General features: G+C 71.3%; 52 protein-coding genes and 1 pseudogene. 17 read left to right on the top strand and 36 right to left on the bottom strand.

Features of this window, described 5'->3' with window-relative positions:
• Window positions 1-203: 203 nt before the first annotated feature.
• Genes Q1K33_RS10260 through Q1K33_RS10250 form a run of 3 tightly spaced genes read right to left on the bottom strand, consistent with a single transcriptional unit; the run spans window position 204 to window position 2,274 of the window.
• Entirely contained in the window at window positions 204-542 is a 339-nt protein-coding gene (locus Q1K33_RS10260; RefSeq protein WP_300403531.1) for a hypothetical protein, read from the bottom strand.
• Window positions 539-2,110: a leucyl aminopeptidase family protein gene (locus Q1K33_RS10255; RefSeq protein ID WP_300403529.1), complete on the bottom strand. Its 1,572-nt coding sequence runs from the start codon at window positions 2,108-2,110 to the stop codon at window positions 539-541. Before Q1K33_RS10255 ends, Q1K33_RS10260 begins: the two co-directional genes overlap by 4 nt.
• Window positions 2,107-2,274, bottom strand: coding sequence for a DUF3117 domain-containing protein (locus Q1K33_RS10250; protein ID WP_179667123.1), 168 nt, complete (start codon window positions 2,272-2,274; stop codon window positions 2,107-2,109). The genes Q1K33_RS10255 and Q1K33_RS10250 overlap by 4 nt, the downstream gene beginning before the upstream one ends.
• 130 nt (window positions 2,275-2,404) lie before the next feature.
• Here Q1K33_RS10250 and Q1K33_RS10245 point away from each other — a divergent pair, with 130 nt between their 5' ends.
• The gene (locus tag Q1K33_RS10245) at window positions 2,405-3,211 is read left to right on the top strand and encodes an enoyl-CoA hydratase-related protein (RefSeq protein ID WP_300403526.1); all 807 of its coding nucleotides are present in this window, start codon (window positions 2,405-2,407) and stop codon (window positions 3,209-3,211) included.
• 6 nt (window positions 3,212-3,217) lie between these two features.
• Here Q1K33_RS10245 and Q1K33_RS10240 read toward each other — a convergent pair whose 3' ends face one another.
• The 8 genes from Q1K33_RS10240 to ileS all read right to left on the bottom strand — a co-directional run bounded on the left by Q1K33_RS10240 (window position 3,218) and on the right by ileS (window position 11,863).
• Window positions 3,218-4,015 carry a M14 family zinc carboxypeptidase gene (locus tag Q1K33_RS10240; protein ID WP_300403524.1) on the bottom strand — a complete coding sequence of 266 codons (798 nt, stop codon included), beginning with the start codon at window positions 4,013-4,015 and terminating at the stop codon, window positions 3,218-3,220.
• Window positions 4,015-4,452 (bottom strand): hypothetical protein, encoded by a 438-nt coding sequence (locus Q1K33_RS10235; protein ID WP_300403522.1) that lies wholly within the window; start codon window positions 4,450-4,452, stop codon window positions 4,015-4,017. The genes Q1K33_RS10240 and Q1K33_RS10235 overlap by 1 nt, the downstream gene beginning before the upstream one ends.
• Window positions 4,453-4,465: 13 nt before the next feature.
• Window positions 4,466-4,765, bottom strand: a complete 300-nt coding sequence (locus Q1K33_RS10230; protein WP_300403520.1) for a DivIVA domain-containing protein — start codon at window positions 4,763-4,765, stop codon at window positions 4,466-4,468.
• Window positions 4,766-4,783: 18 nt separating this feature from the next.
• The gene (locus Q1K33_RS10225) at window positions 4,784-5,509 is read right to left on the bottom strand and encodes a TIGR00730 family Rossman fold protein (RefSeq protein WP_300403518.1); all 726 of its coding nucleotides are present in this window, start codon (window positions 5,507-5,509) and stop codon (window positions 4,784-4,786) included.
• A complete protein-coding gene (dapE, locus tag Q1K33_RS10220) occupies window positions 5,506-6,612 on the bottom strand; it encodes a succinyl-diaminopimelate desuccinylase (protein WP_300403516.1) in 1,107 nt (368 codons plus the stop codon). The genes Q1K33_RS10225 and dapE overlap by 4 nt, the downstream gene beginning before the upstream one ends.
• 42 nt (window positions 6,613-6,654) lie before the next feature.
• A complete protein-coding gene (locus Q1K33_RS10215; protein WP_300403514.1) occupies window positions 6,655-7,629 on the bottom strand; it encodes a hypothetical protein in 975 nt (324 codons plus the stop codon).
• Between the two features lie 501 nt (window positions 7,630-8,130).
• Window positions 8,131-8,595 (bottom strand): NUDIX domain-containing protein, encoded by a 465-nt coding sequence (locus Q1K33_RS10210; protein ID WP_300403512.1) that lies wholly within the window; start codon window positions 8,593-8,595, stop codon window positions 8,131-8,133.
• On the bottom strand, window positions 8,582-11,863 hold the full coding sequence (ileS, locus tag Q1K33_RS10205; protein WP_300403510.1) for an isoleucine--tRNA ligase: 3,282 nt from the start codon (window positions 11,861-11,863) through the stop codon (window positions 8,582-8,584). Before ileS ends, Q1K33_RS10210 begins: the two co-directional genes overlap by 14 nt.
• Before the next feature lie 322 nt (window positions 11,864-12,185).
• Here ileS and Q1K33_RS10200 point away from each other — a divergent pair, with 322 nt between their 5' ends.
• The 3 genes from Q1K33_RS10200 to Q1K33_RS10190 are packed head-to-tail and all read left to right on the top strand — an operon-like array spanning window position 12,186 to window position 14,645.
• On the top strand, window positions 12,186-12,671 hold the full coding sequence (locus tag Q1K33_RS10200; RefSeq protein WP_300403508.1) for a DMT family transporter: 486 nt from the start codon (window positions 12,186-12,188) through the stop codon (window positions 12,669-12,671).
• Between the two features lie 11 nt (window positions 12,672-12,682).
• Entirely contained in the window at window positions 12,683-13,621 is a 939-nt protein-coding gene (gene dapD, locus Q1K33_RS10195; RefSeq protein ID WP_300403506.1) for a 2,3,4,5-tetrahydropyridine-2,6-dicarboxylate N-succinyltransferase, read from the top strand.
• Between the two features lie 46 nt (window positions 13,622-13,667).
• A complete protein-coding gene (locus Q1K33_RS10190) occupies window positions 13,668-14,645 on the top strand; it encodes a hypothetical protein (protein WP_300403504.1) in 978 nt (325 codons plus the stop codon).
• On the opposite strand, the gene Q1K33_RS10185 is transcribed toward Q1K33_RS10190, so the two are convergent.
• Genes Q1K33_RS10185 through fdxA form a run of 5 tightly spaced genes read right to left on the bottom strand, consistent with a single transcriptional unit; the run spans window position 14,638 to window position 18,754 of the window.
• Complete coding sequence (locus Q1K33_RS10185; protein WP_300403502.1) at window positions 14,638-15,573, bottom strand: prephenate dehydrogenase/arogenate dehydrogenase family protein; 936 nt, start codon at window positions 15,571-15,573, stop codon at window positions 14,638-14,640. The two genes, Q1K33_RS10190 and Q1K33_RS10185, sit on opposite strands and share 8 nt — an antisense overlap.
• Window positions 15,573-16,418, bottom strand: coding sequence for a prephenate dehydratase domain-containing protein (locus Q1K33_RS10180; RefSeq protein WP_300403500.1), 846 nt, complete (start codon window positions 16,416-16,418; stop codon window positions 15,573-15,575). Before Q1K33_RS10180 ends, Q1K33_RS10185 begins: the two co-directional genes overlap by 1 nt.
• Window positions 16,415-17,290, bottom strand: coding sequence for a hypothetical protein (locus Q1K33_RS10175; protein WP_300403498.1), 876 nt, complete (start codon window positions 17,288-17,290; stop codon window positions 16,415-16,417). Before Q1K33_RS10175 ends, Q1K33_RS10180 begins: the two co-directional genes overlap by 4 nt.
• A complete protein-coding gene (gene dapC, locus Q1K33_RS10170; protein ID WP_300403559.1) occupies window positions 17,287-18,420 on the bottom strand; it encodes a succinyldiaminopimelate transaminase in 1,134 nt (377 codons plus the stop codon). The genes Q1K33_RS10175 and dapC overlap by 4 nt, the downstream gene beginning before the upstream one ends.
• 7 nt (window positions 18,421-18,427) lie before the next feature.
• A complete protein-coding gene (fdxA, locus tag Q1K33_RS10165; protein ID WP_300403496.1) occupies window positions 18,428-18,754 on the bottom strand; it encodes a ferredoxin in 327 nt (108 codons plus the stop codon).
• Window positions 18,755-18,871: 117 nt separating this feature from the next.
• On the opposite strand from fdxA, the gene Q1K33_RS10160 reads away from it, so the two are divergent.
• Entirely contained in the window at window positions 18,872-19,807 is a 936-nt protein-coding gene (locus tag Q1K33_RS10160; protein ID WP_300403494.1) for a GNAT family N-acetyltransferase, read from the top strand.
• On the opposite strand, the gene Q1K33_RS10155 is transcribed toward Q1K33_RS10160, so the two are convergent.
• The 6 genes from Q1K33_RS10155 to Q1K33_RS10130 are packed head-to-tail and all read right to left on the bottom strand — an operon-like array spanning window position 19,788 to window position 24,490.
• Window positions 19,788-20,657: an alpha/beta fold hydrolase gene (locus tag Q1K33_RS10155; RefSeq protein ID WP_300403492.1), complete on the bottom strand. Its 870-nt coding sequence runs from the start codon at window positions 20,655-20,657 to the stop codon at window positions 19,788-19,790. The two genes, Q1K33_RS10160 and Q1K33_RS10155, sit on opposite strands and share 20 nt — an antisense overlap.
• A 51-nt stretch (window positions 20,658-20,708) precedes the next feature.
• On the bottom strand, window positions 20,709-22,436 hold the full coding sequence (locus Q1K33_RS10150; protein WP_300403490.1) for a VanW family protein: 1,728 nt from the start codon (window positions 22,434-22,436) through the stop codon (window positions 20,709-20,711).
• A 9-nt stretch (window positions 22,437-22,445) separates the two neighbouring features.
• Window positions 22,446-22,841, bottom strand: coding sequence for a hypothetical protein (locus Q1K33_RS10145; protein ID WP_300403488.1), 396 nt, complete (start codon window positions 22,839-22,841; stop codon window positions 22,446-22,448).
• Window positions 22,842-22,855: 14 nt separating this feature from the next.
• Window positions 22,856-23,770, bottom strand: a complete 915-nt coding sequence (mshB, locus tag Q1K33_RS10140) for an N-acetyl-1-D-myo-inositol-2-amino-2-deoxy-alpha-D-glucopyranoside deacetylase (protein ID WP_300403557.1) — start codon at window positions 23,768-23,770, stop codon at window positions 22,856-22,858.
• 19 nt (window positions 23,771-23,789) lie between these two features.
• Window positions 23,790-24,071: a hypothetical protein gene (locus Q1K33_RS10135; RefSeq protein ID WP_300403486.1), complete on the bottom strand. Its 282-nt coding sequence runs from the start codon at window positions 24,069-24,071 to the stop codon at window positions 23,790-23,792.
• Window positions 24,068-24,490: a (deoxy)nucleoside triphosphate pyrophosphohydrolase gene (locus tag Q1K33_RS10130; RefSeq protein WP_300403484.1), complete on the bottom strand. Its 423-nt coding sequence runs from the start codon at window positions 24,488-24,490 to the stop codon at window positions 24,068-24,070. Before Q1K33_RS10130 ends, Q1K33_RS10135 begins: the two co-directional genes overlap by 4 nt.
• A 17-nt stretch (window positions 24,491-24,507) precedes the next feature.
• On the opposite strand from Q1K33_RS10130, the gene Q1K33_RS10125 reads away from it, so the two are divergent.
• Complete coding sequence (locus tag Q1K33_RS10125; protein ID WP_300403482.1) at window positions 24,508-25,512, top strand: hypothetical protein; 1,005 nt, start codon at window positions 24,508-24,510, stop codon at window positions 25,510-25,512.
• A gap of 11 nt (window positions 25,513-25,523) precedes the next feature.
• On the opposite strand, the gene Q1K33_RS10120 is transcribed toward Q1K33_RS10125, so the two are convergent.
• The gene (locus Q1K33_RS10120) at window positions 25,524-26,339 is read right to left on the bottom strand and encodes a thioesterase family protein (protein WP_300403480.1); all 816 of its coding nucleotides are present in this window, start codon (window positions 26,337-26,339) and stop codon (window positions 25,524-25,526) included.
• An 18-nt stretch (window positions 26,340-26,357) separates the two neighbouring features.
• Between Q1K33_RS10120 and Q1K33_RS10115 the strand changes: the two genes are divergently transcribed.
• The gene (locus Q1K33_RS10115) at window positions 26,358-26,705 is read left to right on the top strand and encodes a DUF202 domain-containing protein (protein ID WP_300403478.1); all 348 of its coding nucleotides are present in this window, start codon (window positions 26,358-26,360) and stop codon (window positions 26,703-26,705) included.
• A gap of 38 nt (window positions 26,706-26,743) precedes the next feature.
• Here Q1K33_RS10115 and Q1K33_RS10110 read toward each other — a convergent pair whose 3' ends face one another.
• The 3 genes from Q1K33_RS10110 to Q1K33_RS10100 form a co-directional block, all read right to left on the bottom strand.
• Entirely contained in the window at window positions 26,744-27,934 is a 1,191-nt protein-coding gene (locus Q1K33_RS10110; protein ID WP_300403476.1) for a hypothetical protein, read from the bottom strand.
• Entirely contained in the window at window positions 27,931-28,473 is a 543-nt protein-coding gene (locus Q1K33_RS10105) for a SigE family RNA polymerase sigma factor (protein ID WP_300403474.1), read from the bottom strand. The genes Q1K33_RS10110 and Q1K33_RS10105 overlap by 4 nt, the downstream gene beginning before the upstream one ends.
• Window positions 28,474-28,534: 61 nt before the next feature.
• A complete protein-coding gene (locus tag Q1K33_RS10100) occupies window positions 28,535-29,179 on the bottom strand; it encodes a TetR/AcrR family transcriptional regulator (protein WP_300403472.1) in 645 nt (214 codons plus the stop codon).
• Between the two features lie 97 nt (window positions 29,180-29,276).
• Here Q1K33_RS10100 and Q1K33_RS10095 point away from each other — a divergent pair, with 97 nt between their 5' ends.
• From Q1K33_RS10095 to Q1K33_RS10085, 3 genes are all read left to right on the top strand, one after another.
• Window positions 29,277-29,714 carry an SDR family NAD(P)-dependent oxidoreductase gene (locus tag Q1K33_RS10095; protein ID WP_300403470.1) on the top strand — a complete coding sequence of 146 codons (438 nt, stop codon included), beginning with the start codon at window positions 29,277-29,279 and terminating at the stop codon, window positions 29,712-29,714.
• A complete protein-coding gene (locus Q1K33_RS10090) occupies window positions 29,714-31,201 on the top strand; it encodes an NAD(P)/FAD-dependent oxidoreductase (RefSeq protein WP_300403468.1) in 1,488 nt (495 codons plus the stop codon). Before Q1K33_RS10095 ends, Q1K33_RS10090 begins: the two co-directional genes overlap by 1 nt.
• Window positions 31,202-31,298: 97 nt before the next feature.
• Window positions 31,299-31,892 carry a TetR/AcrR family transcriptional regulator gene (locus Q1K33_RS10085; protein ID WP_300403466.1) on the top strand — a complete coding sequence of 198 codons (594 nt, stop codon included), beginning with the start codon at window positions 31,299-31,301 and terminating at the stop codon, window positions 31,890-31,892.
• A 4-nt stretch (window positions 31,893-31,896) separates the two neighbouring features.
• Here Q1K33_RS10085 and Q1K33_RS10080 read toward each other — a convergent pair whose 3' ends face one another.
• Genes Q1K33_RS10080 through Q1K33_RS10065 form a run of 4 tightly spaced genes read right to left on the bottom strand, consistent with a single transcriptional unit; the run spans window position 31,897 to window position 36,784 of the window.
• The gene (locus Q1K33_RS10080; RefSeq protein WP_300403464.1) at window positions 31,897-33,375 is read right to left on the bottom strand and encodes an ABC transporter substrate-binding protein; all 1,479 of its coding nucleotides are present in this window, start codon (window positions 33,373-33,375) and stop codon (window positions 31,897-31,899) included.
• A 22-nt stretch (window positions 33,376-33,397) separates the two neighbouring features.
• Window positions 33,398-34,237 (bottom strand): oxidoreductase, encoded by an 840-nt coding sequence (locus tag Q1K33_RS10075; protein ID WP_300403462.1) that lies wholly within the window; start codon window positions 34,235-34,237, stop codon window positions 33,398-33,400.
• Window positions 34,234-35,532: a hypothetical protein gene (locus Q1K33_RS10070; protein ID WP_300403460.1), complete on the bottom strand. Its 1,299-nt coding sequence runs from the start codon at window positions 35,530-35,532 to the stop codon at window positions 34,234-34,236. The genes Q1K33_RS10075 and Q1K33_RS10070 overlap by 4 nt, the downstream gene beginning before the upstream one ends.
• A gap of 25 nt (window positions 35,533-35,557) precedes the next feature.
• Entirely contained in the window at window positions 35,558-36,784 is a 1,227-nt protein-coding gene (locus Q1K33_RS10065) for a sulfotransferase (protein WP_300403458.1), read from the bottom strand.
• A 23-nt stretch (window positions 36,785-36,807) separates the two neighbouring features.
• On the opposite strand from Q1K33_RS10065, the gene Q1K33_RS10060 reads away from it, so the two are divergent.
• Window positions 36,808-37,269 (top strand): nuclear transport factor 2 family protein, encoded by a 462-nt coding sequence (locus Q1K33_RS10060; protein WP_300403456.1) that lies wholly within the window; start codon window positions 36,808-36,810, stop codon window positions 37,267-37,269.
• A 12-nt stretch (window positions 37,270-37,281) separates the two neighbouring features.
• On the opposite strand, the gene Q1K33_RS10055 is transcribed toward Q1K33_RS10060, so the two are convergent.
• From Q1K33_RS10055 to Q1K33_RS10045, 3 genes are all read right to left on the bottom strand, one after another.
• The gene (locus tag Q1K33_RS10055) at window positions 37,282-38,271 is read right to left on the bottom strand and encodes an oxidoreductase (RefSeq protein WP_300403454.1); all 990 of its coding nucleotides are present in this window, start codon (window positions 38,269-38,271) and stop codon (window positions 37,282-37,284) included.
• Window positions 38,272-38,301: 30 nt separating this feature from the next.
• Window positions 38,302-38,910, bottom strand: coding sequence for a sigma-70 family RNA polymerase sigma factor (locus tag Q1K33_RS10050; protein WP_300403452.1), 609 nt, complete (start codon window positions 38,908-38,910; stop codon window positions 38,302-38,304).
• Between the two features lie 152 nt (window positions 38,911-39,062).
• On the bottom strand, window positions 39,063-41,264 hold the full coding sequence (locus Q1K33_RS10045; RefSeq protein WP_300403450.1) for an MMPL family transporter: 2,202 nt from the start codon (window positions 41,262-41,264) through the stop codon (window positions 39,063-39,065).
• A gap of 101 nt (window positions 41,265-41,365) precedes the next feature.
• Between Q1K33_RS10045 and Q1K33_RS10040 the strand changes: the two genes are divergently transcribed.
• The 3 genes from Q1K33_RS10040 (at window position 41,366) to Q1K33_RS10030 (ending at window position 42,919) form a co-directional block, all read left to right on the top strand.
• Entirely contained in the window at window positions 41,366-41,791 is a 426-nt protein-coding gene (locus Q1K33_RS10040; protein WP_300403448.1) for a DUF302 domain-containing protein, read from the top strand.
• Window positions 41,791-42,054 carry a metal-sensitive transcriptional regulator gene (locus Q1K33_RS10035; protein WP_300403446.1) on the top strand — a complete coding sequence of 88 codons (264 nt, stop codon included), beginning with the start codon at window positions 41,791-41,793 and terminating at the stop codon, window positions 42,052-42,054. The genes Q1K33_RS10040 and Q1K33_RS10035 overlap by 1 nt, the downstream gene beginning before the upstream one ends.
• Window positions 42,055-42,127: 73 nt before the next feature.
• Complete coding sequence (locus Q1K33_RS10030) at window positions 42,128-42,919, top strand: formate/nitrite transporter family protein (RefSeq protein WP_300403444.1); 792 nt, start codon at window positions 42,128-42,130, stop codon at window positions 42,917-42,919.
• 6 nt (window positions 42,920-42,925) lie between these two features.
• Here Q1K33_RS10030 and Q1K33_RS10025 read toward each other — a convergent pair whose 3' ends face one another.
• On the bottom strand, window positions 42,926-44,593 hold the full coding sequence (locus Q1K33_RS10025) for a peptide chain release factor 3 (protein WP_300403442.1): 1,668 nt from the start codon (window positions 44,591-44,593) through the stop codon (window positions 42,926-42,928).
• A gap of 51 nt (window positions 44,594-44,644) precedes the next feature.
• Here Q1K33_RS10025 and Q1K33_RS10020 point away from each other — a divergent pair, with 51 nt between their 5' ends.
• Window positions 44,645-45,100 (top strand): PaaI family thioesterase, encoded by a 456-nt coding sequence (locus Q1K33_RS10020; protein WP_300403440.1) that lies wholly within the window; start codon window positions 44,645-44,647, stop codon window positions 45,098-45,100.
• On the opposite strand, the gene Q1K33_RS20745 is transcribed toward Q1K33_RS10020, so the two are convergent.
• Window positions 45,093-45,398 (bottom strand): TrkA C-terminal domain-containing protein, encoded by a 306-nt coding sequence (locus tag Q1K33_RS20745; RefSeq protein WP_363319681.1) that lies wholly within the window; start codon window positions 45,396-45,398, stop codon window positions 45,093-45,095. The two genes, Q1K33_RS10020 and Q1K33_RS20745, sit on opposite strands and share 8 nt — an antisense overlap.
• A 75-nt stretch (window positions 45,399-45,473) precedes the next feature.
• A pseudogene (locus Q1K33_RS10015) lies at window positions 45,474-46,331 on the bottom strand (RimK family alpha-L-glutamate ligase); the annotation flags it as partial.
• A gap of 39 nt (window positions 46,332-46,370) precedes the next feature.
• On the opposite strand from Q1K33_RS10015, the gene Q1K33_RS10010 reads away from it, so the two are divergent.
• Both Q1K33_RS10010 and Q1K33_RS10005 read left to right on the top strand, forming a co-directional pair.
• On the top strand, window positions 46,371-46,883 hold the full coding sequence (locus Q1K33_RS10010) for a RimK/LysX family protein (protein ID WP_363319678.1): 513 nt from the start codon (window positions 46,371-46,373) through the stop codon (window positions 46,881-46,883).
• Between the two features lies 1 nt (window position 46,884).
• The gene (locus tag Q1K33_RS10005; RefSeq protein ID WP_300403434.1) at window positions 46,885-47,844 is read left to right on the top strand and encodes a succinylglutamate desuccinylase/aspartoacylase family protein; all 960 of its coding nucleotides are present in this window, start codon (window positions 46,885-46,887) and stop codon (window positions 47,842-47,844) included.
• Window positions 47,845-47,937: the final 93 nt, after the last annotated feature.

The following is a 47,937-nucleotide window of genomic DNA, read 5'->3' as shown; positions in this document are numbered from 1 at the left end:
CGAGCAAGCCGCGCGGGCGAGGGACGAGCCCGCGACCGGCGTGACGAGACCCGGTGAGACGAACGCCGACCGCGGCTCACTGAGCGAGGCACGAGCTCAGATCATCTGATGGTGGTCGAGCAAGCCGCGCGGGCGAGGGACGAGCCCGCGACCGGCGTGACGAGACCCGGTAAGACGAACGCCGACCGCGGACGCCGGGCGGCTCAGTAGCGGGCTGCGGCCTCGAACCCGTCCCAGCCCTCGGCGATCGCGACGACCTCGGACGCCTCGATCAGGACCGGCGCGCTGCCGATGATCTTCGAGCCGGGAGCCTCGGCAGCTCCGGCGGTGAAGGTCTCCTCGAACTGCGCGCACGCCTCGGCCGTGGTGAAGACGTAGAGGCCCTCGAACCACTCGCCGGGCCGCATCCGCCACGTCTTGAAGCGCAGCCCGCTCATCCCGGTGAACTTCGCGTGCGAGGTCGTGGCGACGTACGTCGCCAGCTCCTCCTCGACCCCGTCGGGGGCCTCGGTGAGCGACCAGCGGACGGTGAGGGCTCTCATCGCACATCCTTGAGGGGGTCGGGGCTGCCGAGCCAGGTGAGCAGCGCCCGCGCACCGAAGCCCGAGGGACCCTGGGTCCACTCGAACCGGTCCTCGGGGACGTCGCCCACCGAGGCGATGTCGAGGTGCGCCCAGGGGACGTCGCCGGCGAAGTGCTGCAGGAACAGCGCCGCGGTGATCGCTCCGGGTCCGCCTCCTGCGTTGTCGGCGTCGGCGACCTTCGAGGCGATCCGCTCCTCGTAGGCGGCGAACAGCGGGAAGCGCCAGAACGGCTCGCCGGCTCCGGCCCCGGCCTGCAGCAGCGCACCGGCCAGGGCGTCGTCGTTGGCGAAGAGCCCGCCGATCTCCTGGCCGAGGGCGACCTTGACGGCCCCGGTGAGGGTGGCCACGTCGACGATCACGGCAGGGTCGAGCTCGGCGGCGGCGTACGCGATCGCGTCGGCCATGACCAGACGTCCCTCGGCATCGGTGTTGGTGACCTCGGTCGTGCGGCCGTCGTAGTGGCGCAGCACGTCACCGGGACGCATCGAGGTCCCCGAGACGGCGTTCTCGGCAGCGGGAACGAGTCCGACGACGTTGACGGGGCACTCGACCGCGGCGAGCGCGGCCATCGTGGCGAGCACGACGGCGCCGCCGGTCATGTCGCGCTTCATGCTCGCCATGGCCTGGGCCGGCTTGATGGAGATCCCACCGGAGTCGAAGGTGATGCCCTTGCCGACGAGCACCACGGTCGGGGTCCTGCGTGTCGACCGTGCGGCCCTAACTCCCTTGGCCGGCGTGTAGTCGAGGCGGATCAGCCGTGGGGGCGTGGCCGAGCCCTGCCCCACGCCGATGATCCCGCCGAAGCCGCCGTCGGCGAGCTGCTTCTCGTCCCAGACTCGGTAGCCCAGCCCGGCCTCGGCGGCCAGGGTCTCGGCCTGCTCGGCGAGCCAGGCGGGGCTCTTGAGGTTGGAGGGGACCGTGGCGAGCATCCGGGCACGCCAGCCCGCACCGCCGAGCGCGACGGCGCGCTCGAGGGCGTGGCGGTCGACGAGCTCGCCCTCCGGCGTGGCCCCGGCCAGCACGATCTGACGGGTCGGCACGTGCTCACGCTCACCGGCACGCCAGTCGAAGCCGAAGGAGCCGAGCATCGCGCCGGTCACGAAGGCCTCGATGCCGACGTCGGGATCGAGCGAGGCGATCGTGGTCGCCACCGCACCGCGACCGCGCGTGGCGCGCGCCATCGCTGCACCGGCTCGACGCAGGTCGGTGGGGCTCGACGCGCCGACGCCGACGAGCAGCACGACGCGCAGGTCGGCGCTGTCGGGCCCGCCCAGCGGGAGCGGGACCGTGATGACCTCACCGGTGGCACCGGTCGCTCCCGAGGCCTCGGCCAGCGCGAGCAGGTCCAGCCCGAGCGCGTCACCGGCCTCGGCGGCACCAGGACCCAGCGTCAGCTCCTCACCGGCGAGCACCGGTAGCGCCACGACCTCGGCGCCCACGATCTCGTGGGCAGCCAGACGGCTCAGCGCGACGACGGGCGGCGAGACCTGGCTGGGGAGGACAGGACGAGGTGGGGCGGAGCTCACCCGACCACGTTCTTGAGGGCGTCGCCCAGGTTGCCGGCCTCCTCGGCGTTCAGCTCCACCACCAGGCGGCCACCGCCCTCCAGAGGCACGCGCATCACGATGCCTCGGCCTTCCTTGGTGACCTCCAGCGGACCATCGCCGGTCCGCGGCTTCATCGCCGCCATGCGGCACCCTCTTCCTAGTCGAACTCGAGGACAGTCCTGCCCTGCCGCTCTCGTGCGTCGACCAGTATCCCCCATGAGACCCACTGCTCGCATCACCGACCTGCCGCCCGGTGGTGGCAGACTCCACGACATGAGCGAATCGCCTGCCACCGCGCCCGTCCTGCTCGACGTCACCGACGGCGTCGCGACCATCACGCTGAACCGTCCCGACGCGATGAACAGCCTCAACATCGCGACCAAGGAGCTCCTCGTCGAGATCACCGCGCAGGTGGCCAAGGACGAGACGGTGCGCTGCGTCGTGCTCACCGGGAGCGGGCGCGCGTTCTGCACCGGGCAGGACCTCAAGGAGCACATCGACCTGCTGAACAACGGCGGCAGCGACGCGCTGTTCACCACGGTGGACAAGCACTACAACCCCATCGTGACAACGATCGCGACGATGGAGAAGCCGGTCATCGCCGCCGTCAACGGGGTCGCCGCCGGGGCGGGTGCCTCGCTCGCGTTCGCCTGCGACTTCCGCGTCGTGGCCGACACCGCCGGCTTCAACACCTCCTTCGCCGGCGTGGCGCTGTCGTGCGACACCGGTGCGAGCTATCACCTGCCGATGCTCGTCGGGCGGGCCAAGGCGTTGGAGCTGATGTACTTCCCGCGCACCGTCAAGGCACCCGAGGCCCTGGAGATCGGCCTCGCCACGTCGGTCGTTCCGGCCGTCGAGCTCACCGCCGAGGTCTCGACGTTGGCGACCCGGCTCGCCACCGGGCCGACCGTCTCGTTCGGCTCGATCCGCCGCTCGGTCGTCTACGCCGCCGGGCACACCCTCGAGGAGGCCCTCGAGCTGGAGAGCGCGATGATGACGAAGACCGGCGCCACCCACGACCACACCGCCGCCGTGGCGTCGTTCGTCGCCAAGGAGCAGCCGGTCTTCGAGGGGCGCTGAGTCAACTCAGAAGGTCAGCGGGTCGGCCCCGCTGCGCCCGCGGACGGCGCGGAAGACCGAGAGGACCTGGTCGGGAGCGACGTTGCGCATCCGATGACGCGTCGGGTTGGCGCCGTACTCGACGGTCAGGGCCGAGCCGTCGAAGTTGTTGTTGAACCAGCCGGTCATCGTGCCGTGGCAGGTCCCTCCACAGTCGAGGGTGCGTCGCGGCAGCTCGAGCTTGCGAGCCACACGGCGGGCGAGGCGTGGGTTCTTCGTGTCGGTGTCGACGCCCGTCAGCGGCTGGTGGAAGCTCAGGACGGTGTCGGGGTCCACCTTCTCGAGGAAATCCATCACAGCCTTGGTCTCGGGCTCGGACGCCGGTTTCGGTCCGGACTCGTAGCTGCCGTCGAGGTCCTTCCAGTCGTTGGGGAAGTTGCGGTTGAGGTCGACGCCGTGGGCGTTCTTGCGGGTCCCGGCGGCCACCCCGTCGGGGTTGTAGGTCGGGATCACCCACAGGTCGAGCGCGACGACGGGGAGCCCGTCCACGAGCGCGCGCAGGATCTGGCTGGGAGCCGACTCGTTGCCGTGCATCGCGGCCATCAGGACGACGGTCTTCACGCGCGGGCGCTTCGGCTCACCGAGGCGGAACGCCACCAGGTCGCGGCCCTGGACCGACGTACCGAAGACGCTCCGCTTGATCACCGTGGCGGGCTTGGCCGACGTCGGGGTGGCCGCCGCGGCCGGGGAGACCGGGGCCACCGGCGTCACCGCCAGGAGGACCAGCGAGGCCACGACCGACAGGACTTGTGCGCGACGAGACATCAGACCGCTTTCACGAGGTAGGCGTAGGTGAACACGACGACCCCGACGAGCAGGCCGACGTGAGCGAGCAGCGAGAGCGCCGGTCCCTCCGACCACGCGTCGGAGGCACCCTCCGAGGCGTGCTTGCCGCGGACCGGCAGCCAGCGCATCAGGATCAGCAGACCCGCCACGACGGTCACCCACCACCCCACGAGCGCGACCAGTCCGACAAGGGTGGCCGCGCCCTCCGCGAACCTGTCGCCGGCCACCAGGAACACCGTCCACACGACGAGCGCCGAGGCACCCGCCACCGTGTGCAGCCCGACCGGACCACGGGCGATCTCGAGCCGCCCGGCGCCGCGCGCACTGGCCCGCAGCCGGAGCCTGGTGAGGACGACGACGACGGCCGCCAGCGCCGTCAGTACGTAGACGATGACCGCGGTCGGCTCCTGGGACACGTGCGGCAGTGTCTCACCCGGGCCCGGCGTCGTCCCCGGGACGCTCCGGCGGCGGGTCGGGGCTCCACCGCTCCGGCGCGTCGAGCTGCTCGGCGAGGCGGTCGAGAAGGGCGTCGACCTCGGACATCCGGTAGCCGCGAAAGGTCACCGCGAACCGCACCCGGTGCAGGTCCCGGCCGGCCAGGTCGCCCGCTGGTACGACGACGTCGGGACGGTCGTCGTACTCATCGATCATCGGGGCGCCGCGGCCGGAGGCGACCAGGGCGATGCCACCCAGCGCCAGGACGACCAGGATGGCGGTCAGCCAGATCACCGCTGCCTCATCCCCGCATCACCGCTGGGCTCCGCCGACCATCGCCGCGATCGCCTCGTCGACGTCGTCGGTCAGCACCATCCGGTCCAGGTCGGACTCGGAGATCGTGCCGCCTGCCATCGCGGTGTCGCGCAACCACGCCATCAGCCCCGACCAGAAGTCCACGCCCAGCAGGACGATCGGGAACGACGTGATCTTCTGCGTCTGGGCGAGGGTCAGGGCCTCGAAGAGCTCGTCGAGCGTGCCCAGCCCGCCGGGCAGGACGACGAAGCCCTGGCTGTACTTCACGAACATCGTCTTGCGGGTGAAGAAGTAGCGGAAGTTGATCCCGACGTCGACCCACTCGTTGAGGCCCGCCTCCCACGGCAGCTCGATCCCGAGACCGACACTGACGCCACCGGCCTCGCTCGCGCCCTTGTTGGCCGCCTCCATGGCACCGGGTCCCCCGCCGGTGATGACGGCGAAGCCCTCCCCGACGAGCCGTCGCCCCACCTCCTCGGCCAGGGCGTACGACGGGTGGTCGCTCGGGGTGCGCGCGGAGCCGAACACCGCGATGGCCGGCCCCAGCTCGGCCAGGGCACCGAAGCCCTCGACGAACTCGGCCTGGATCCGCAGGACCCGCCACGGGTCGGTGTGCACCCAGTCGGCAGCGCCTCGCGAGTCGAGGAGACGCTGGTCGGTGGTCGAAGAGGTGTCGACCTGGTTGCGTCGCTGGATCAGCGGACCCTTCATCTTGATCCTCATGCCTGCTCTCCTGCCTCGGCCGAGCCGTTCGGGTCGCCGTCGCTCTCGAGCCAGGCCCGCAGGGTGCGCTCGCAGTGCTGGATCTCGGCGATCGGCACGAACTCCTCCTGCTTGTGGGCGAGCAACGGGTCGCCGGGTCCGTAGTTGACGGCGGGCACGCCCAGGTCGGTGAACCGGGCGACGTCGGTCCAGCCGAACTTGGGGGCGACCTGTCCGCCCACGGCCTCGATGAAGGCCCGGGCCGCCAGTCGGTCGAGGCCTGGCAGCGCGCCCGGCGCGGTGTCGGTGACGGTGATCTCGAACTCCGCGAACAGGTCGGTGACGTAGGCCAGCGCCTCGGCCTCGGAGCGGTCAGGCGCGAAGCGGAAGTTCACCTCGACGACGCACTCGTCCGGAAGCACGTTGCCGGCGACCCCGCCGCGGATCGCAACCGCGTTGAGTCCCTCGTGGTACTCCAGCCCGTCGATGACCGGGCGGCGGGCATCGTAGGCATTCAGGCGCTCGAGGATCGGTGCGGCGCCGTGGATCGCGTTGACACCCTTCCAGCTCCGCGCGGAGTGGGCCCGCTCGCCCACCGCTCGTACGTCGACGCGCAGCGTGCCCTGACAGCCGGCCTCGACCCCGGCGTTGGAGGGCTCCATCAAGATCGCGAAGTCGCCCACCATCAGGTCCGGATCGCTCAGGGCCAGAAGACGCAGACCGTTGTACTCCGCGTCGATCTCCTCCGCCTCGTAGAAGATGAACGTCACGTCGCGCACCGGCTCGAGCACGGTCGCCGCCAGGCGCAGCATGACGGCGTCGCCGCCCTTCATGTCGCACGTCCCGAGACCGTGCAGCAGCCCCGCGTCGTCGTCGAGCCGGCTGGGGAAGTTGGCGTTGACCGGCACCGTGTCGAGGTGGCCAGCGATCACGACGCGCTCGCCACGGCCGAGGTCGCTACGAGCCACCACCGTGTTGCCCCGTCGGGTCACCGTGAGGTGACCGAGCTCGCCCAGCGCCGCCTCGACGGCGTCGGCGATCTCGTGCTCCTGCCTGCTGACCGACTCGATGTCGCACAGCTGCCGGGTGAGGGTGACGACGTCCGTCGACAGGTCAAGCGTCATGACGCCAGTCAAGCAGCCGCCCGCGTGAGGATCGGCAGCCCGTCAGCTCCGCAGCGTGGATCGTGCGGCGATCGGACGCTTGATCGGCCGGATCTTCAGCTTGACCGAGCGCTTGTAGTTCTTGGACTTCACGGTGAACTTGATCGATCCGGTGCGGTCTCGCCGGGTGCTGCGCACCAGGAAGTGCCCCTTCTTGCCGTTGCCCGGCTTGATCGTGCCGACCTTCTTCCGGGCCTTCACGACCGCGCCCTTGGTCTTCCAGGAGAGCTTGACCTTCGGCGCCTTGGCGATCGTCTGCTTGCTGTTCTTGATCTTGATCGGGACCTTCGTGAAGCCGCTGCGCTCGAGCCGCTTGTCGGGGACCTTGATCGAGAGGATCGGCTTCTGACGGCGCTCGCGGAGCCCGGACTTCGTCACCGCGTCGTAGAGCGTGGCCCCGTCGGGACTGATCATCTGGGCGAACGCGCAGTTCCATGCCTGGGTCTTCGCGCCGGCGAGCTGGGCGCCGTAGGTGATCGTGTCGCCGTCGTAGGCCCCGCTGGTGCCGTAGGAGTGCACGTCGCCCGCAACCGATCCCGACGTCGACTGGCAGAACGCCCCCTCCTCGGTCTCCGCGACCTTGCCGAAGCCGACCCGCAGCCGTGCATCGGTCGCCTCCGTGGGCGCCGCCTGCAGGACGACCACCGCCACCATCCGCCCCTTGAGCCGGTCCTGGATCACCTTGACCGACTCGAAGTTCTGCGAGAGGTCGCCCTGGGGCGTGACGGGGTGGGTCGTCAGGGTGCCGGTACGGCTGCGGATCGGCCACTGGTGCTTCTTCCTGGCGCTCGTGGCCGGTGCGGCGGTCGCCTCGAGCGGCGTCGCGTACGTCGGCCCGCTCGCCCCCGCGAAGGGGCGGGCCCCCGGCGGCGGCTCGGGCGCCGCCGCGGTGGCGGTGACGTCCCCGAGCGCGACGACCGTGGTCGCCGACAGGAGCAGGGCGGTGGATAGTCCGAGGAAGCGAGATGTGCGACGCATGGGAGGGGTCTCCCCTGGTGCGGGGACCGTGAAACGCGGCCGCAGAAAGGTCGCCGCTGTCCTGCGGCGTGATCATCGGTGGTTGAGCAGCGACCGCAGCTGAGGCACGAAGCTGCGACGGAGCGTGTCGAAACCCGGCGACACGACCGCCGACGACGACTCACCGGGCTTCGTCGACGCTCGCTGGCGCTCGCTGCTCAGCCTCCGCCGGCGGGAAGACCACCACGTCCAACCTCGCACTGCTCTGCCGACGACACCACCGCACCAAGACCTTCTCCCCCTGGACCTACGAGACACCCCAACCAGGGGTCTACCACTGGACCAGCCCCGCCGGTTCACGGTTCCGCGTCACCAGAGCATGCCTCCACGGCCGCATGCCCATCACCACCCAGATCCACCAGATCCCACCCGACTCCGAGCCCTGAACACCCCGCCCCACACCCCGCTGCCACCAGCGGGGCCATCGGCATGTCCAGCCCGCGTCCGCGCCCGTCTCCGCGCTCAGTCGAGGTCGGTCCGCCCGGTATAGGCGACCGCACGCCTGATCCGGTCGATCATCAGTGGTGCCATCGCCGGCAGGGCGTCGACCTCGAACCAGCCGACGTCGGTGGACTCCTCGTCGCCGACACGAGCCTCGCCCTCCAGGTAGCGGCAACGGAACGTGTGGTCGAGGTACTGGGCCCGGTCGCCGTTCACATGAACCACCGGGTCGCTGATGTTGACCCAGGCCAGTCCTTCGATCTCGCACGAGACGCCGGTCTCCTCCATCACCTCGCGCGCCGCGGCGAGCACGGGGTGTTCGCCAGGGTCCACGATCCCGGTGACCGGCGTCCACGCACCGTTGTCCGAGCGACGGACAAGCAGCACCTCGGTGCCGCGCAGCACCACAGCCGTGATCCCCGGCAACCACAGGGGGTCGTGGCCGATCCTCTGGCGCAGCTCGACGATGAAGTCAGGAATGGGCAACCCGCGCCACCTGCACCGTCGCAACCTCACCATCGGCGAGTGCGACCTCGACGCCGGCACCGGTCCCAGACACGACGTACGACGCCGCGAGGGTCTCGGCGGCGATCAGCGCCTCGTGGGCGCGCGCGGCAGCCTGGACGACCTCCGAGCCGCCGACGACGAGGTCGATCCGGTCGGAGACGTCGAGCCCGGCGTCGCGCCGGGCCTGCTGGATGCCGCGGACCAGGTCGCGAGCCAGGCCCTCGGCCGACAGCTCGGAGGTCACCGCGGTGTCGAGGACGACGAAGCCGCCGCTCGGCAGCACGCCGGTCACCGAGTCCGTGTCGTCGGAGCCGGCGACGGTCTCCAGGGTGTACTCCCCCTCGACCAACGCCAGCCCACCGGAGGTCACGGTGCCGTCCTCGGCCACGGACCAGTCGCCCGCCTTGGAGCCCTTGATCGCGACCTGGACGTCCTTGCCCAGGCGCGGGCCGGCAGCACGGGCGTTGACGGTGAGCCTCTGCTCGACGCCGTACGCCGCGGCCTCGTCGGAGTCCGCGGCCAGCAGGCGCACGCTCTTGACGTTGACCTCGTCGGCCACCAGCGACTCCAGGCCCTCGCCCGCCAGCGCGTCGGGGTCTGCCACCACGACGGTCAGCGTCGCGAGCGGCAACCGGTTGCGCAGGCCCGCGGCCTTGCGCAGCGCGGAGGCAGCCGAGCAGATCTCGCGCACCTGGTCCATCGCCACGACGAGTCCGTCGTCGGCCGGGAGCTCGTCGACGAGCGGCCAGTCCGAGAGGTGCACCGAGCGGCCACCCGTCAAGCCGCGCCAGATCTCCTCGGTGGTCAGCGGCAGCAGTGGTCCGGTCGCGCGGCACAAGGTCTCGAGCACGACGTACAACGTGTCGAAGGCCTGGGTGTCCTCGTCGAAGAACCGGTCGCGCGAACGACGGATGTACCAGTTGGATAGCACGTCGATGAACGAGCGCGTCGCGTCGCACGCGTCTGCCACGGCGTACGAGTCGAGGGCCTCGGTCATCTGCCCGACGTACTGGCGGCACTTGGCCAGCACGTAGCGGTCCAACGGGTCGGTGGAGTCGGCGCGGGGCGTGGCGGTGTAGCCCTCGCCGCCGGAGGCCGCGTTGGCGTAGAGCTGGAAGAAGTACCAGCTGTTCCACAGCGGGATCATCACCTGGCGCACCGAGTCGCGGATGCCCTGCTCGGTGACGATCAGGTTGCCGCCGCGCAGGATCGGGCTCGACATCAGGAACCAGCGCATCGCGTCGGCACCGTCGCGGTCGAAGACCTCGGAGACGTCGGGGTAGTTGCGCAGCGACTTCGACATCTTGTTGCCGTCGGAGCCGAGCACGATGCCGTGACTGATGCAGTTGGAGAAGGCCGGCTTGTCGAAGATCGCGCTGGCGAGGATGTGCAGCGTGTAGAACCAGCCGCGGGTCTGGCCGATGTACTCGACGATGAAGTCGGCCGGGAAGTGCCCCTTCGTCTCGGCCGTGCCGTCGAACCACTCGGCGTTCTCGAACGGGTAGTGCACCTGGGCATAGCTCATCGAGCCCGAGTCGAACCACACGTCGAGGACGTCGGTGACGCGGCGCATCGTCGACTGCCCCTCCTCCGGCGAGCGCGGGTCGTCCGGGTTGGGCCGGGTCAGGTCGTCGACCCACGGGCGGTGGAGGTCGGTCTCGCCGTCCTTGTTCGTGGGGAGCCGACCGAAGTCCCGCTCGATCTGCTCGAACGAGCCGTAGACGTCCAGGCGCGGGTAAGCCTCGTCGTCGGACTTCCACACCGGCACCGGGCTGCCCCAGAAGCGGTTGCGGGTGATCGACCAGTCGCGGGCGTTCTCCAGCCACTTGCCGAACTGGCCCTCCTGGATGTGGTCCGGCACCCAGTTGATCTCGCGGTTGAGCTCCATCATCCGCTGCTTGATCGCGGTCACCTCGACGAACCACGACGAGACGCCCTTGTAGATCAAGGGCTCGCGGCAGCGCCAGCAGTGCGGGTAGGAGTGGTCGTAGGTCTCGCGGCGCAGCAGCACCGTGCCGGGGCTGACCGAGCCGGTCTCCCCCTCGCCCTTCGTGGCGGCCTTGAGGTGGTCGATGACGTGGAGGTTGGCGTCGAAGACCTGCATGCCCTCGTAGTCGACGACGGGGAAGGTGAAGCGCCCGTCCTTGCCGACCGGCATGACGGCCTCGATGTTCTCGCGGTCGGTGACGACCTTGTCATCCTCACCGAAGGCGCCGGCCGTGTGGACGAGTCCTGTGCCGTCGGTGGTGGTGACGAACTCGGCGGCCACGACGCGGAACGCGTTCTCGTGGCCGGCGTAGTAGGAGAACGGCGGCGTGTAGGTCAGCCCGACCAGGTCTGCGCCGATGCCGCGCCAGACCACCTCAGGGTCGTCGCCGAGCTCGCGGGCGTACGACGCCAGCCGGGCCTCGGCGAGCAGGTAGCGGGTGCCCTCGTGCACGACGACCACGTAGTCGATGTCCTCCCCGACCATGACCGCGAGGTTGCTGGGCAGGGTCCACGGCGTCGTCGTCCAGACCAGCAGCTTGGCGCCCTGGAGACTCTGCCCGTTGACGGTCGCCTCGGTCGTGATGTCGTAGCCGACCGTGACCGCGGGGTCCTGACGGTTCTGGTAGACGTCGTCGTCCATCCGCAGCTCGTGGTTGGACAGCGGGGTCTCGTCGTTCCAGCAGTAGGGCAGCACCCGGAACCCCTCGTAGACCAGGCCCTTGTCGTGCAGCTGCTTGAACGCCCACATGACCGACTCCATGTAGTCGGCGTTCATGGTGCGGTAGTCGTTGTCGAAGTCCACCCAGCGCGCCTGGCGCGTCACGTAGTCGCGCCACTCGCCGGTGTACTTCATCACCGACTCCCGGCAGGCGTCGTTGAACTTGTCGATGCCCATCTCGACGATCTCGTCGGTGGTCTTGATGCCGTTGAGGCGCATCGCCTCGAGCTCGGCGGGCAGTCCGTGGGTGTCCCAGCCGAAGCGACGCTCGACGCGCTTGCCGCGCATCGTCTGGTAGCGCGGGATCAGGTCCTTGACGTAGCCGGTCAGCAGGTGGCCGTAGTGCGGCAGCCCGTTGGCGAAGGGCGGTCCGTCGTAGAAGACGAACTCACCCGCGCCGTCGACACCCGCGTCGCGGGCCTCCACGCTGGCCCGGAACGTGTCGTCGCCCTCCCAGAACGCCAGGACACGCTCCTCGATCTCCGGGAAGCGGGGGCTCGACGGGACGCCGCCTGAGGCATCGGTCTTCGGGTAGGTCATCGGGGCTCCTGCGTCTCGTCGGGTGCTTCACGACGAGGACGACTCCTGGACGGGAACCGCGGTACCACCTCGATTGCTCCCGATGCTGCGGAGCCACTCGTTCACGGCTGTGACGGGCCTACCCGTCCGGTTCTACTGGGCCCCGGTGCCGGCGGGCCGTTCTTCCGGAGGCTCGCCGCTGATGACGGCTCAGACGCCTGTGCCTCCAGCGTACGGCGACCCGGCGGTGCCGGACCAATCGGATTCGCGTGCGAGTGTGGCGTCATGGACCGCGACGTCGACCGGAGGACCTCCTCCGCGTCGTTCCCGTGGGGTCGTCCTCGTGCTCGGTCCGGACATCGACGAGGCCGGCGGCGCCTTCGGGGTGACCCTCGGTCTGCTCAGCATGCTCGCGCTCAGCCTCGGCACGATGGGCCAGCGCTGGGTCCCGAGCGGCGTCGACCCGTGGTGGTCGGCGACGGTGCAGTTCACCGCCTCGATCCCGCCGCTGGCGGTGCTCGCGCTGCTCGTCGACGGCACCGACGCGGTCAGCGAGCCCGGCAAGGGCCTGGCCGCCCTCGTCTACCTGGCAGCGGTCAACTCGGTGATCGGGCTGCTGCTGCTCGGTGTGCTGGTGCGCCGCGGCGGCGCCGGCGCCTCCTCCAGCGTCTTCTTCCTGATGCCCCCCGTCACGGCGGTGCTCGCCTTCCTCGTCCTGGGAGACACCCTCGACGTGCGCGAGCTGCTGGGCCTGGTGATCGCGGTGGCCGGCGTCGCCATCGCCACCCGCAGACGGACGGCCCGCCGACGCGAGCCGAGCCTCTCCTAGGCTGGTCGACCGTGACGACTCCTGCTGCCTCCGGCCACGCCCTGCTCACCCTCGACGCCGACGGGGCCGTGCTCGACGCCTGGTTCCCCGAGCCCGTGCTCGGCGGCTCCCCCGCGGATGCCCCGAGCGACCTGACGGCGCTCGCGACGCCGGACGACGTACGCCAGGTGACCCGCGAGGTGCGCCTGGTCGAGATCGCCGACCTCTCCGCGGCCCCGAGCACGACCGAGGAGGTCTGGCTGCGGCTCCACCTGCTCTCACACCGCCTCGTCGTGCCCCACGGCATGTCGATGGAGGGCGTCTTCGGGTTGCTCACCAACGTCGTGTGGACCTCGGCCGGGCCCTGCCCGGTGGCTAGTTTCGAGCTGACCCGCGCGCGCCTCAAGGCTGCCGGACAGCACGTCGTCGTCTACGGCATCGACAAGTTCCCCCGGATGGTCGACTACGTCGCACCCACCGGGGTCCGCATCGGCGACGCCGACCGCGTGCGCCTCGGCGCCCACCTCGCCGAGGGCAGCACCGTGATGCACGAGGGCTTCGTCAACTTCAACGCCGGCACGCTCGGCGCCTCGATGGTCGAGGGTCGGATCTCGGCCGGGGTCGTGGTCGGCAACGGCTCCGACGTCGGCGGCGGCGCCTCGATCATGGGCACCCTCTCGGGCGGCGGCAAGGAGACGATCTCGATCGGCGAGCGGTGCCTGCTGGGTGCCAACGCGGGCATCGGCATCTCGCTCGGCGACGACTGCGTCGTGGAGGCCGGCTGCTACGTCACCGCCGGCACCAAGGTCACCATCCGCGACCGCGACGACAAGCCCCAGGTGATCAAGGCCCTCGAGCTGTCAGGCCTCGACAACGTGCTCTTCCGCCGCAACTCCGTCAGCGGCGCGATCGAGGCCGTGCCGTGGAAGGGCAGCGGCGTCGCGCTCAACGAGGCGCTGCACTCGCACTGACCCGGCCTGACCTGGCGGCGACCAGCCACCCGACACACTTGGGTCCATGGTGGAGCGGACGAGGTCGGCAGCGAGCCGTCTCGTCGCGCCCGTGGTCCTGCTCGGGGCGGCCGCACTCGTGGTGGGTGGGGTCGTCGTCGGGATGGGCGACCTGAAGGTCCCTTTCGCCGCCGGCGAGCAGTGCAGCGCCGAGGTCGACGGACACCGCGTCGAGCTGAGCATCGAGCAGGCCGAGAACGCCTCGACCATCGCCGCGATCGGCGTGCGACGCGGGCTGCCGGCCCGCGCGGTCTCGATCGCTCTCGCGACGGCCTACCAGGAGTCGGACCTGCAGAACCTCGACTACGGCGACCGCGACTCCCTCGGCCTCTTCCAGCAGCGGCCCTCGCAGGGGTGGGGCTCGACGACGGAGGTCCAGGACCCGATCTACTCGACCAATGCGTTCTACGACGCACTCGTGGACGTGGCCGACTACCGCTCGCTGCCGATCACCGAGGCCGCGCAGGCGGTGCAGCGATCGGGCTTCCCCGACGCCTACGCCGACCACGAGCAGGATGCCCGGGCGCTCGCCTCGGCCCTGACGGGCAACTCCCCCGAGGCCTTCGCCTGCCGCCTCGACGGCGACGCCCCACCGGCCGACCCCGCGCTCGCGCCGAGCGGCTTGACGGCGCGCGCCGACGGTGTACGGACCGCGATCGCGGAGCGCTTCGGCGACCTGCCCCTGGGCGGCTTCGCACCCGCGGGCGTCAGCACGGGTCACATGGAGGGCTCCACGCACTACGACGGCCGTGCCATCGACGTCTTCTTCCGACCGATCAACGACGCCAACCAGCAGCGCGGCTGGGCGCTGGCGCAGTACGTCGTGGCGCACGCCGACCGGCTCGGCGTGCAGACCGTGATCTTCGACGACCGGATCTGGCGGGCGGGGCGCGACGAGGCGTGGCGCGACTACCGCGCCCCGAGCGGCGCCAACCAGGCGATCCTGGAGCACCGCGACCACGTGCACGTCGACGTGTTCAGCTGACCGCTGCCACCTCGAGCGCCCCGGCGCGCCGTCGTACGACGACAGCGGTCGCGTCGCGGTGGGCGGCCTCGACCACGTCCCTCAGCGACGGGCAGGCCGCGAACGCCGGCTCGGGGCGCCGTACGACGTCGTCGGCCGCGGCGAGGTCGAGGCGGGTCCGCAGCGCCTCGGGGTCGGCCAGGTCCGCGCGCAGCGCAACCAGCTCGCCGATCACCTCGTCGAGGACCGAGCCGAGGGCGTCGGCGTTCTCCGAGAGCATGTTGAACGTGCGCGCGGGGTTGCGACCGGCGACGCGGGTGCCGTCGCGGAAGCTGCCGGCCGCCAGCAGTCCGGCGACGGTGGGCGTCGCCGCCGCCTCGGCGGTGGCCAGCAGGGCGTGCGCGACGGCGTGCGGACCGTGGCTGACCAGCGCGACGGCGCTGTCGTGCTCGGCGGCTCCGAGCAGCACCACGGTCGCGTCCAGGTCGGTGGTCAGCCAGTCGACGACGCGGGAGGTCTCCGCCGTGCCGCCACCGTGGGTCACGGCCCACGTCACGCCGACCAGGAGGTCGACGTCGGCGTGCTCGAAGCCGGTGTGCTCGGTGCCCGCCATCGGGTGGGCGCCCACGTAGCGCTCGCCGAGTCCGGCGCGCTCGGCCGAGAGCGCCGGGGCCTGCTTGACGCTGCCGACGTCGATCACCAGCGCCGCGGGAGCGGCGGCGGCCACGTGGGCCATCACCTCCGCCAGGGTGTCGAGCGGGGTCGCGATGACCACCAGGTCGGCCGTCGGGCTCACGTCGTCGCCCACCACGAGACCGGCCGCCTGCGCGCTGGCTCGGGTGGCGGGATCGGGGTCCACGACCCGCACGCTCCGGCCGAGCCCCGCCAGTCGCAGGGCGAGCGAGCCGCCGATGAGGCCGGCCCCGACGACGTCCACCTGGTCGAGCATCAGGGACGCTCCGCCAGCTCGGCGAGCTCGGCCAGGGGGGAGATGCGGCCGACGGCTCGGGCGGTCGCGCCCAGCGCGGCCCACTCCTCCTGCATCGCAGTGACGTCGTCGGCGCTGAAGCTGCCCGAGAGGAACAGCAGGAACACGAACAGGCCCGGCGTCGCCGGCACCGGACGGGTCACCAGGTTGGTCATGTTGATGCCGCGCTGCTCGAGCACCTCGAGCAGCCGGCGCAGGATGCCGGGCACGTTGGCGTCCGGGAGGATCGTGACGAGCAGTCCGTCGTCGCCGTCGCCTGCCGCCGACACGTGGGGCAGGGTGCTGGCGGCCACGAGCGCGAACTGGGTGTAGGCGGCCGCGTTGTCCTCCACGGCCGACTGCACGGTGTGCAGCGCGTAGAGGCTGCCGCAGATGGCCGGGCCGATCCCGATCTCGCCGGGGCCGAGGTCCCGACAGGCCGCCGCGGTCGACGAGGACTCCCGCGTCGCCAGACCTCGGGACTCGATCCAGGAGCGGCACTGCGCCAACCCGTGCGGGTGGCTGACCACGACATGGGGCTCGATGCTGGGATCGCGGGTGAAGGCGTCGAAGGAGATCGGCAGCACCACGCTGTCCACGATCGACAGGGCGGGTCGCTCCAGCAGCGCGTCGAGCGTGGGCACGACGACGCCGTTGACCGAGTTGTCGATCGGCAGGACGGCGTACGACGCCGTGCCGGCGCCGACGGCGTCGAGTGCCTCGGCCTGGGAGGCCACCGGCGCGGCGTCGGCGCTCGGGCGGAGGGCGAGGACCGCCTGGTGGGTGAAGGTCCCCGACGGTCCGAGGTAGGCGACGCCCTGGCTCACGGGGCAGGCTCGATCGGGATCCGGAACCACGCCAGCACCCGGCTGGTGAAGTGGACCTCGGCCAGGGCGGTCTGCAGCGCGGTGAGGTTGTCGGCCCCCGAGCGGAAGCCGAGGTAGAAGTCGTGCTGCTCGGGCTCGAGCGGGTCGCTGTGCAGGAAGTCCAGGTTGAGGCCCAGGGCGCTGAACTTCTCGAGAGCCTGCATCAGGGTGCCGGCCGACTCGAGGGGGGCACGCATCGACAGCCACACGACGTCGACCTCGCCGGCACTGTCGCGCTCCTCGCGCGAGATCAGGCCATAGGTCAGCGGGTCGAGGTCGTCGAGGTAGCCCGCGACGGGCTGTGCGTCGGGCCCCGCTGCGTCGACCTCGTCCAGGTCGACGACGGCCGACCCCAACGCCCTGCCCACGGCGAGGACCTCCTCGACCGGGGTGTCGTCGGCGAGCACCCGGAACGTCAGCCCGGCCCGGCCCAACGCGCCGACCAGGTCGGCGTACGCCTGCTGCCGCAGGGCGACACCGGAGAGGTCCGCGACACTCTCGTCCACGCGCAGCCAGCGCCAGGGCGAGGGAAGCGTGGCCATCCGGGTGACCCTGAGTCCGGTCGCGGACGCGTTGATCGCACGCAACAGGCGCAGCGGAGGCGAGGTCGGGTCGCCCAGGCGGACCAGCGCGTCGAGGTCGGCGGCCACCTCGAGGGTCTCCATCAGCTCGCCGTACCCCTGGAGCCCGACGAGGAAGTCGCTGCCCTGCCACTCCAGTGCGGCGCGAGCCCGCGAGACCAGCGTCGGCGGGTCGGTGCTCGGGTGGGCCAGGGACCGCACGAGCAGGGCCATCGGGTTGCCGGGGCTGGTGGAGCCGGACGTCAGAGTCATCGCAGTGCCTTGTCGGGAAGTGTCGGGAGCCGCTGAGCCGCGAGGGCCATGTCAGCGTCGGGGGCGGTGAGGGCGAAGCGGACGTGCGCTGCCCCGTGGAGGCCGTACTCGGTGCCGGGGACCGCGACGATGCCGTGGTCGGCGAGCTCCGCGACGCTGCGCTCGGCCGGCTCCTCGCGGGTGGCCCACAGGTAGAGACCGGCCTCGCTGTGGTCGATCCGGAAGCCGGCGGCCTCGAGAGCCGGACGCAGGACGTCGCGGCGCGCTGCGTAGCGCGTGCGCTGCTCGGTCACGTGCGCGTCGTCGCCGAGCGCCGCGATCGCGGCCCCCTGCTGCGGCCCGGGGAGCTGGAGGCCGAGGTTGCGGCGGACGCTGGCCAGCTCGGTGACCAGCTGCTGGTCGCCGGTGACGAAGCCGCACCGGTAGCCGGCCAGGTTGGAACGCTTGCTGAGCGAGTGGACCGCGAGCACGCCGTCGTGGGTGCCGCCGCAGATCTCGTGCGCGAGCACGCTCACCGGCGAGGTCTCCCAGCCGAGGTCGAGGTAGCACTCGTCGGAGACCAGCAACGTGTCGTGCTCGCGGCACCACGTCACGATGGCGCGCAGGGCCCCGGCGTCCAGCACCGCGCCCGTGGGGTTGCTGGGCGAGTTGACCCAGACCAGGCTCGGCGTCCGACCCGCCGCGGCCAGCGCCTCGAGCTCGGCCACGTCGTCGGCCTCGACGGCCATCGCGCCGACCAACGCGGCCCCGACGGCGTACGTCGGGTAGGCCAGGCGCGGGTGCGCGATGACGTCGTCGGCGCCCAGTCCCAGGTGCAGGGCCAGGGACCCGATGAGCTCCTTGGTGCCGATGACGGGCAGCACCTGCCGGTCGTGCAGCCCGCCGACACCGTGGGCCCGACCCAGCCACCCCACGACGGACCGACGCAGGTCGGCCCGGCCGACCGTCAGCGGGTAGCCGGGCGAGTCGGCCTCGGCGGCGAGCGCACGGCGTACGACCTCGGGGGTCGGGTCGATCGGAGCGCCGATCGAGAGGTCCACGACCGGACCGGCGTAGGCGGCCGCCCGGTCACGGATACCGGCGAGGGAGGTCTGGACCGCCGCCGGAAGTCGCTGCGAGAGGGTGGTCAGCGGTCCGTCACTCGTCGTGTTCCTGGGGGTCGAGCGCGGCCACGAACGGGTGGTCGTGGTCGATCTCGCCCATCTTGGCGGCGCCGCCGGGAGAGCCGATCTCCTTGAAGAAGTCGACGTTGGCGGTGTAGTAGTCCTTCCACTCCTCCGGGGTGTCGTCCTCGTAGAAGATCGCCTCGACCGGGCACACCGGCTCGCAGGCGCCGCAGTCGACGCACTCGTCGGGGTGGATGTAGAGCATCCGCTTGCCCTCGTAGATGCAGTCGACGGGGCACTCGTCGACACACGCGCGGTCCTTGAGGTCGACACAGGGCTGCGAGATGACGTAGGTCATCGAGATCCTCCAACGGGGGTACTGCACCTGGTCGGCGCACGAGCGAGCTGAACGGTGAGAGCCTAGTATCCCGGTGTGCCGGATTCACGGGAACCCCACACTGTGAACACGTCCGAGGTGGGTCAGCACCTCCTCGGCCCGCACGTCGTCGGCACCCGTGTCGTCGTACGGCGGGTCGTGCGCGGCGAGCGCGGGCCCAGCGGCGGTCCCGCGATGACCGACCTGCTGGGCGTCTGCGTCGCCTGGGAGCCGGGGCCCGCCGGCTTGTGCGTGGTCCGCCCGGAGCAGGGCCCCGACGTCACCATCGCGCTGGCCGACATCGTGTCGGGCAAGCCGGTGCCCCAGCGCCCATCCGTGCGCGAGCGGGTGGCGCCGGCGCAGGCGCAGCGGCACGGGTTCGCGCTCTTCCCCGACCTCGTCACCACCCCCATCGGCGCATGGGTGTTGCGGGACTCGCCGACCGCGACCGCCCGCCGCGCCCACTCGGTGCTGGCCTTCGGGCCCTCGGGTGTCGACGACGACGTCGAGCAGGTGCTCGCCCACTACGAGCGACCGATCGCTGCCGTGCTGAGCGGATCGGCGGAGCACGAGCGGCTGCTGGGCTCGGGGTGGGGGCCGGAGAGCAACGACGGCGACACCCTCTTCCAGGTGGCGGGCGTCGCCCAGGTCTCACGCGCCCTGAGGAAGGTGCGCGTCCGCGGGCGCCGGCCGGGCCTCGACGCGGTCCTCGAGGACCGCGTGCCCGGGGGCTGGGCGTCGGTCCAGCTGGGCGACGTCGCTCGCGGGTACGCCGGGTTCGCCGACGACTGGGTCGGGTTCGGCGGCATCGAGGTGTCCGCGCCGGCGCGCCGCCAGGGGCTCGGACTCGCCGTGCTGGCCGAGCTGGTCGAGTGGGGCGCCGAGCTGGGCGCGACCACGGCCTACCTGCAGGTCCTGGACGGCAACGAGCCCGCCCTGGCGCTCTACGAGCAGCTCGGCTTCCGCACGCACCACCGCTACTGCTACCTCTCGCCGAGCCGTCGGGCGGCGTCGGTCAGAGGCAGCGCGGGCTGACGCTCCTGCTCGCCGGCCCCCTGCGCTCCAGCGCGTCGAGGACGATGTCGATCGTCGGTGTGGCCAGGGGGATCGTCAGGTGCTCGGGGAACGCCAGCGCACAAGCGTCCTGGATCGTGATGTTGGTCGTGCGTCGCCCCTTCGCCAGGTAGCCGCTCGTGTGGGGCACGACCACCTCGTCGTGGCGGGTGGTGATCTGGGTGTAGCTGACCTTGCCCGGCGTCTCGTCGCCCCTGTTGAGTCGGGTCAGGAACGGCGATCCGGCTCCCTGCTGCACGCACGCGCGGCAGGCGAGGTCCACCAGGGAGCCGACCAGGGCACTGATGGGGTTGCTCCCGTCGGTCAGCGCGGTGCCGTGGTTGGACGGTGCGATGCCGATCAGGTCGTCGACGAGCTTCTTGCCGCCCAGGCGCTTGATGAAGTAGCGCGGCATCATCCCGCCCTGCGAGTGGCCGACCATGGACACCTGCTCGGCCCCGGTCGCCTCGAGGACCCGCTTGGTGTAGCGCTTGAGCTGCTTGGCCGACGTGCGGATGTCGTTGAGGCCGCGGTTGCCGTAGTCGAGGGAGAAGACGCAGAAGCCCTGACGACTGATGGAGCGCGACAGGCGCTCCAGCAGGTGCTTGCGGTCGCCGATGGTGCCGTGGACCAGGATCACCGGGGTGGGGCGCTTGGCGGACGGGGCGCAGTCCCAGTCGTTGGCCCCGGGCGGGTCGCCCTCGGGGGAGGTCGGCAGCGGCGGCAGCCCGGGCGCGGCAGCGGCGTACGACGTGGGGGTCGCCACCACGACGAGGGCGCCGAGCAGCGCGATGACGAGCGTGAGCAGGGAGAGCCCGGTCTTGTGGCGCATGTCACGCACCCTACGTGAGGGGACCGACGGCGCCGCCATGCGCGAGCGGCGCTACTTGCAGACGACGGTGTCGCTCGGGGTGTAGACGGTGTTGAAGTTCTCCCGGCGCACGACCTCGTCGTCGCCGACCTCACGGAAGATCCGCTTCACGTCGATCGTGAACCCGCCGTAGCCCCGGTTGGGGTAGCAGTCCGGGGTGGTGAGCGTGCGGGTCTTGGGCGAGGTCAGGTTGTAGCGGTCGCCGGTGACCGACTCGATGTCCCACACGGGCGTGGAGAACATCCGCACCGTGAGGGCCCCCTGGGACGACGGCGACGACGGGGTCAGCTCGGCGTTGACCAGCACGCCGTACTCGGTGTCGTTGCGGAACGCGAGGTCCAGGGCGCCGAAGACGACCGTGGCCTCGCGGCCCACGGGGTAGCGGTCGATGTAGAACGAGTGGGGCCGGTGCTCGACGTCCTCGAGCCCGGCGAAGAACATCGCGTTGAAGAGCGTCGTGGCCATCTGGGAGACCCCGCCGCCGAGGTCCTCCTTGAAGATGCCGTTGCTGATGATGAAGCCCTCGGTGAAGCCGTTCTCGCGGGTGCGCTCGCCCACGATGTCGTTCATCGAGAAGACCTCGCCCGGCTTGAGCACCGTGCCGTCGATGATCTCGGCGGCACGGCCGAGGTTGACGTTGCGGTACTCCGCATAGGGGAAGTTGGTGGTGAACTCCGAGACCTGCTCCTTGATCTTGAGCTGGCGCGCGTCACGGGTGGTGAACTCGGCCGGCTGCACCGTGCCCTCCACGTCGGCGGAGCGCTCGCCCGCGGGGCGCACGACCAGGTCGAGGAACGCGGCGGTGACGTCGGCCGGCTCGAAGCTCAGGCCCGGCTTGGAGCGCACCACCTTGGGCGTGCCGTCGACCAGCGTCACCGTGGCGTCGACCGGGGCCCCGTCGCCGCCGACGGTGGCCTCCTCGACGAGGGCCACGATGACGTCCTCGTCGACGCTCGGCTCGAGGGCACCGTCGACCGGCCCGAGGGCCAGCGCGTCGGCGTAGTCCCGCGGGTCCAGGGTCACGCGGGAGCGACCGAACTTGAGGGTCACCGGTCCCGACAGCGCGGGGTTGGCGAACTCGTCGAGCGCCGCGGAGATCTCGGCCTCGCCGATCTCCGGCGCCCGGTCGACCAGGGACACCTCGACGGCCTCGTCACGGAGGTAGGCGTCGCGGACGGCAGCAACGGCCGACTCGATGTCCAGGCCCGCGCCGACGCGGGGGGCGCGGACCTTGACCGCACCGCCGACGAAGCGGACCCGGCCGTCGCGGGGGGTGGAGCCGACCTGCTCGTCGAGATCGGCGACCGCGGCCCTCAGCGCCGCCTCGTCGACCACGACCACCGGATCGAGGTCGTCGCCGCCGGTGTAGTAGTCCCACAACCGCGCCGGATCCCACGAGCGGCCGCCGCCGGCCTGGCGCACGGTGGCCTGGAAGTCGACGCCGAGCCCGGCCGTGGCGGGGTCCAGGGACAGGCTCTCGCCGTCGACGACCACCTCGATCGACTCGGAGGCGCGGGGCCCGAGCTCGTCGACGAGGTCCGCGACGGCCGCACCCGCGGAGCGGCCACCGATGTCGACGCCCGCGACCGTGGTGCCGCGCGGGACGTTGTCGCCGGCTCCGGCGTACGCCGCGGCGTAGCCACCCCCGGCCAGCAGCGCGAGGCCGAGCACGAGCACCACGACCACGCGCCCGCCGGCGCGCTCGCGCTCGGCCTCGTCGGGCCTCAGCTTGGTGCTCATCGGGCCATCTTAGGAAGGATCGGCGACAGTCCCGACATCGCCGGTCGTGTCTGAGACCTCCCTGCGACCGTCGTCACCCGCGCGAGGGGCGGGAGGGCGCAGCGTCACGATGCTGAAGAACACCGTGACCATCCCGAGCCCCAGGAGCACGTAGCCCTCGGTGTCGCCCGCCACGAGGTAGTCGCCCTCGGGCCGGGGATTGCTGAAGTAGAAGACCACCAGGAGCCAGCCGAGCGAGAACGGCAGTCGCGACCACCACCCCGGCGGCAGCGCGAGCACCGCGGTGAGCGTCGCCACGAGGGTGAGCGCCATGCCGACCCCCAGGCCGTGCACGAGGGTGGCCGCGGTGCCGACCAGGGCACCACCGACCAGGAGCACGAGCGCCAGGGGCAGGCGCAGCTTCATGCCTGTGTCACGGGTCAGAGGCCTGCGAAGAGGTCGGCCTCGAGGCCCTCGTCGTTCAGGTCGCCGCGCTCGCCCTTGGCGATCCGGTAGAACTCGCAGCCCCAGGCGGTCGAGCCCACGTTGTTGGACAGCGCGAAGAACGGTCCGTCCGTGGTGATCTGCGTCTTGTGCGCCGCCAGCGCGGACATCTTGGCCTCGACGAACTCCTGGGCGTCCACCTCGCAGGAGAGCAGATCGTCCGGCGTCACGAAGTGGGGCAGCGGACCATCGGGGTCCATGCCCTCGAACGACGTCGTGTCGCCGGCGTCGCGCATCGCCCGCAGGCCGGCCCGCATGCGCGACTCCGACATGGCGCCCCAGTAGACCTTCGCGACGTCCCATGCCTCGCCGAGGTCGGTCCGGTAGGACGGCACCGCGGCCAGCGAGACGGCGTACGTCGCGACGCGGTGCGCCTGGATGTGGTCGGGGTGGCCGTAGCCGCCGAACTGGTCGTAGGTCACCAGCACCTGGGGACGGACCTCGCGGATCACCGCGACGAGGTGGTCGGCCGCTTCGGTGAGGTCGGCGTTCCAGAAGGCCTTCGGGTCCGTCTCGTCGGCGGGGACGGCGTGGCCGTCGGCGTGCCACTGCATGCCGGAGTCGCGATAGGTGCCGAAGCCACCGAGGTAGCGGTGGTCGGTGACGCCGAGGGCCGCCATCGCGTCGGCCAGCTCGCCGCGGCGGTGCTCGGCCAGGCCACCGTCGAGGTGGTCGGCGAGATGCTCCAGCTCCGGCACCAGGATCTCCCCCATCTCCCCGCCGGTGCAGGTCACCAGGGTGACGCCGCGACCCTCGGCGACGTACTTCGCCATCGTGGCGCCCTGACCGATCGACTCGTCGTCCGGGTGGGCGTGCACCAGCAGCAGGCGGTGCTCGGGCGCGTCAGGCATGTCGGGCATGCCCTCCAGCCTAGTGAGGCCGCTTGACCCGCTTCGGCGCGGTCGGCAGATCGAGTGGGGGCAGCGTCGGCCCCGCGGGCTGCTCGTCGTCGAACCAGCCGTCGAGATCGTCGACGAGCAGCTCGAGGACGATGTCGGGGGCGTCGGTCGTGACCGCCCAGGGGTGGTCCTCGTCGTCGTCCTCGCCGGCCAGCCGCTCGCGGACGAGCTCCGCCTCGTAGCCGTCGCGACGAAGCCGCGCGACCGCGGCGCGGGCGTCGTCGTCGGAGAAGAAGATGCCGCGCGCGCTCACGTGGGCCCGCCCGACTGCTGGGAGTGGGCCCGCAGGAGCTCCCCGAGCTGCCACAGGAACGGCAGGTCCGGCTCGAGCCACTCGACCTCGTCGAGCTCGTCGGCGCCCAACCACACGATCGCGTCGTGCTCGGTCGGCTGCGGACGTCCGGTCGCCGTCGCGGTCGCCACGACCAGCTCGTGGGTCGTGCCGATGGCCGACGCTCCGTCGAGCCACCCGGTCACGTGCAGGTCGAGCCGGAGCTCCTCGGCGATCTCGCGCACGAGCGCCTGCTCGGGCGTCTCGCCCGGTTCGACCTTGCCGCCGGGGAACTCCCACAACCCGGCCGCGCGAGGAGGCGCCGTACGCCGACAGGCCAGCACGCGGCCGTCACGGAGGATCGCGGCGCCGACGACCGTGCGCACTGCTGGCTGGACCATGTCGGCAGGATAGGGGGGTGACCCGTCCCGTCGGCAGCGCCGGCCTCCGCCTGCAGCACCAGAGCGACCGGACCGCCGCGATCGACGCCCTGGCCGACCTCACCGACGGGCGGGTCGGGGCCGGAGTCCTCGACGACCTCAACCGTCGTGGGTCGCGTGCCTGGGCTCCTGGGCGGGCGGTCGATCGTGCGTGGACCTTCGATGCCGCGGACCGGCGTGACCTGCGGTGGTGGCCGCAGGGCGTGAGCGTGCGGGGGGCCGTGGTGGCCCTGACGTGGTATGCCAAGCAGCTGCCCGGCGACCACGGGTCGCAGGGGGTGCGCATCACGTTCTTCGACCTCGCCTCATGTCGCTACCGCCACGTCCTGCTGGTCCGGCCGACCCTGACGGACGGGGCGCCCGGGATCGAGCCGCTCACCGTGCACGCCGGCGGACTGGTGTGGAGCGGCGACCACCTCCACGTCGCGGCAACCGGCAAGGGCTTCCACACCGCGCGGCTCTCCGACCTGACCCGGTTGCGCGACGACGATCCCCTGCGCACGGACGCGTTCGACTACCGCTACGTGCTGCCGGTGTCGTCGTCCTACCGGGCGAGCGTCGACGACGGGGGCGAGCGGCTGCGGTACTCGTTCCTCTCCAGCGACGGCGACGACCTGGTCGTCGGGGAGTACGCCGCGGGCGAGGCCTCGCGACGACTGGCCCGGATCGCCCTGCAGCCCGACGGGCTCCCGGCCACCGACGCGAGCGGGTACGCCGTACCGGAGGTGCTCGGGGAGGGCCCCGGCCACATGCAGGGCGCCGTACGCGTGGATGAGCGCTGGTACGTCACGACCTCCCACGGTCGCTCGCGGCTCGGCTCGGTGTGGACCGGCGCTCCGGGTGACTTCTCCCGGCGTCGGTGGGCCACGCCGATGGGTCCCGAGGACCTCACCTACGTGCCCGAGACCGAGACCCTGTGGACCGTGACCGAGCACCCGTGGGCGCGCTGGATCTGCGCCATGGGGCGCGCCGCCCTCGACTGAGTCTGCGGCGATCAGGTGGTGCGCGGGAGCCGGGCCAGCTGGCGCGACTGCGCCACCAACCGGTCGGCGGAGTCCCAGACCTCGCAGTCCTCCTCGAACATCCCGCCGGCGATGTTGCGAGTCACGTGCCGCACCCGCAGCCAGCCCGGCGCCGGCCTGGCGCGCACGTGGGCGGTCAGCTCGAGCGTCGGGGCCCAGCCCAGCTGGCCGAACGTGAACATCACCGGCGGCAGGGCGTCGACCACGAGGAGCAGCTCGATCGGGTCGGGGTCGCGGCCGTCCTCGAGGCGGAACCACGCGCTCAGCTCGCCGCTGTCGTTGGGCTCGCCCACCGCCCAGCCGATGTGGTCGGGGTGGAAGAGCATCTCGAAGCGCCCCATCAGCGGCGCGATCTTGCGCAGGCTCTCGGGCGCCATCGTGTTGGGCACGCACAGCTCGCGCGGCGGCAGGTCGAACGGCGCCGCGGAGGTCCGGACATCGTCCGCCTCACGGTCGAGGTCGCCGTACGTCGCCAGCACGGTGATCCGCGTGTCGTCGCCCTGCCTCAGGTCGGCCGCGGCCGTGGCGACGCTGCCCCCCTCGCGCAGCACGCGGACGTCGACCTCGGCCGGGCCGTCGGTCGTGGCCGAGAGGTAGTAGGCGCTGATGCTGAGCGGATCGGGCTTGGCAGGCAGCGCGGCCCGCAGCGCGTTGCCGATGACGGCCAGCAGGTAGCCGCCGTTGAGCCCACCGCCGACCTTCCAGCCACCGTCGAGCGTCGCGGAGTACGTCGTGCCGCCCTCGGTCGTGGGGGTGACGGCGGTCTGGGTGTCGAAGATCGAGCTCACGTCTGGGACGCTACCGAAGTGGCCGACGACCCGGAGCAGCCCGGTGGACCCCGCGAACCCGACGCACGCTTCACGCTCGCCAACGAGCGCACCTTCCTCGCCTGGGTGCGCACCGTCCTGGCCATCCTCGCGGGTGCCGTCGCGCTGCACTCCCTCGAGCTCCCCGATCCCGAGTGGCTGCGCCGCACCCTCGTCGGGGTCCTGCTCGTCTTCGCCGCCGTGATGATGACCCTGGCCTACCGGCGCTGGTCGTTGGTGGATCGCGCGATGAGGTCCGGCGAGCCGCTGCCACGCTTCACCATGGGGGCGGTGATCACCGCAGCCGTGGTCGTGACCGCGCTGCTGCTGGTGGTGGCGTTCGTCTGAGGGTTGTGTCGGCACCCTCCACGCTTGGGAGCCCGGCCTCAGCAGCCGACGATGCTGCCGGGCTCGCGGGTCAGGTCGTTGAGCGTCTCCGAGCTCATCTCACCGAGCTCGATGTCGACGACGCGTCCCTGCCGGGCGACCTCGTAGGAGCCGTACTCGTCGAGCGGCACCCCCTCCTCGCCCAGAGACCCCTGCTCGAAGTACGTCGTGCGAGCGGCGAGGTCCTGCGCGGCGGACTCCTCGTCGGCCAGCTCCACGCGGGCCGCGAGCCCGACGCTTGCGTCGGGGCGGCCGGTGACGAGATAGCCCGACGACTCGACCTCACCGACGCCGACGGGCTTCCCGAGGCACGCGCTCCCCGACGACAGCCGGGCCCGCTCGACCCGTGTCGACCCCGCCACGAGCGGCGTGAAGGTCCCCGCGTCATCCAGCGAGTCCCTGTCTCCGTCGAGCACCTCGAGCACGGCCTGGCCGGCAGGTCCGGTGATCACCAGGTCCGCGTCCGGGTCGATCGTGACCCTCACGAACTCGATCGGGTAGCCCTCGCCGATGGTGCCGCGACTGTCCGCGACCTCGGACGGGGTCTCGGCGAAGAAGTAGCGGCGGCCGAGCAGCTCCCCCTCCTCGAGGCCCGCGTCGAGCAGGTCGTCGGCCAGTGCGTCGAGGTCCGTGTCCGGGGACACCTGGTAGACGGTCGCCCCGCCTTCTCCGATCCCACCCGAGGACGGGTCGGCGACGGCACTCCACACGGTCTCGAAGTCGTTGAACGGCAGGTCCTGCATGGGCGTCAGGTAGACGCTGGCCGGTCCGAGCAGCCCACCCGGGTCCTCGTCCCCCCGCCCACTCGTGGCGTCGAGGTAGTCCCCGATCGAGGAGACGTAGGAGGCGACGGACGACTGGTCCAACCCCAGGCGTGAGGCGGCGGCCTCGCGGTCGTTGAACGACACCGACCGCATCTCCGCGGGCAGCACCGACAGCGCCTCCCCGAGCGTGCCGGGGACTCCGCCCGGCGAGACCACCTCGGGTGCGGACGTCTCGTCGCCGAGCCCGACGAGCGAGGCGGTGGTGGCGACGACCGCAACAGCCGCGGCCGCAGCCACGGCGGTGAGGATCGAGCGGCGCCTGCGGATCGTGGCCGCACGCCCGGTCATCGCCGCCAGTGGGGCGGCGCCGGGCTCCACCCCACCGGCACGGCGCTCGAGAGCCTGCATCAGGTCGTGCTCGTTCATCGCTGACTCCCCTCGGTCGGACCGGACAGGCCCGGAGCATGGTCGGTGAGCGCCGGATCCACCTTCATCGCCTGCAACGCTCGCGCCAGCCGGCTCTTGACCGTGCCCGGCGCCACCCGCAACGTCTCGGCCATCTGGGCCTCGGACTGGTTGAGGTAGTAGCGCAGCACCACGACGGCTCGCTGGTCGTCCGACAGGTTGGCCAGCGCACGCTCCACACCGTCACGGTCGTCGACCTCGTCCAGCGCGTCCTGCCCATGCCACGACGACGGCTCCGGGACCTCCTCGGTCGCCCGCTCGCCGGTCCAGCGACGCCGCCGCGAGTCGGTGAAGGTGTTGACGAGGATGCGGTAGACGTAGGCATCACGGTCGTCGGCACGACGTACCTTCGACCACTTCACCAGACACCGCGTCAGCGCCGTCTGCGTGACGTCCTCCGCCTCATGAGGAGAGCAGCCGAGCAGCACCGCGGCACGCACCAGACGAGTCCAACGGGCCGCGACGTACTCACCGAACTCGGTGTCCCGCGATGTGCTCATACCTGTGCGACGCGCGACCCGAGCGGCGGGGTTCCCACCGAACCGCGACTTTCTGCGACGCTCACCGGGCGGCGATCCCGTCGTACATCAGCCGCTGGATCGCGCGGGCGAGGGACGCCTGGGACTCCTCGTCGTGGTGGCGTACGCCGTGGATCACGGCGCCGAGGATCATCCCGTTGATCGCACGGGCGCTCTCCTCGACGTCGAGGTCGCCGCGCAGGTAGCCGAGCCCGACCCCGTGCGCCAGGTAGGCGGCCGTCACCTCGGTCATCGACTCGATGAAGTCCAGGACCCGCTCGCGCAGCTCGGCGTCGACACCGGGCGCCTCCAGCAGCAGCAGCCTGGGCACCCGGGGATCGGCGCCGATCAGGCTCGCCACGGCCTCGCCGATCCGAGCGCTCTGCAGGCGGTAGTCCTCCAGCGTGCTCACCGCGTCCGGGGCGTTCTCGTCACCCAGCGCCGCCAGGATGCGGGCGATCAGGTCGTCGATGACGTGTCCGACGATGTCGCGCTTGTTGTCGAAGTAGCGGTAGAAGGTGCCGTGCCCGATCCCGAGACGCGCAGCGATGTCGGCGATCCCGGTGGCGTGGTAGCCCTGCTCGGCGAAGCAGTCGAACGACGCGGCCACGATCTCACGGCGCAGCTCGGCCTTGCGCTGCTCAGCGCGCCTCGCTGCCCTGGTGCCGGACTGCTCGATGGTCGTCACGCGCCTCAGCCTATTGCCCGCGCCCCGCGAAATGACATAGCGTTCCGGAACTGACATCTCATTCCGCTGTGTACGCCAGCGCCCAGGAGGCACCCCGGTGACGACCTACCCACCCATCGACCTGAGGGGCGCGACCGTCCTCGTCACGGGCGGCGCCCAGGGCATCGGCAAGGCCGTCGCGACCCGCTTCGCCGCTCGTGGCGCCACGGTCGCGATCGGCGACCTGGACGCCGACCTCGCCCGCACGACGGCCCGCTCCCTCGGCGGCAGCGGACACGCCCTCGACGTCCGCGACCCCGACTCGTTCGCCGCCTTCGTGGCGCAGGCGGAGTCCGCCCACGGTCCCGTCGAGGTGCTGGTCAACAACGTCGGCGCCCTGGCCGGCGTCATGACGGCCACCCCGGAGCCGGCCCTGAACGTCGTGCGCCGTCTCGTCCGCGACGACCGCGCCCTGCGGGCCGACGACGCCGAGCGCGCGGCGTACAACTCCCGGATGGCCGACGAGTCGCGCACCCGGACCCGCGAGAGCCGCTGATGCCGTCGGAGCGGGTGCACGACGCGATCGTCGTCGGAGCCGGGTTCGGTGGCATGGGAGCCGCCATCCAGCTGCTCCGCAACGGGTACGACGACCTCGTCATCCTCGAGCGCGAGTCGGACCTCGGCGGCACCTGGCACGTCAACCGCTACCCCGGGCTCGCGGTCGACATCCCGTCCCCGACGTACTCCTACTCCTTCGAGCCCAACCCGCACTGGACCCGGCTCTTCGCCCCGGGCGTCGAGCTCAAGCGGTACGCCGTGCACGTGGCCCAGACCTACGACCTCCGACGACGCATGCGCTTCGACACCGTCGTGGAGTCGGCGACCTGGGACGAGACCACCGAGCTCTGGCAGGTCGAGATCGAGGGCGGCGAGGCACTGCGAGCGCGGTTCCTGCTCACCGCCACCGGCTTCCTGTCGCAGCCCAAGCTGCCCGACATCGCCGGCATCTCCGACTTCGCCGGCACCGTCGTGCACACGACCCGCTGGGACGACGACGTCGAGCTGGCCGGCAAGCGCGTGGGGATCATCGGGACCGGCGCGACGGCAGTCCAGCTGATCCCGGAGCTGGCCCGCGTGGCCGAGGACCTCACCGTCTACCAGCGCACCCCGATCTGGGTCAGCGCCAAGCCCGACCTGCCGGTGCCGTCCCTGGTGCGCAAGGCGTTCGCCGCCGTGCCGCTCACCCATCGCGCCGTGCGACTCGGCGGCACCGCCGTGCTCGAGGCGATGATGGTCTCGGCGGTGCTCCACTACGACCAGGTCCCGCTCGTCAACGCGGTCGCCGAGAAGGCCTGCCGACTCCACCTGCGGCGCCAGGTCAAGGATCCCGACGTGCGACGCCGGCTGACCCCCGACTACACGTTCGGGTGCAAGCGTCCGACCTTCAGCAACGACTACTACCCGACCTTCAACCGCGAGCACGTGCACCTCGAGACGACGTCGATCGACCACGTCGACGCCACGGGCATCGTGACCAGCGACGGTGTGCGCACTGACCTCGACGTCCTCGTGCTCGCCACCGGGTTCGACCTGTGGGAGGCCAACTTCCCCGCCATCCGGATCGTCGGACGCGAGGGTCGCGACCTCGGCCAGTGGTGGCGCGAGCGTCGCTTCCAGGCCTACGAGGGCGTGGCCGTCCCCGGGTTCCCGAACCTCGTCTCGCTGAACTCGCCGTACTCCTACTCGGGCCTGTCCTACTTCACGACCATCGAGTCCCAGATGCGTCACATGGACCGACTCCTGACCGAGCTCCAACGTCGCGAGGCGAGGAGCTTCGAGGTCTCCGCGGCGGCCAACGAGGGATTCCTCGACGCCATGACCGAGCGCGTGGAGCACTCGATCTTCACATTGGGCTCGTGCGGGAGCGCCAACAGCTACTACTTCAACCAGCACGGCGAGGCCACCCTGCTGCGGCCCACCTCGACCCTCAACGCCTACCGTGCCGCGAGCTCGTTCCCGCTCGAGGACTACCAGTTCGCGTAGGCCGTCGGGCTCCCCCGCGACTCAACGTGACCTGGCCTACGCCCGGGCGCCGGTGCGCCAACAGGTCCCACACAGGAACGCGCACTAGATTGGCCTGGTGGCAACCGATACTTCCCTCGCGCCTCCGGGCGTCACCAAGTCCGAGCGCACGCGTGAAGCGTTGCGACAGGCAGCGATCCGGCACTTCGTCGAGCACGGCTTCGAGGGCGCCAACGTCCCGAGCATCGCGGCCGAGGTGGGCGTCACGGAGCGGACCTTCTACCGCCACTTCGCGACGAAGGACGAGGTGCTCTTCGCCGACGTCACCACCAGCCTCGCGTGGTTCCGCCGCTCGGTCCGCGACCGGTTGGGCGCCGGCGACGACCTGATCGCCGCCGTGCTGTTCTCGATCACCGCCCCGCCCGTGGACCCCCGGCTGATGGTGGAGATCGCCCGGCTGCGCGCCGAGCTGCTCAGCCCGACCCGCATCGAGCAGTCCTTCCGACAGGCCCAGGGCGCGATGGCGCGCGACCTGCGGGTGCTCCTCGCCGAGCGCGGCGAGGACGCCCTGCCCGGCGCCGTCAAGGCCGAGGCCGTCGCCGGAGCCGTCTTTGCTGCCCTGGCCGTGTGGACCGAGGGGCCCGACGTACGTCTGGGCGCGCTGGTCGCGGCAACCGAGCAGGCCCTCGAGGAGATCCGCCCGATCCTGTGACGCATCAGGACGTCGTCCCGTTGCACTGGTACTTCGTGCCCTCCTGAGCCTTCCAGGCGCTGCCGTTCCACTCGATGAAGCGCCAGCAGTCGGTGATCTTCTTGCTCCCGACCGGCATGGGTGCGTGCATCCCTTCGGCCGTCCAGTCGCTCACCTTCCTCATCGCCGCGATCAGCGAGGCCCGGTCGAGGTCGCCTCCCAGCTGGGTCGCCTGCTCGACGAAGAGCTTGGCCGACGACCACGCGAAGAGGCCGAAGAAGCCCGGCGCCGCACCCGGGCTGCTCTGCTCGAGGTAGCTCAGGTAGAGGCTGAGCTCGCGGTTGGTGCTCGCCTCCTCGAACGGGACGAAGTTGGTGAAGACAGTCGTCCCCACCGCGGCAGACCCCGTCGGGTCGGTGTACTGCTTGCTGTACGCCGTGGGGTCGAGCAGCAGGAGCTCGGGCTTGAAGCCCTGCTGCTGCATCGTCTGGGCGAGTCGTGCGAACTGCGGCTCGGCGGCGATGAACTGCACCGACTCCACGCCCTTGTCCTTCATCGCCTGCACGAACGGTGCGTAGTTGAACTCCGCCACGTCGACGGCGCTGACGTAGACGAACTTCACGCCACGCTTCGTCATCAGCCGCACCTGACTCTTGCCGCTCTCCGCGGCGGCACCGGCGTTGATGTAGAGCATCGCGGCCCGCTGCCCGCCGCTGCTGGTGTTGCGCTTGACGTAGTCGGGTACGGCGTTCTCGAACTCGTCCGGCCCCGCGGGCTGGGCGGCGTAGCAGGTCGAGCACGCCGAGCGCTGGCTCGTCGTCGCGATCGCCCGGATGTCGGGCAGCCCGCACTTCTCCGCGGTCGAGGCGCCGCCGGAGTCGAAGGCCGACATGGCGCCGACCATGGCGAACGTGTCGGAGCAGGCCTTGGAGTAGGCCTGCTGGTCGGCCCCGGCATCCGTGCGGCTGTCGTAGCGGTCGAGCGCGAGCGAGCGACCGCAGATCGTCTGCTCGGTGTCGTTGAAGTACTTCACGTACGCGACCACGGCCTGCTGGGCCTGGGTGAACAGTCCCGGCACCGGTCCGCTGATGTCAGCGGTGTTGCCGATCGTGATGGTGCTGTCGGTGATCCCGGTGCCGTTCTTCAGGCCGTCGCAGGACACCTCGGCGCTCTTCGGCGGCGACTCGTCGCCCCCGCCGGGCTCGTCGGTGTCCGTGGCACCGCCGTCGCCGCCTCCGGTGGGCGGGGCCGCGGGGTCGGACCCACCCGGGTCGCCGCCCGAGTCAGTGTCGGGGACGGACGGAGCGCCGCCGCCGGGATCGCCGACGCCGGGGTCGGGAGCCCCGGGGTCGCTCGCCGCGCCGGGATCGACGAGCGGGTCGTCACCGCCCGCGACGGACGTCCCACTGCCGGAGCGCACCAGTCCCGCCTGCTCCGGGTCGATGTTGCTGCCGCACGCTGCCAGCGTCAGGCTCAGCACGAGCACCACGGTCGCGCCGCGCACGGCGGACCCTGGCCTCACGTCCTCAACCCCGCTCGAAGCCGACGTCGAGGGTCACGGCTTCCCACTCGTCGATCGAGGCGCTCAGGTCCCGGATCTTGTCGCGGGTAGCGGCCAGGACGTCGGCCCCGAGCAGCAACCGCAGGGGCGGCTCCTCCAGGCCGGTCACCATCAGCACCGCCTCGCCGACCTTGCGCGGGTCCCCGGGCAGGTGCTCGGCGAACTCCTTGATGAGGTCCTTGCGCACGCCCACGTCGCCGGCGTACGCCTCGATCGGGGCGGAGGCCTCCTTCATCGACCGCGTGGCCCAGTCGGTGCGGAAGCCGCCGGGCTCGATCGCGGTCACCTTGATGCCGAGCGGGCCGACCTCCTTGGCCAGCGCCTCGGTCAGCGCCTCCAGGGCGAACTTCGTCGAGGAGTAGTAGGCGTTGGGCGGGTTGGCGACGAGTCCGGTCATCGACGAGATGTTGACGACGTGCCCGCTCCCCCGCGCACGCATGCCCGGCAGCACCGCCTTGAGGGTGTCGACGACGCCGAAGTAGTTGGTGTCGAAGAGCCGACGCACCTCGGCGTCGTCACCCTCCTCGACGGCCGAGAGATAGCCGTAGCCGGCGTTGTTGACCAGCACGTCGATGCCGCCGAAGGTCTCGTCGCAGGCGGCCACCGCCGCCGCGATCGCGTCGCGGTCGGTGACGTCGAGGGGCAGCGCGATCGCCCGAGGTCCGAACGTGTCGACGAAGTCCGCGACGTCCGAGACCCGGCGGGCCGTGACCGCCACCCGGTGCCCGGCCTCCAGGGCGCAGCGGGCGATCTCCCGTCCGATCCCGGTCGAGCAGCCGGTGATCAGCCACCGCAGGTCGCTCATCGGCTCACTCCCTCGGGCAGTCGGCGCAGGTAGCCCTCACGCCGTACGTCGATCTGGGCGGCGCGCTCCGTCGCCGTCACCCGGGGTACGTCGGTCAGCCCGGCGGCATCGGTGTCCAGGTCTGCCAGGTCGACGACCCGGCCGCGAGCGGCGAGGTCCTGGGCCGGCCCGCCCGCCCCGAACTCAGCCATCCGCAGCGTCAGGATCCCCTCGCGCAGGCCGTCGGAGTCGATCCAGTTGGCGACGCCCGGGTCGTCGGGCCCGATGACGTAGGTGAACGTGCCGTCGGCGTTGGGGGTGGACTGCGCCTTGTTGAGGCTGCCGGTGCGGTCGTAGATGTCCAGGGTGGTGCCCCAGACGTTGGACAACGGCACCGTGAAGTACTCCGCCCCGCCGTCGCTGACGTCGACGACGAACGCCTGCCCGGGCTCGAGGAGGAAGCGCCCGGCGACGTAGACCTGGTTGCGCATCGCGCCGGTGTGGTCGGCCTGCCACGCGAGTGCGAAGCGGTTGGGCTCGGTCTTGTACATCCCGTGGCTGAGCTTGCCGGTGAAGTCAGCGAAGTGCGCCATCATCGCGGCGGCCGCCTCGGCCTGCTCGTCGAGGGTGCGTTCCGGCCCGGTCGTCGGACCGCCGAGCCGCTCGACCTCGATGTGGTTGGGGTCGTCACAGGCCCAGTCGAGGAGCACGTCACGGATGTAGAGCTCGTGCGCCGTAGGGCCCGAGCGCACGTGGTTGGGGCGTCCGCCCGCGGGGTCGGCGTCGACGGTGATCACGTAGGAGCCGTCGTCCTCGACGTGCATCCGCCGACCGTCGAGCACGTCGACGGTGCCCATCTGGGCGTCCCAGAGCGTGAAGTAGTTCTCGGTCATCCGGCCGGGCCCGACCCGCCCACGGATCTCGTAGCGCTCGTCGCCCGAGATCGGGATCGTGCGGTAGACCGTGTCCGGGTTGTCGATGCCCCAGCGGGTGCCCGGCACCCGGAGGCCGTCGACCTCGTGGGCCAGGCGGGTGATGCAGGTGACCTTCGGTCGCAGCGGGTCGGCGTTGGACGACCAGATCGCCGCGGAGAACATCACCTCCTCGAAGGCTGCCTCGAAGCGCTCCAGCATCGCGGAGGAGGCCTTCGCCCGGCCGAGCCACGTCGCGGCGACCGCGGCGTAGGCCGCCTTGACCGTCGGGTGCGCGACCAGCTCGAGCGCGGCGAGCTCGTGCTCGTGCTGCTCGGCGGTGGCGACCGGGTGGTCGGTGAGCACGGGGCGCTCGGGGGTCACGGTCACGGGGAGGGACGGCACGCGCTGACCGTAGCAGTGATCCGGGTCACATGTCAGTACTGACGAAATGCTGCCCGTGGGTGTCGCGGTACCCCGCGAAGCGCTCGTCGATCGCCGCGTCGGACAACCCGTAGGTGACCGCGCTGTAGTCGGGCCGGCCGGTCTCCCTCGGGCGCCGCTCGAGCCATGCCCGCATGGCCGCCTCCGCGGCAGCGTCGAGGTCGAGCCCGACCGCGGCGTGCACCCGGCCGACGGTCGCGATCGGATCGGCGACCAGCTCGGAGAATCCCACGTCGGTGACCAGGTCGGAATCCCCGGACGCCGCCCAGGACCGTCGCACGCCGAGTGCCCGGTCGTTGGTCCAGCCCATCCGCTCGAGCCACTGCCTGCCGATCCGGCGCGGGTCGACCTCGTCGGCGTGCATCCGGTGCAGGGTCGTGTTGAGGCTCGCTCCGGACGGGATCGTCGCGCGGGGGTCGCGGTGCAGGTGCACCAGGTGCAGGCCGGGGAACCGCCGACGCAGGTCCTCCAGGTAGCCCAGATGCGCGGGCGTCTTGAGCACGAAGCGACGCCGGTTCGCAGCACCCCCCGCAGCCGCCTCGCGACGTCGCTGCTGCCACTGGAGGAGCTGGAGCATCCGGTGCAGGTGGTCGTAGGCCGGGGTGAAGTCCTGGGTGTCGATCCAGGCGCTGTACCCCGGCACGTGAGCCCCGGACTCCGGGACGTGCGAGAGGAAGGCGTCGGCGAGGAAGACGATCTCCTCCTCGGCCTCCAGGGCGTACATCGGGTGGATCGCGAAGAGGTCGGGCGCGAACTGCTGGGTCAGCTCCTGGCGCTCGAGGCCGGCCGCGATCCGTGGGTCCGGCGCCGGGTCGTCGAGGTCGAGGTCGAGCGGCGGCGCCGCCTGCAGCACCTCCCACCCGCGCACGCTGCGCAGTCGGGAGTCGGCTGCGAGCAGGCGCTGGGCGAGCGTCGTACCCGATCGCATCATGCCGACGACCACGATCGGGTCGGACACGTCCTCCTCGAGGATCTCGGGGTGCCGCTTGATCCAGGCCTGGGCGCGCAGCCGCATCCGCAGCGAGTGCACGACCCCGCCACCGAGGATCTTGACGCCCACGTCGTGCAGCCCGGCCCCCTGGTAGGCGTCGAGCAGCACGCCCATGGGCTCGACGAACGGCTCGAAGTCCTCGGCACCGAAGTCGTCGAGGAGCTCCTTCTGGATGGAGGCCTCGAGGATGGACGCCTTCTTCAAGCCGTAGGGGAACGTCACAGCCGAGACCCTATGCTCCCCGCATGGTCGACAGCGCTCGTCAGATCGAGAACCTGCTCTACACCTACGCCCTGCGCATCGATGCCGGCGACCTCGACGGGGTCGCCGACCTCTTCGCCCACGGGCGGATCCACGGCCAGGAGGACGGCCCGCCCGAGACTGTCTTCGAGGGCCGCGACGGGGTGCGGGCGATGTACGAGATGGCCACGCGGCTCTACCCCGACGACGGCACACCGAAGACCAAGCACGTGACCACGAACGCGATCATCGAGGTCGACGAGGCGGCCGGCACCGGCAGCGCGCACTCGAGCTACCTGGTCACGCAGGCGACGCCCGACCTGCCGCTGCAGGTGATCATCACCGGGCACTACCGCGACACCTTCCACCGGCTCGAGGCCTCCGCGGGAGGAGCGGCCTGGTGGTTCGAGAGCCGCACGATGTACGTCGACCAGGTCGGTGACCTGAGCCACCACCTCAAGTGGTGACGCCGTCCTCGCTCAACCGAACGCGTCGACCCCGGTGAGCCCCGCCGACCACGCCCACAGCCGCTCTGCGTCGACCGGGTCCAGGGCGTAGCGCTTGACCCCACCGGAGTCGTTGCCGCCGGCCTCGTCGTCGTCGGCCCACGGCGCGACCTCGCAGTCGACGAGGTAACAGCCGCCGCGGTCCTCGAGCAGGGGACTGGTGGCCGCCCAGGCCGCTGTCGCGGCGCCCTGCTCCGGCGTCTTGAACTCGGGGATCGCCACGTGCCCGGCGGCGTCGGGCTCCATCAGCGCGGACACGTCGTCGGCCGTCAGGTGCTTGCCGAGGTTGGTCAGGATCGCGCCCGGGTGCAGCGAGTAGGCGCGGATGCCGCGGTCGCGTCCGCGGGCGTCGAGCGCCAGCGCGAACAGGACGTTGGCGGTCTTCGACTGCCCGTAGGCCAGCCACTTCTCGTAGCCGCTCTCGAACCACGGGTCGTCCCAGCGCATCGGCGAGTAGTAGTGACCCGAGGACGACACGCTGACCACGCGTGCCCCGTCCACGAGCGAGGGCCACACCCGGTTGACCAGCGCGAAGTGGCCGAGGTGGTTGGTCGCCAGCTGCAGCTCCCACCCCCGGCCGGTGCGGGTCTCCGGCGTCCCCATGATGCCGGCGTTGTCGATGACCAGGTCGAGCGTGCGCCCCGACGCGCGGACGCTGGCGGCGTACGACGCCACCTCGTCGGGGTCGGCCAGGTCCATGGCTCCGACCTCGACTGCCCCACGACCAGCCGGGCCGGTCACGTCGGCGAGTGCTGCCGCGGCGTCCGCCGGGCGCCTGGCGGGGGCGAGCACGCTCGCCCCGGCGCCGACGAGGGCCCGCACGATCTCCAGCCCGATGCCGGCGTAGCCACCGGTGACCAGGGCGGTCCGACCTCGAAGGTCGACGCCCGCGAGGACCTCGGCGGCGGTGCTGCTCGCCCCGAAGCCGGAGCCGAGCGGGGACTGGTCGGGGATCTCGGTCATGGCCGGGACCCTAGGGCATGCTCGTGGACCTCACCCTGCGTTCATCAGGTCGCGCAGCCGCAGCAGCCCGTCGCGGATCCGGGTCTTCGCGGTGCCCAGCGGGATCCCGATCAGGCCGGCGACCTCGGTGTGGGTGCGGCCCTCGAAGTAGGCCAGCTCGATGGCGTCGCGCTGCAGCGTGGTGAGCTGTCCCATCGCCTCGCGGACCCTGGCCGCGTCGAGGGAGGCGTCCACGGCTGCACCGGTCGGGTCGTCCCGGCTCACGCGGAGCGGGTCGACCTGGCGCTCGTAGACCTCCTCGCGGTTGGTCCGAGCCTGCGAGGAGCGGACCTGGCTGACCGCCGTGCCGTGCACGATCATCAGGATCCACGAGATCGCGCTCCCCCGGTCGGGGTCGAAGCGCGCAGACTGCCGCCACACCTGGAGGAACGCCTCCTGCACGGCCTCCTCGGCCTGCGCATGGTCGCGCAGCACCCGCAGGGCCAGACCGAAGGCCCGGTGCGAGGTCGCGTCGTACACCTCGGCGAAGGCCGCCTGGTCGCCTGCCGAGCAACGCCGCAGCGACGCCGCCAGCAGCGCGGCTGCGCTGGCGGGGCGCGGCTCGGACGAGCCGTGGGCTTCCTCGGAAGCGTGCGTCATGACGCGGGGGTGAGGGTCAAGGGGTGTCCGCTGGCGATCCTGTCAGTGCGCCGGGGGGCGCAGGGGGTGACGTACGAGCACACCGTAGCCGCACCAACGGGGTGAGGGCGCCCACCACCCCCCGCCTCACAGATCCTTCATGGTCGCTGCGCTCAGCCGTGGGAGAACCGGACCGTCGGCAGCACCCGTCGCAGCCACGCCGGGCTCCACCAGGCGGCCGCACCGGTGAGCCGCAGCAGCACCGGCAGCAGCACCAGCCGGACCAGGAAGGCGTCCAGCAGCACCGCGACGCCCAGCACGATGCCCATCTCCTTGGGTGGCAGCGGTCCGGAGAGCGCGAAGGTGAAGAACACCGCCACCATCACCGCACCGGCCGCGAAGATGACCCGGCCCGAGGAGGCGAGCGCGCCGATCATGGCCTCGCGTGCGTCGCCGGTCAGCTCCCAGTGCTCCTTGGCCGAGGCGAGCAGGAAGACCGTGTAGTCCATCGCGATCGCGAAGATCATCGCGAAGAAGAAGACCGGGGCCCACGCGTCGAGGAAGCCCTGGCTCTCGAAGCCGAGGAGGCCCGCCCCGATGCCGTCCTGGAACACGAGCCGCGCCACGCCGAAGGCGGCCGCGGTGGACAGCAGGCTGGCCAGGGTCCCGAGCAGCGCGATCAGCGGCGCCTGCAGCGCCACGAGCAGCAGCACGAACCCGAGGGCGAGGATGACGCCGATGACCAGCGGGGCGGACTCGTCGAGCTGGGTCTTGAGGTCGAGGTTCTCCACGGCGGCCCCGCCCACCAGGGCCGACTCCGGCAGGTCGGCCCGCAGGCGGTCGACCGTCGCGGACAGCTCCGGGTCGGACGGGTCGACGGTCGGTACGGCCTGGATCAGGGACAGCCCGCTGCCGTCCTCGGCCGCGACGGCGGGCAAGACCCCTGCGACACCGGCGTCCTGGGTCAGCACGGCGTTGCTGGTCGCGACCTGGTCGTCGTCCGCGACGATGGTGAGCGTGCCTGGCGCGCCGGGCCCGAAGGCGTCCTGCACCTGGTCGTAGCCGACCCGGGCGCTGGCGTCATCGGGCAGGACCTTGATCGACGGCATCGCGGTGTGCAGACCGAGGACGGGGACCGCGAGGGCCGCGAGCACGATCAGGGCCGCTCCTCCCCAGGCGACGGGTCGACGCCACAGGCGCCGTCCCCAGGCCTCGAAGTGGACCGAGCGGTGCTCGCCCGGTCGACCCGACCCGGTCCACGGCAGCGCCAGCTTGTCGATCCGGTGGTCGAGCCTCGCCAGGACGAGCGGGAGCAGGGTGAGCGTGGCGGCGAGCACGAAGACCACCGAGAGCATGATGCCGCCGGCCATCGACCGGAACGCCGGCGACGGCACCAGCATCACGGCAGAGAGCGAGACCAGCACCGTGATGCCCGACAGGAGGACCGCCTTGCCCGCGGTGTCCATGGTCTCGACAACGGCCTCACGCGCGGATCGGCCGACCGCCGCGCGGGCCGCCCGGAAGCGCACGACCAGGAAGAGCGCGTAGTCGATCCCCAGCGCCAGGGCGAACATCATCGCGAAGTTCATCGCCCAGATGGAGACCGGGACGACCTGGTTGATCAGCACCAGCGAGCCGGCCGACGCCACCAGGCCAGCCAGGGTCAGCAGGAGCGGCAGGCCGGCCGCGACGAGGGCTCCGAAGGCCAGGACCAGGATCGCCAGGGTGACCGGCCACGAGATCATCTCGGAGGTCAGCATCGCCTCCAGGTTGGCCTCGTTGAAGTCCGACCACAGCAGGGAGGCTCCTGTCGGGTTGACCTCGACACCGTCCCCCGACAGCTCCGCGAGGCGCTCCTTGAGGTCCGTGGCGGCCCGCACCATGTCGTTGGGGTCCGCGGCAGCTCCCGCGAGCAGCACCGCCGTACGACCGTCCTCGCTCAGCGTCGCTCCCGGCTCGGGCTGCACGATGGCAGCGATGCGCGGGTCCTCGGCAAGGATCGCGGTGGCCTCGGACAGCGCCTGGGCTCCGGCACCCTCGGTGACCGGGGTGTCGGTCGAGCGGACGACGACCTGGATCGCCGTGCTGGCACTGCCACCGAAGTGCTCGACGGCCAGGTCTCGCGCCTGGACCGACTCCGAACCGTTGGCCTGCCAACCGGCACCGGACAGCTCGGCCTCGACACGGGGTGCGAAGACACCGAGGCCGACGACCACCAGGAGCCAGACGGCGGTGGTGATCCGGCCGTGGTCGACGACCCAGCCGCCCAGTCGGCCCAGGGGGCCGGAGCTCGGATCGGACGCGGACTGGGTGGTGCTGTCGATGGGTTCGACGACCTGGTTCACGTGGTGCTCCTTCACGAGCTCTGCGGACATCCATAACCCCCCTGGGGGTTCTTCGACGCACGTTAACACAACCCCCCAGGGGGTTGCTATCGTGGAGGTGAGCACCCCCGACGACCTACTGAGGAGCACCCATGACCGACTTCACCCTGCGGGCCACCACCAGCCTCGAGTACGACGACACCGTCGCCCTCGTGCGTTCGCTGCTGGCCGACGTCGGCTTCGGCGTCCTCACCGAGATCGACATCAAGGCGACCCTGAAGACCAAGCTCGACGTCGACGTCGCACCCCAGGTCATCCTGGGTGCGTGCCGTCCCCAGCTCGCGCACGTGGCGCTCGAGGCCGAGCCCTCGATAGCGGCACTCCTGCCCTGCAACGTCGTCGTCCGCGGACTCGCCGAGGGCGGCAGCGTCGTCGAGGCCGTCGACCCCGACGTGATGATGTCCGTCGCCGGCGACGGCCCTGCCGCAGACGCGCTGCGTACGGTTGCCACCGACGCTCGTCAGCGGCTCACCCAAGCGCTGGGTGCGCTGCCCGGGCAGACGGTGGAGGCGCACTGATGGACCTGCAGCCCGACGAGATGAAGGCGATCATCACCCGCATGAAGCGGGCCAACGGTCACCTGGCCAGCGTGATCCGGATGATGGAGGAGGGCTCGGACTGCGAGGCCGTCCTCACGCAGCTGGCCGCGGTCAACAAGGCGATCCACCGCGGCGGCTACGCCATCGTCGCCACGGGCCTGCAGAACTGCCTCGAGGCCGGGGACGGCATCGACAGCGTCGACGTGAAGAAGATGGAGAAGCTCTTCCTCGCCCTGGCCTGACCTGCTGACCTCCGCGTGGCGACTGACCCGTCCGGGTGGCTACACCGGGCCCGCCTCCACCTATCCTCCGATCGTGAACACGACTCCCGGCCGCCCGGAGCCCGAGATCGAGCAGGCCTTCGATCGCCTCGTCGACGAGGGTCAGGAACGACTCGAGCGTCCCCTGCTCGCGCTGGTCTCGACGGGCCTGCTCGGCGGCATCGACGTCGGCTTCGGCGTCCTGGCCTACCTGATCGTCAAGGAGCACACCGGCGACACGATCCTGGCCGGGATCGCCTTCTCCGTCGGCTTCGTGGCGCTGCTGCTGGCGCGCAGCGAGCTGTTCACCGAGAACTTCCTGGTCCCGGTGAGCGCGGTCGTGGCTCGCAGTGGCACGCTCCGTGGGTTGGCCCGGCTGTGGGGGATCACGTTGGCGGCCAACCTGGTGGGCGGCCTGCTGATCATGTGGATCCTGATCACGGCTCGTCCCGACCTCGAGGAGACGGCCATCGAGGTCGGCACCCACTACGCCGAGTTGGGGGCCAGCCTCGAGAGCTTCGCGCTGGCGGTCCTGGCCGGAGCCGTGATCACCCTGATGACCCGGATGCAGCACGCCACCGAGAACCTGGGCGTCCAGCTGGTGCCGGCGGTCCTGTTCGGGGCGCTGCTGGCCAGCGCCGAGCTCTTCCACTGCGTGCTCGACTCGCTGTTCATGATGGGCGCGCTGTTCGCCGGCGCGGACTTCGGGCTCGGTGCCTTCGCGGGCGCCCTGGGCTGGTCGCTGCTGGGCAACCTCGTGGGCGGGGTCGGTCTCGTCACCGGTCTGCGGCTGCTCCGGGTCCCGCAGCGCGTCGAGGAGGAGCGTGAGCACCCCGACGCGAGCTGACGGCACTTACCGGTCTCCGGCGACCAGGGTCTCCATCGTGAGCTCCGGGTGGTCGCGCTCGACCACGCTGATCCGCCACTTGTCGGGTGCGAGCACGAGCAACGTGCCGTCACCGCGCTCGAGGACCTCGAGCCCGCGCACGGCGCTGAGGCCGGCGACCGACGCGGCATCCGTGCGGCGGGCCTGGGTGTAGCCGAGCCGCTCCAGGCGGATGGGGGCCCCGAACTCGGCCTCCATCCGGGCCTGGGCGACCTCGAACTGCATCGGACCGACGGCTGCGAGCACCGGCGCCTGGTTGCCGCGCAGGTCGGAGCGCAGCACCTGGACGGTGCCCTCGTGGTCGAGCTGGTCCATCCCCTTGCGGAACTGCTTGAAGCGGCCCGCGTCCGCGGAGGTCGCCACGGCGAAGTGCTCCGGGGCGAACGACGGGATCGGCGGGAAGTCGACGGCCTCGTCGAGGTAGATCGTGTCGCCGACGCGCAGGGCGTTGGCGTTGACCAGGCCGATGATGTCGCCGGGATAGGCGGTGTCCAGCACGGAGCGCTCCTGCCCGAAGAGCGCCTGTGCGTACTTCGTCGCGAAGGGTCGGCCGGACTGGGCGTGGGTGGCGACCATGCCGCGCTCGAAGACGCCCGAGCAGACGCGCGCGAACGCGACGGTGTCGCGGTGCGCGGAGTTCATCCCGGCCTGCACCTTGAAGACGAAGGCGCTGAACGGTGCAGCCACCTCGCGCACCTCGGCGGGACGCCCCTCGGCGTCCTCCTTGCCGTGGCGGAAGGGCGGCGGGGACGGTGCCAGCTCGACGAGCGTCTCCAGGATCGCCGCGACCCCGAAGTTGGAGATGGCCGAGGCGAAGAGCACCGGCGTGGTGAAGCCGGACAGGAAGAGCTCCTGGTCGTGGTCGGAGCCGTCGGATGACAGCAGCTCGGACTCCTCGACCGAGGCGGTCCAGGTCTCCCCCTCGCGCGCCGCGGCGGCGTCGGCGTCCATCCGCTCCTCCGGCGCGCGGGTCGCCCCGCCCGCGGTGCGGGTGTAGGCGACGTACGTGCCGGTCCGCCGCTCCAGCACGCCGCGGAAGTCGCCGGCGATCCCGACCGGCCACGTCAGTGGCGTCGGCTGGAGCTGGATGTCGTTCTCGATCTCCTCCATCAACGCGAGCGCGTCCAGGCCGGGCCGGTCCCACTTGTTGATGACCGTGATGACCGGGATGCCACGGGCCTTGCAGACCCGGAAGAGCTTGAGAGTCTGGGGCTCGAGGCCCTTGGCGGCGTCGATCAGCATCACCGCACAGTCGACTGCCGAGAGCACCCGGTAGGTGTCCTCGGAGAAGTCGGAGTGGCCGGGCGTGTCGACGAGGTTGATCACGTGGTCGCCGTAGGCGAACTGCAGGGCCGCAGAGGTGATCGAGATCCCGCGCGCCTTCTCCATCTCCATCCAGTCGGAGACCGTCGAGCGACGTCCGGCCTTGCCGTGCACCGCACCGGCCTGGTTGATCACCTGGGCGTGCAGGGCCAATGCTTCGGTCAGCGTCGACTTGCCGGCGTCGGGGTGGCTGATGACCGCGAAGGTACGCCGGCGCGCGGCCTCGTGAGTCACGTGGGCGGCGAGCTTGTCGTCGGCCAACTTGTCGGTGCTGGTCTCGGGGGTGCCGGTGGAGGTGTCGGAAGAAGTCACAGTGGCCCGAGTCTACGGCGGAGCGAGCCGGGGCCCCACTACGGTGATCCGATGACCAGCAACTGGGTCCGCGAGCTCTTCGAGGGCCGGGCCGCTCCCCCGCCGGCCGCCAGGATGCTGGGCTTCGAGCTCCGTGCCCACGACGCGGGGGCGATGACGATCGAGGTGGGCTTCACCGCGCGCGAGGAGTTCACCAACCTCGCCGGTCACGTGCAGGGCGGGATCCTGTGCGCGATGCTCGACTCGACCCTGGGCTCGGTGGTCGTCGCGACGCTCGGCGAGGACGAGTGGGCGCCGACGACCGACCTGCACACGCAGTTCCACGCGCCGGCGCTCGTGGGACAGGTCATCGGCCGAGGCCGGGTCACGCGGCGCGGGCGCGCGATCGCCTTCGCCGCCGGCGAGCTGGTCGACACTGACGAACGTGTCCTGGCAACCGCACTCGCCACGTCGGCGATCCGGTCCGGCGGACGTCCGGTCGCGGAGCCCGCGACCAGCGTCAGCTGATCGGACCGTCGCTGGTCGCGACCTCGGACACGCCCTCCGCCACCTGCTCGTGAATCGGCTCGTCGGGCAGCCGCTTGATCCTCTTGCTCCGCTTGCGGCGGCTCGGGATCATCGAGCGCATCTCCTCCAGCTTGCCGAAGCACAGCAACCGGTCGCCGGCCTCGAGCACGTGACTGCCGTTGGGGTTGGGGATCACGCTGGTGCCGCGCTGCAGGGTCAGCGCCGAGATGTCGCGCTCGCGCAGCCCGGACTCACCCAGGCTCTTGCCCACCAGGTCCGAGGCGCCCTGCACGCTGATCTCGGCGACGCCGTACCCGGTCGAGACCGTGAGCCGCTGCCGGACGTCGATCTCGGGGAAGGCGACCTGGTTGTCGATGAAGTCGATGATCGAGCCCGCGACGTCGAGCTGAGTGGCGCGCTCGATGCCTTCGAGTCCGGGTGAGGAGTTGACCTCCATCACCTGGGGTCCGTCGGCACCCTCGAGCATGTCGACGCCGGCGACGCGCAGGCCCATGATCTGAGCCGAGCGCACCGCGGCCTTCTCGAAGGCGGGGTCGAGGTCGACCTTCTCCACTGATCCGCCGCGGTGGACGTTGGAGCGGAACTCCTCGCCCTGCGCGACGCGGCGCATCGCGGCGACCACGCGGTCGCCGACGACGAGCGCTCGGATGTCGCGACCCTTGCTCTCCTTGACGAAGCGCTGGATCAGGACGTTCTGCTTGGTGCTCTGCAGCGTCTCGATGATGGCCTCGGCGACCTTGATGTCCGGCGCCAGGATCACCCCGATCCCCTGGGTGCCCTCGAGGAGCTTGATCACCACGGGCGCGCCCCCGACGCGCTCGATCGCGGGGATGACGTCGGCACGGTCGCGCACGAACGTCGTGGCCGGCATCCCGATCTCGTGGCGCGAGAGGATCTGCGTGGCGCGCAGCTTGTCGCGCGAGTTGCTGATCCCCCACGACGTCGCCGGCGTGTAGACGTCCATCTGCTCGAACTGCCGCACCACCGCGGTGCCGAAGTAGGTGATCGAGTTGCCGATGCGCGGCAGCACGGCGTCGTACGTCGAGAGCCGCTTGCCGCGGAACTGCAGCGCCGGCTCGTCGCCGGCGAGGTCGATCCCGAAGCGCAGCGTGTTGAGGACCTTCACGTCGTGCCCCCGGTCGAGGGCCGCAGTGCGCAGGCGCTGCGTACTGTACGACCGAGGAGCGCGGGAGAGGATCGCGAGCTTCACGTGGGATTCACCAACTGATGACGGAGGGACTGGGACAACGTGTCGAGTGACGTGGACGGGCCGCAGGGCCCAGGTGCTGACGCCACGGACCAGTCCTACACCCTCGCGGGTTGGCGCGAGTGGGTGAGCCTGCCCGACGCCGGGGTCAGCTGGATCAAGGCCAAGCTCGACACCGGCGCCCGCAGCTCCGCGATCCACGCCTTCGACCTCACCGAGCTCGACCGCGACGGCGCGCCCTGGGTGCGCTACTCGGTCCATCCGTGGCAGGGCAGCGACGAGGACCCGGTGCACGTGGAGAGCCCGGTCCTCGACGTCCGCGAGGTGCGCAGCTCCTCGGGCCACAGCGAGGAGCGTCTGGTCGTGCCGATGACGGTGCAGCTCGTCGGACTCACCATCACCGCCGAGATGACGCTCAGCCGCCGCGACGAGATGGGCTTCCGGATGCTCGTCGGTCGGGAGGCGCTGCGCCAGGGCATCGTGGTCGACCCGGGCCGCTCCTACCTCGGGCCTCGTCCGCCTGCCGCCGTACGACGGCACAACCGGGGGCGCTGAGATGCCACGCCCATCCTTCGAGATCGGTGGCGTCCGGGTGCGCCCCGGTCTGCGCCGAGCCCTCGCCCTGCCGATCACCCGGTTGGTCACCGGCGCCGACGTCGACCTGCCGATCCGCGTGGTGCACGGTCGCGAGGACGGCCCGACCATCTGGGTCAACGCCGCCATCCACGGCGACGAGGCCGTCGGCGTCGAGGTGGTCCGACAGGTGCTGGCCGAGCTCGACGCCAAGGCCCTGCGCGGCACCGTGATCGCGATCCCGATCGTCAACGTGCTCGGCTTCATGAACGCAAGCCGCTACCTGCCCGACCGCCGCGACCTCAACCGGTCGTTCCCCGGCTCGGCGCGTGGCTCGCTGGCGGGTCGCATCGCGCACCTGATGATGACCGAGGTCGTCGACAAGTGCACGGTCGGGATCGACCTGCACACCGGCTCCGACCGCCGCACCAACCTCCCCCAGATCCGCACCGACCTCGAGGACCCCGAGACCCGCGCCCTTGCTTCGGCCTTCGCGGCACCGGTCATGCTGCACGCCCGGCTGCGCGACGGGTCGTTGCGCTACGCCGCGCGCGAGCGCGGTGCGAAGGTGCTCCTCTACGAAGCCGGCGAGGCCTGGCGGATGGACGACTGGGCGATCGACGCAGGTGTCGCCGGCGTACGGCGGGTGCTGGCCGCGCTCGACATGACCGACCCGGTCCCCGACGACGATCCACCGGCCAGCGTCGAGAGCTGGCGCAGCGGCTGGGTCCGCGCGCGTGGCACCGGCATGGTCCACCTCGATGTCCGTCTCGGCCAGGAGGTCACCAAGGGCGAACGGATCGGCGGTCTCTTCGACTCGCTGGGTCGACGCGTGCGCCTGATCCACGCCGACCGCGACGGCATGGTCGTGGGCCGCACCGAGGCCCCCGTCGTGAACTCCGGCGACGCCGTCGTGCACCTCGCCGAGGTGGGCCCCGCGTAGGCCGTTCCTTCGGGGTGCCCCGTGTGGTCAGCGTGGGTGGGCCGCGCGCGTAGCCGACCTGCTCCCGCCGTCAAGGATCGCCTGCGGCGCCCG

It is taken from the genome of Nocardioides sp., from assembly GCF_029937575.1.
Taxonomy (GTDB): Bacteria; Actinomycetota; Actinomycetes; order Propionibacteriales; family Nocardioidaceae; genus Nocardioides.
The sequence above is the reverse complement of the archived record's forward strand: the minus strand, read 5'-3'. Positions and strand labels throughout refer to the sequence as shown.

Bases quoted from the DNA above. Each gene is read 5' to 3' on its own strand.
- Q1K33_RS10260 (WP_300403531.1), bottom strand. From the start codon at position 542: ATGAGAGCCCTCACCGTCCGCTGGTCGCTCACCGAGGCCCCCGACGGG.
- Q1K33_RS10250 (WP_179667123.1), bottom strand. From the start codon at position 2,274: ATGGCGGCGATGAAGCCGCGGACCGGCGATGGTCCGCTGGAGGTCACC.
- Q1K33_RS10245 (WP_300403526.1), top strand. From the start codon at position 2,405: ATGAGCGAATCGCCTGCCACCGCGCCCGTCCTGCTCGACGTCACCGAC.
- Q1K33_RS10240 (WP_300403524.1), bottom strand. From the start codon at position 4,015: ATGTCTCGTCGCGCACAAGTCCTGTCGGTCGTGGCCTCGCTGGTCCTC.
- Q1K33_RS10225 (WP_300403518.1), bottom strand. From the start codon at position 5,509: ATGAGGATCAAGATGAAGGGTCCGCTGATCCAGCGACGCAACCAGGTC.
- dapE (WP_300403516.1), bottom strand. From the start codon at position 6,612: ATGACGCTTGACCTGTCGACGGACGTCGTCACCCTCACCCGGCAGCTG.
- Q1K33_RS10215 (WP_300403514.1), bottom strand. From the start codon at position 7,629: ATGCGTCGCACATCTCGCTTCCTCGGACTATCCACCGCCCTGCTCCTG.
- ileS (WP_300403510.1), bottom strand. From the start codon at position 11,863: ATGACCTACCCGAAGACCGATGCCTCAGGCGGCGTCCCGTCGAGCCCC.
- Q1K33_RS10190 (WP_300403504.1), top strand. From the start codon at position 13,668: ATGGTGGAGCGGACGAGGTCGGCAGCGAGCCGTCTCGTCGCGCCCGTG.
- Q1K33_RS10185 (WP_300403502.1), bottom strand. From the start codon at position 15,573: ATGCTCGACCAGGTGGACGTCGTCGGGGCCGGCCTCATCGGCGGCTCG.
- Q1K33_RS10175 (WP_300403498.1), bottom strand. From the start codon at position 17,290: ATGACTCTGACGTCCGGCTCCACCAGCCCCGGCAACCCGATGGCCCTG.
- fdxA (WP_300403496.1), bottom strand. From the start codon at position 18,754: ATGACCTACGTCATCTCGCAGCCCTGTGTCGACCTCAAGGACCGCGCG.
- Q1K33_RS10155 (WP_300403492.1), bottom strand. From the start codon at position 20,657: ATGCGCCACAAGACCGGGCTCTCCCTGCTCACGCTCGTCATCGCGCTG.
- Q1K33_RS10150 (WP_300403490.1), bottom strand. From the start codon at position 22,436: ATGAGCACCAAGCTGAGGCCCGACGAGGCCGAGCGCGAGCGCGCCGGC.
- Q1K33_RS10145 (WP_300403488.1), bottom strand. From the start codon at position 22,841: ATGAAGCTGCGCCTGCCCCTGGCGCTCGTGCTCCTGGTCGGTGGTGCC.
- mshB (WP_300403557.1), bottom strand. From the start codon at position 23,770: ATGCCTGACGCGCCCGAGCACCGCCTGCTGCTGGTGCACGCCCACCCG.
- Q1K33_RS10130 (WP_300403484.1), bottom strand. From the start codon at position 24,490: ATGGTCCAGCCAGCAGTGCGCACGGTCGTCGGCGCCGCGATCCTCCGT.
- Q1K33_RS10110 (WP_300403476.1), bottom strand. From the start codon at position 27,934: ATGAACGAGCACGACCTGATGCAGGCTCTCGAGCGCCGTGCCGGTGGG.
- Q1K33_RS10105 (WP_300403474.1), bottom strand. From the start codon at position 28,473: ATGAGCACATCGCGGGACACCGAGTTCGGTGAGTACGTCGCGGCCCGT.
- Q1K33_RS10090 (WP_300403468.1), top strand. From the start codon at position 29,714: ATGCCGTCGGAGCGGGTGCACGACGCGATCGTCGTCGGAGCCGGGTTC.
- Q1K33_RS10075 (WP_300403462.1), bottom strand. From the start codon at position 34,237: ATGAGCGACCTGCGGTGGCTGATCACCGGCTGCTCGACCGGGATCGGA.
- Q1K33_RS10060 (WP_300403456.1), top strand. From the start codon at position 36,808: ATGGTCGACAGCGCTCGTCAGATCGAGAACCTGCTCTACACCTACGCC.
- Q1K33_RS10055 (WP_300403454.1), bottom strand. From the start codon at position 38,271: ATGACCGAGATCCCCGACCAGTCCCCGCTCGGCTCCGGCTTCGGGGCG.
- Q1K33_RS10050 (WP_300403452.1), bottom strand. From the start codon at position 38,910: ATGACGCACGCTTCCGAGGAAGCCCACGGCTCGTCCGAGCCGCGCCCC.
- Q1K33_RS10045 (WP_300403450.1), bottom strand. From the start codon at position 41,264: ATGTCCGCAGAGCTCGTGAAGGAGCACCACGTGAACCAGGTCGTCGAA.
- Q1K33_RS10040 (WP_300403448.1), top strand. From the start codon at position 41,366: ATGACCGACTTCACCCTGCGGGCCACCACCAGCCTCGAGTACGACGAC.
- Q1K33_RS10035 (WP_300403446.1), top strand. From the start codon at position 41,791: ATGGACCTGCAGCCCGACGAGATGAAGGCGATCATCACCCGCATGAAG.
- Q1K33_RS10020 (WP_300403440.1), top strand. From the start codon at position 44,645: ATGACCAGCAACTGGGTCCGCGAGCTCTTCGAGGGCCGGGCCGCTCCC.
- Q1K33_RS10005 (WP_300403434.1), top strand. From the start codon at position 46,885: ATGCCACGCCCATCCTTCGAGATCGGTGGCGTCCGGGTGCGCCCCGGT.